We start from the raw sequence: 55,151 nt of genomic DNA, 5'->3' as shown, positions 1-55,151 counted from the left end.
CATGGCCGGCGATTCCGACGATGCGGATTTCGAGTTCGAGCAAGAGAGTACGCTCTCGTAGATGAATTCGGATACTGCGTTCGACGTCCACCCCCTCGACGGCGACGCACCGTCCTCGCGCGTCAGCGACGAGATTCACCGGATCCTTTCGCGTGCAACCGAAGTCGACGGTACTGCGCCGCTCTCGGAGCAGGCCGTCAAGGCCGTCGACGCGGGTGAGGGCGTCGTTCGATTCGTTGCCACCGACGGAGATCGCGTCGTCGGGTACGTCGGCGCCGCCGACGGTATGGCCGAGGCAGTGGTCGATCCGGAGTATCGCGGTCGCGGCATAGGTCGGCGATTGGTCAGCAGCGCACTCGATCTCGGCTCCGACACGCGGATCTGGGCGCACGGAAATCTGCCCGCAGCACAGTCGGTCGCGCGGGCGCTCGGGCTGACGGTGGCCCGGGAACTGCTGCAGATGCGACGGGCCGCGGCGGAGCCCGAACTGCCCGATGTGGTTGTACCACAAGGTATTTCGCTGCGAACCTATCGCGGGCACCAGGACGATGCCGAATTGTTGAGGGTGAACAACGCGGCGTTCTCCTGGCATCCCGAGCAGGGCGGCTGGACCGACCGCGACATCGCGTCGCGGCGAGACGAGCCGTGGTTCGATCCCGCGGGTCTTTTCCTGGCCTTCGAGGAAGGCAGCGACCACCTGCTCGGATTCCATTGGACGAAAGTTCACGCGGCCGAGGATCGGGTCGTTCCGCAGGCTCCACTCCCTGGGGGCAACGACCCGGCCATCGGTGAGGTGTACGTGGTCGGTATCGATCCGCAGTCGCAGGGTCGCGGTCTCGGACGGGTACTGACCTTGGCCGGGCTGCATTATCTGCGCGGTCGCGAACTGGACCAGATCATGCTGTACGTCGAGGCCGACAACACCGCGGCGGTGCACACGTACACCAAGCTCGGGTTCGCGAATTACCACGTCGACGCCGCGTACGCGCGGACCGCGTAATCGGACATTTCCAGCACGGTGTTCATCTTCCGTTCACCCACGCGGGGGTAAACGTCTACCACCTGCCTTTACCTTTCTCTCTGGGCGGCAACCTACGCTGCCTGGTGCGAGGGTTCTTCTGAGCCGGCACCTTCACAGTCGCAGCGCGAACCTCGAGTTCGCGCCGCGATCACGGCCCAAGATTCCTCGGAGGAAACAGGTGAACCTCAAGCGCAACGGTGCTCTCATGAGTGCAGTGGCAGTCAGTGCCATGTTGCTGGCCGCATGCGGTAGCGACGCGAACGTCGCCACCACGGACGGTGCATCGCAGTCCTCGGCTTCGTGCGAAGGCAAGTCCCCGTTGACCGGTGAAGGCTCGTCCGCACAGCAGAACGCCATGTCCAACTTCACCTCGATCTACTCCGGCGTCTGCGCAGGCAAGGCCGTCGAGTACACCACCAGTGGTTCGGGTAACGGCCGCACGCAGTTCGTCGCGGGCCTCGTCGACTTCGCCGGCTCCGACTCGTCCATCAAGGACGACCAGGCCGCACAGGCCGCCGTGCGCTGCGCCAACAACCCGGCGTGGAACCTGCCGTTGGTCTTCGGCCCGGTCGCAGTGGCCTACAACGTCGACGGTGTCGACAACCTGGTGCTGAACCCCGACGTCATCGCGCAGATCTTCACCGGCAAGATCACCACCTGGAACGACCCGGCCATCGCTGCACTCAACGAGGGCGCAACGCTCCCGTCGACCGCGATCACCCCGGTCTACCGCTCCGACTCGTCGGGCACCAGCGACAACTTCCAGCGCTTCCTCGCGGCATCCGCTCCCGAGGCATGGACGCTGAACCACAGCTCCGATTGGGCCGGCGGCGTCGGCGAAGGTGCCAACGGATCCTCGGGCGTCGCCCAGGCCGTCGCCGCCACCCCCGGTGCCATCACCTACGTCGAGAAGGGCTTCGCCGACCAGGAGTCGCTGGGCAAGGCCGCCGTCGACTTCGGTAACGGACCGGTCGAGCTGAGCAGCGAGACCGCAGGCAAGGCAATCGACGCCGCGAAGTTCAAGGGCGAGGGCAACGACCTCGTCATCGACATCGACGGCCTCTACGCCAGCGACGCAGCGGACACCTACCCGCTGGTCCTCGCGACCTACGAGATCGTCTGCTCGAAGGGCTACGACGCCGACACCACGGCAGCAGTCAAGTCCTTCCTGCTCAGTGCAGCCAACGAGGGCCAGCAGGGCCTCGAAGAGGCCGGTTACGTGCCGCTGCCCGACGCATTCAAGGAACGCCTGGTCACCGCCATCGAAGCGATCGCCTGATCCTCGATAAACCCGGTTTCGCCTTCGGCTCGCGGTGACGCGGGCCGAAGGCGGACCACCCTGCATCGACACGAGACAGTGAGCGGTATGAGCGACACCCACTCGATCACCGGCATCCCCTCAGCGGCTACCGTGCCTACCACAGGTGCCGCCCACGAACCGGAAGAACCACAATTGTCAGACTCGAAAACATCGGGGACGGTCACCCGTCCCGGTGACAGGATCTTCTCCGGCCTGGCCAAGGGCTCGGGCATCTTCATCATCGCCCTGATCGCTGCGGTCGGCATCTTCCTGCTCTGGCGAGCGATTCCCTCACTGTCCAACAACACGGTCAACTTCCTGACCTACAACGGCGCGTGGGACACCTCGAACACCTCGGCAATGGTGTTCGGTGTACTCGACCTGTTTCTGGTCACCGTCACCGTGTCGTTGTTCGCTCTGATCCTGGCGATGCCCGTCGCGCTCGGTATCGCGATCTACCTGACGAACTACGCACCCAAGCGTGTTGCCGGACCGCTCGGCTACGTCATCGACCTCCTCGCCGCCGTCCCGTCGATCGTCTTCGGCCTCTGGGGCCTGTACGTCCTGGCCCCGGCGATCAGCCCGTTCGCCGAATGGCTGAACTCGTCGCTGAGCTGGTTCCCGCTGTTCAGCACTGGCTCGGTATCGATCGCAGGCGGCGGCACCATCTTCACCGGCGGCATCGTGCTCGCCGTGATGATCCTGCCGATCATTGCCGCCGTGACCCGAGAGGTGTTCGTTCAGACGCCCAAGGGCCAGGTCGAGGCGGCCCTTGCGCTCGGAGCCACTCGCTGGGAAGTTGTTCGCACCACGGTCATTCCGTTCGGCAAGTCCGGCTTCGTCAGCGGTTCGATGCTCGGTCTCGGACGCGCACTCGGTGAGACCATCGCGCTCTACATCATCATTCGCAGCACCCAGGCGACCTTCGGCGGAACGTTGTTCGACGGCGGTTCCACATTCGCGACCAAGATCGCGCTGGCAGCAGGCGAGTTCAACAACCCGCTGCAGGCCGGTGCCTACATCGCCGCCGGTCTGGTGCTGTTCGTCCTGACCTTCGTCGTCAACGCCGGTGCCCGCGCCGCCATCGCCGGAAAGAAGGACTGACCCATGACCGCAACCATGGACAAGCCCGTCAAGGAGCCCACGTTCCAGGGCGTCAGCGCCCGGCGCAAGGCGTCGAACCTCGCGGCGACGATTCTCGTCAGCCTGTCGGTGCTCGTCGCCCTCGTACCACTGATCTGGGTGCTCTACACGGTGATCTCACGTGGACTGTCCGCTGTGGTCGCACCGGCCTGGTGGCAGAACTCGCAGGCCGGAATCACCCAGTTCATCGCCGGCGGTGGTGCGTACCACGCGATCGTGGGAACCCTCCTGCAAGGACTGTTCTGCGCCGTCATCTCCATCCCGATCGGCATCTTCGTCGCCATCTACCTCGTCGAGTACGGCGCAGGGACCAAACTGGCCAAGGTCACGACGTTCATGGTCGACATCCTCACCGGTGTTCCGTCGATCGTCGCGGCCCTGTTCATCTACGCGCTGTGGATCGCCACCTTCGGGTTCCAGCGCTCCGGTGTCGCCGTTGCCTTCGCCCTCGTGCTGCTGATGATTCCGGTCATCGTGCGGTCGGCCGAGGAGATGCTGCGCATCGTTCCGCAGGATCTGCGCGAGGCGTCCTACGCACTGGGCGTGCCGAAGTGGAAGACCATCGCCAAGATCGTCATCCCCACCGCGCTTTCCGGCATCGTCACCGGCATCATGCTGGCGCTGGCCCGAGTCATGGGTGAGACGGCTCCGGTGCTGATCCTGGTCGGCTCGGCCACCGCTATCAACTTCAATATTTTCGAGGGGCCGCAGACGTCACTGCCGCTCATGATGGTCGACCTGCAGAAAGCAGGAACCGGCGTGCTCACCGCGGAGCGCATGTGGGGAGCAGCCCTGACGCTGATCCTGATCGTCGCAATACTCAACATCGGCGCGAAGTTGGTCTCGAAGTTCTTCTCGCCCAAGAACTTCTGACCCACCCGACTCCAGAGAATCCTAAGGAATCAGAACATGGCAAAGCGTCTCGATCTCAAGGACGTCAACATCTACTACGGCAAGTTCCATGCCGTCTCCGACGTCACTCTGGCAGTCCCGCCGCGCAGCGTCACCGCGTTCATCGGACCGTCCGGCTGCGGTAAGTCGACCGTCCTGCGTTCGCTCAACCGTATGCACGAGGTCACGCCCGGCGCTCGCGTCGAAGGTTCGGTGCTGCTCGACGGCGAGGACATCTACGGCAGTGGCGTCGACCCCGTCGGTGTGCGACGCACCATCGGCATGGTCTTCCAGCGACCCAACCCGTTCCCGACCATGTCCATCAAGGACAACGTCGTCGCCGGGCTGAAGCTGCAGGGTGGCCGCGGCAAGAAGGAACTCGACGAGATCGCCGAGCGCTCGCTCAAGGGTGCCAACCTGTGGACCGAGGTCAAGGATCGCCTCGACAAGCCAGGCGGCGGACTCTCCGGTGGTCAGCAGCAGCGTCTGTGCATCGCCCGCGCCATCGCCGTCTCTCCCGACGTGTTGCTGATGGACGAGCCGTGCTCGGCCCTGGACCCCATCTCGACACTGGCGATCGAGGACCTGATTCAGGAACTCAAGCAGGACTTCACGATCGTCATCGTCACGCACAACATGCAGCAGGCCGCGCGCGTGAGCGATCAGACCGGCTTCTTCAACCTCGAGGCAACGGGCAAGCCCGGCAAGCTGATCGAGATCGACGACACCGAGAAGATCTTCTCCAATCCGACGCAGAAGGCCACCGAGGACTACATCTCCGGTCGCTTCGGATAACCGCACACCGCACAGAGAACCCCCGCCGAGCGAAAGCTCGACGGGGGTTCTTCTTTGTGCGCCTGCCCTGGGTTCGAGATCGAGTAGCGTTGTCGCGCAGCGCTACTCGACCTCGAGCGAAGTGGGTGCTACGAGCTGGGAATGTTCTGCTGGTGGAGGTCGGCGGGAAGCTGGCCGGTGACGAGGAAGATGACTCGGCGGCCGACCTCGACGGCGTGATCGGCGAAGCGTTCGTAGAAGCGGCCCAGCAGGGTCACGTCCACTGCGGCGGCGACGCCGTGGCTCCACTCACGGTCCATCAGCACCGTGAAGAGGTGACGGTGCAGGTCGTCCATCGCCTCGTCCTCTTCCTGCAGCTTCGCAGCACGCTCGGGATCGCGGGTCTCGAGCACCTCGCGGGCCGAGGCACCGATCTGCACGGCGAGGCGTCCCATCTCGGCGAAGTATCCGTTGACGACCTCGGGGAGGGCGTGGTTCGGGTGCCTGCGACGGGTGATCTTGGCGACGTGGAGTGCGAGTGCGCCCATCCGGTCGATATCGGCGACGATCTGGATGCCGGCCACCACCGAACGGAGATCGCCCGCGACCGGAGCCTGCAGCGCAAGAAGTGTGAATGCCTTCTCCTCGCAGATCGCGCTGAGCTCGGTGATCTTGTCGTGCTCGGAAATGACCTGCTCGGCGAGAACCAGGTCTGCTTGGAGGAGAGACTGCGTGGCCTTTTCCATGGCCGCACCAGCCAGGCTCGCCATTTCTCCGAGGAGATCGGCGAGCTCGTTCATCTGTTCGTTGTAGGCGACGCGCATGAGCGCAGTTTAGTAGGTCACACCGACCAGTTCTCTGTCCCGAGGGTTAACGGGGAATGAATGGAGTCAGGCGCACGTGTCGTCGGCCGCGTTGGTGAACGACAGATCCTCGGGCAACTGTGCACTTTCGGTCGTTCCCTCCACCTGGGTGGGGTCGATCTGCGCACCGACGTCGGCCGGGTACTGGGTGTAGCCCGGGTAGTTGGAACCGAGGACCACCTCCACGACGTTGTTCAGGCTCGGAGCCAGTTCGATCGCAGCGCCGGGTATCGCCGACGCCACCGTCGCCGCAGCGGCTTCCTGATCCTGGGAGTACCGAACGACGGTCTGAGCGGCGGAGCCGGAGAAGTTGCCGACCGTGAGGATCTGGAACCCGTACGTCGCCAGCTGATCGGATGCGGTCTGCGCCATTCCCGCGATGTCCGATGCGTTGGACACCTGTAGCGACACGGTGCCAGGATCGACGGCCAGCAGCGGGGCGTCGGGGGCGGCGGGCGGCGGGGTCGGCTCCGGTGTCACCGGTTCCGCCCGTTCTTCGCCGGGCAGGGGCAGGTCGTCGATGATCGCCTGGAAGATGGCACCGATCGCGTCCTCGTTGGGGATCTCGTTGCCGTAGTCGTTGGTTCCGGTGGTGGGAATGGTCAGGAAGGTGACCGCGCCGGCGTCGACGTTCTGCAACGAACGGCCGAGCGTCACCAGGTCCTGGGTCTTGACGTTCTCGACGAAGGTGTCGGAGGTGAACGCGTTGACGAATCCGTTCAGCTTGCCCGGGTCGAGAAGAACCTTGTTCGACAACGCCGATCGCAACAGTGACGACAGGAAGCGCTGCTGGCGCTTGATGCGGCCGTAGTCGCCGTTGCCCTCCGATTCGATGTTGCGTGCCCGGACGTAGTTCAGTGCGGTGCGGCCGTCGATGCGTTGGGTACCGGCGTTGGGGAGTACGTCTCCGAGTTCGTAGTCGACGAGAGGCTGCGCGGTACACACCTCGACACCGCCGACCTCGTCGACCATGGACTCGAACCCGGCGAAGTCCATGCCGACGAAGTGTCCGATCCGCAGTCCTGAGATCTTCTGAATGGTCTTGACCAGGCATTTCGGGCCGCCGAGGGCGTAGGTGGCGTTCAGCTTGTCGCCGTACGCCTCCGGAAACATTTCACCGGTGTAGGTATTGGTGACGTTGTCGAACTGCTCGCACTCGGGTCGGGTCACGTCCAGGTCGCGTGGGAACGACACGGCGACGACGCGGCTGCGGTCGGCCGGAATGTTGACCAGCATGACGGTGTCCGAGCGCGACCCCTCGGCATCGGCGACGGTTCCTGCGCCCACCTGCCCGCTGGCACCGGCGCGCGTATCGGTGCCGACGATCAGATAGGTCTCGTCTCCGTACTGGCCTGCGGCGTCGACGACGTCGGTCGAATCGGGGTCGAGCGCGGCGACTTGGAGGAATCCTTGATCGGTGTTGCGAAGGTAGCCCCACACCACTCCCGTGAGAGCCACGGCGAGGATCGCGACGATCGAGACCAGGCTTCGGCCGATGATGCGTATTCGTCGTCGTCGCCGTACCCGGCTCATCGCCAGACGCGTCAGCGCCGGCCGGTCGGTGGCGGGTGCTCCGACGGGTTCGGGTGCAGCGTGCGGTGGCGGGGTGGGCATCGGACGGTTCGCCCGAGCCGGCGGGGGAGTGGAGTCGGTGATCGGTGAGATGACCTCGGTGGGCTCTTCGACGTCCGGCCGTTCGGGGGGATCACGTCGGGTGGCTCCCGAACGAGACATCTTGTCGACCAGTTCGGCGACCGACACCGTGTCCGCGTTGCGGGGGGAGCGTTTACCGAGTCGGCCGCTGTCACCCGGCTTCGGTGGAGAATCGGAGTCTGTCGAGTCGGGTTCCGAACCAGCGGGGTCGGGTGTGGCGGGGTCGTCGGACCGAGGGGGACGTTGTCCGGAACGTCCGCCTGCGCCGGTTCGTCCGATTGAGGACAGCGGGCGCTCCCATGGGGCGCGACCCTCGGGCACAGACGGGCCCGACTCTCGATCGTCTCCCACGAATTCGAACCTGGCCTTCCATCACACGCATGTGCCGTCTACTCGGCAATCCAAGCCATAGTACTGACTCGAGCGGCGCGGTCCACTTCGTGCGAGACGGGCCCTGGTGAGGGGGTCGATCAGCCGCCGGAATGCATCAGATCTGCACCGGTGGGGACACACAGGTCCTCCGGATCGTCGAGCCATCCGTCGGGCAGCGACACTGCACCGGGCGAGCCCTGCCGGCCGCGGGGACCCTCGGCGTCCTTGGGAAACGGAACGGTCGGATCCAGTTGCGCCAGAAGGTCGTCCAGTTCGGCGAGGGTCGACACCAATGCCATCGACACCCGAAGATCCGAGCCGGCGGGAAAGCCGCGCAGGTACCAGGACACGTGCTTACGCAACTCTCGCAGGCCTTTGCCCTCACCGTGGTGCTGCGCGAGCAACTCGGCATGGCGCGCGATGATCGTGGCCACCTCACCCAGGGTCGGCGGCGTCGGCTCTGGCCGCCCGTTCAGGCGGGCACTGAGCTCGGCGAACAGCCACGGACGACCGAGGCAGCCACGTCCGACGACGACGCCGTCGCATCCGGTTTCCGCCATCATGCGGACGGCGTCGGACGCCGAGAAAATATCGCCGTTACCCAGGACGGGAATCCCGGTGACGTGCTCCTTGAGTCGAGCGATCTCGTTCCAGTCGGCGGTGCCGGAGTAACGCTGGGAGGCGGTGCGGGCGTGCAACGCCACGGCCGCTGCACCCTCGTCGGCGGCGATCCGGCCGGCATCGAGATGGGTGTGATGGTTTTCGTCGATTCCGACACGGAACTTGACCGTGACGGGGATGTCGGTGCCCTCGGTGGCCTTGACCGCCGCAGCGACGATGCGGCCGAACAGGTTTCGCTTGTACGGCAATGCGGCTCCGCCGCCCTTGCGGGTGACTTTCGGGACCGGGCAGCCGAAGTTCATGTCGATGTGATCGGCCAAATTGTCGTCGACGATCATTTTCGCCGCGGCGTACGTGGTGTCGGGATCGACCGTGTAGAGCTGCAAGGACCGGGGAGTTTCGGTGGGCCCGAACGTCGTCATGTGCATCGTGGCGGGTTGCCGTTCGACGAGAGCACGTGCGGTGACCATCTCGCAGACGTACAGACCGGACGTGCTGCCCGCGCGCTCGAGTTCCTGTTCGCGGCACAACGTGCGGAACGCCACATTGGTGACGCCTGCCATCGGTGCGAGGACGACGGGGCTGCGCAACTCCAGGGAGCCGATCTGCAATGTCATGGAAAACAAGCCTTTGGAACGAAGGGAGAACTTTCGGGAGAAAAGGCGGTGCCCGGCACCGAAGTCGGTACCGGGCACACCAGTCGATCGAAACTCAGGACGCGCGTGCTTCGGCCTTGGCGCGTTCGCGGGCCAGCGAGCGGTCTCGCATCTCCTCGAACTTGGTGGCCTGACGTTCGAGGTCTTCGAGGAACGCGGCGAGTTCCTCGCGCTTGTTCTCACCGCGGGCGGTGAAGTCGTTGCGCTCGAACACGCTCCACTTGCGCAGGACGGGCCAGACGACGTCTTCGAGGTGTTGGCGCAGGTCGTAGATGCCGTGCTTGGCCATCAACACACCGTTGCGGCGGAAGTTCGGCATGCCTGCACCGGGCATGACGAAGTTCGTCACGATGTCGGAGACCGCGTCGAGGGTCTGGTCGGGTGCGATGTCCATCGCTGCGCCGGTGATGTTGCGGTAGAAGATCATGTGCAGGTTCTCGTCGGCGGCGATGCGCTGGAGCATGCGGTCGGCGATCGGGTCGTCGCAGACCTTGCCGGTGTTGCGGTGCGAGACGCGGGTCGCGAGTTCCTGGAACGTCACGTACGCGACCGAGTGGAGCAATCCGGTCTGCGAACCTGCGGGCGAGGCGAAGCCGTTGGTCATGTGGATCATGCGGGCTTCTTCGAGGGCGACGGGATCGACGCCTCGGGTGACGACGAGGTAGTCGCGCATGACGATGCCGTGGCGGTTCTCTTCGGCGGTCCACCGGCCGACCCAGGTTCCCCAGGCACCGTCCTGGGAGAAGTTCTCGGCGATCTCACGGTGGTAGGACGGCAGGTTGTCTTCGGTGAGCAGGTTGGTGATCATCGCGGCCTGCGCGACGTCGGAGAGCTTGGACTGCTCCGGGTCGTAGTCCTTGCCGCCGAGCGCGGCGAAGTTGCGGCCTTCGTCCCACGGCACGTAGTCGTGGGGATGCCATTCGCGCGCCATCGAAATGTGACGGTTCACATTGTCCTCGGCAGTGGGCACCAGCTCTTGCAGAAGCTCGAGCTGTGTCAGATCCCTCGCCATTAGATCGCCTCCATAGATTGCGTACGACCGGTCCAGCTTACGGCACCGTAGGTTCGGTGTGAACCGTGTCGCGGCTGTTCACTTGCTGTTCGAGCAGTCGTGACGACCGACATCGGCCGATGTGGGGATCTTCGCGACTGCTGCAGTTCTCCCTGCACGTCGCTGCGGACGGGCCGATCGTTACCCCGAGTGTACGGACCGGGTGCCGCCGAATGCAGTTCGGCGGAAGGGTGTGTGGTGCCCCCAGTAGGACTCGAACCTACGACCTGCGGATTAAAAGTCCGTAGCTCTACCAACTGAGCTATAGGGGCGCGGATCGAAAGTGTAATGGGCAGTGCAGCCGTGTCGGTCATGCACCCCCGGCACCGCGTTTCGGGGGTCAGCGCCCGAAACTGCTGCAGCCTTGCGGCGCGGGGATACCGGCCAGGCGGTCGTCGATCCAGGAGTACGCACCGGGAATGCCACTGATCGCGACGACGAGGTGTTCACCGAAGTACTCCTCGAGGCGTACGTCGGCACCGTGTGCGCACCACTCGTCGTACAGCGTTTCCGCACCTTCCCGGGGAATCCAGAATTCCTGACGGCCCTGGTAGATCATCGTGGGCACGGTGGGGGCGAGATCACCGCCCATGCGGGTCGCGGCGATGATGCGTTCGGCGATCTCGGTCCGGTCGACGTTCGGCACGTCCGAGAGGGCCTGGGCCGGTATCGGTGCCACCAGTCCGCCGGGAGCGAGCAGTGTGATGCAGAGATCTTTGGCCACGGTCGCCAGACGCAGTCCGTTGGCGTTCATCAGGGAGAACATCTCGGGATACTCGCGGGCAACTCCGAGCGCTGCGGACAGGAACAGCGTCGACGCGACGTTGCCGTTCATCGACGTCAGCAGAATCCGGTAGTCGGTCGGTGGACCGCCGAAGGCCGCGCCCACCAGATTGACCTCCGGCGCGTACGACGGGGCGAGTTGAGCGGCCCATCCGGTGGCGATCGCCCCGCCCGAATAGCCTGTGACCGCAATCGGGGAGGACGCGGGCAACCCGAGTTCGGGGAGGCGCACCATCGCGCGCAACGCGTCGAGCACCGCATGGCCGGCCATGCGCCCGGCGGCGTACGCCTGCCGCGGACCCTCGTGATCGGTGACGACCACTGCATAGTTCTTGGCGAGGAACGCCTGCACCGCTGGAATCTCGCGGGCAATACCTCGGGGCAGGGTCCACGACGGTGCACAGGTGTTACCCAGTGAGTTGATGGCCATGTTGTACGCGACGACGGGACGCGTGCCGGGACCGGCCCAGGGCGCGTCGGGCACGATGACGGTCGTTGCCGCTGCGACGGGTCGGTCTTTGGAATCGCTTGTGCGGTAGAGGATCTGGGTCGATGTGACCGGGGTGAACAGCGGCCCCACGCTCACGCGTCGGGTGCCGAGAACCGATCCGGGCGGGAGCTCCTCGAATCCTGCCGGCGGGTCGAAGAACGGCTCGCCGAGTGGGGTCGGCAGGTAGAGGGCGGGATCGGCGACGGGATCGAGGAAGTTCGTCAGTGGGTCGGCGGCGACGGTGTGCGCCGTCGACAACGTCAAGGCCGACGACACGAGTAGTACTGTCATCGAACGACATACGCGGATCGATAGATTCATGGCGTGCACCCGTCCCCGATCGGCCGAAGCAACATGTGTGATGCGCATCACGCTATGCCCGAGGTGGTGTACGCCTTCGGCTATTCCGAGAATGTGTCGAAACCGTTACCGTTTCGCCGCTGATATCGATTATGAGACAGTGCTTTTGGTGACCTCACGGAGCGATTTGCCGTATTCGATTGATCAGCAACAGTTTTCATGCGCTAAGGAGCGGTGCAAACGAAGGTGCCTCGAGAGATGCTCGTGCAGAATGTAATTCGATATTCAACTGCTTTCCGGCTCTGGGAGACCGGCGGCCATTCGGCGGAGTTCGTACGCATGCTCGGTATCGGCGTTGTGGCTCGAACGGCGGTGCCGACCTGGCCCGAGCGGACGTACGTGAGCGGCTCGAGTGCGCACCCCCTGCAGCGCACTCGAGCCGGGTGAACAATACCATTCGGCTTGTTTCAGTTACCCAACCGAATTTTCTGTCGGCTGCACGCGTCGTAGCGGACCGCAGGTGAGTCGAGTCGCGTGTCGTTCGGGTGAAGTACTCTCTACTTGTACTACCTGTGGATATGCAGGGCGCTTGGGCTCGGAGGCACGGAGTAAATGGCACAACAGGAGCGCGCACGGCGGACCCGGGCGGCAATCGTCGAGGCAGCGGCGGCGGAATTCGCCAAGCGCGGATATGCGGCTGCGTCCGTCAACACCATCTTGGAAGGATCGAACGCCACCAAGGGGGCGATGTACTTCCATTTCCAGTCCAAGGAAGACCTGGCCCGAGCGGTGCTCGCGGCCGGACTCGACCGTTATGTCGCAATCTCCGAGAAATGGGCGGATTCGACCGCGCATCCCTTTTACGTCATCAAGGGAATCGTCGACGACATCGCGCAGAACTTTCAGAACGATGTGATCGTGCGTGCAGAATTCCGGCTGATCGTCGAGCCCGAGTTCTACGCGGAGGTGCACTCCGGTGGTGGCCGGGTGTGGGGCGCTCAGGGGTACGCGCAGGCCGAGAGAGCGCTGGCGATGGGAGACCTCAAGCCGCAGTTCGACGCGGCCAAGTTCGTGCGGGTACTCGCCGCGTCGATGGCGGGTCAGCGTTACATGTCGGATCTGGTGGCCGACAACGCAGATCTACGCGAGCGGTTCGAGGAGTCCGTCGAGATCGTGCTCCTTGCCATGGCGTCGGATAGTTGGTTGGCCGAGTTCGAACTCCACGGGTGGGAGCAGTTCGGCGAAAACGAGGCAAAAACTGCCTCTGACCTGCCGGTTTGAGATTTACAGCGAAAGTGTCCTAAGCTATCCCAGCTCCCAACGGAACGCCGTTGAGGGTAGCGTCGAAGCAATTCGGCGGGCCCCCTTCGTCTAGCGGCCTAGGACGCCGCCCTTTCAAGGCGGTAGCGCGGGTTCGAATCCCGTAGGGGGTACGCAGGAAAGCATCGGATTGACAATCCGATGTGCAGTACAGCATTCTTCATCTCGCTCCGGCGAGAAGCAGATTTGCAGTTCGGAGAGTTGGTGCGCTAGAAATAGCGCGGCAACAACAGCAAGGCCCTGTGGCGCAGTTGGTTAGCGCGCCGCCCTGTCACGGCGGAGGTCGCGGGTTCGAGTCCCGTCAGGGTCGCAGAATCGGTGTGAAAGCACCGGCATTGCGATGGCATTGTTTCACCGGTGCCGCCCGGCCAGGTAGCTCAGTTGGTACGAGCGTCCGCCTGAAAAGCGGAAGGTCGCCGGTTCGATCCCGGCCCTGGCCACCACGGTTGTGATCGACAAGCACTGACAAAGCCCCTCTCGACTTCGGTCGAGAGGGGCTTAGTCGTCTGCGGAGTATTCACTGTCCCGTGACGGCGCTCGATTGCAACGTTAGGCTCGACAGGTGGATGTGATCGCTCGCGCGCAAGCCGATCTCGCACGTGGAGACACCAACGCCGCACGAAACGGGCTCCTCGACGCCTTGCCGCGCAACCCGTCGTCGCCGGCGGTTCTGGAACTGCTCGCGTACACGTATCTCCTTCTCGGTGATCGTGCGGCGGCCGGTGCCGTGTGGTTTCTGACCGACAAGGCCGACGACGATCCGACGGCGTCCGCTGCGTTCGCGGCACTGCAGAAGCAGTACCGGTCGCCGCTGATGCTCGCCCGATCGCTCCCCATCCACGCGCCCTCGGATTGGTATCCGGTGCGGGCTCAGATGCGCCTGGAGCGACTGGGAGCCGCAATCGCAGCCAATGGGCAGAGCTGGATCCCACCGCGCGATGTCGTGTATTTCGACGAGGACGGAGTCGACTCCGACGACTTCTATGCCGCGCGTACCGCCGACGAGGACGATGCCGACGACGGGTTGGAGACGTCTGGTTACCGCACCGTGAGGCAACGTGCGATCGCAGCGACCATCGTCCTTGCCATCGTTGCCACCTCTGCGTCGGTGGTGTTGGCACTCGTCTTCGGGTGATGGCGATTCTCGGAGGGGCGGTTCTCGAACGGGTCGCTCGAATCCGAGCGTAGAGTTCGTCGGAGGATATCGAGGCCGACGACCGAGGGCGACTTCATTTCATGGGCACAGCGAACGGCGCACCGTCACCGCGCGACGACAATTACGACGTCAATCTTGCCCAGGCGAGAGTGTTCGCGCGAGGACTGGCCGAACACATTCGGACGTGTTCGGCGGCCATCGAAATTGCGCAATCCAAAGCATTTCGGGCTCGCGCCGACCGTGCCGAATCTCGCGCGAGGCAATTCGAGTCCGAGGCATCCACTCTCCGCACCGAGCTCTACGAGATGTATCGGCACATCGACGCGATGACGGCTCGATTCCCGGAACTGCGGACCGACCCGGCAGTCCGCGGATAGCGACCGCCCGAATCAGACTGCGGCGGAACCGGTGACCAAGCCGAACGTGGTCACGGCTCCACGCCGGCCCAGCGCCGAACCCCACATCGAGTACACCGCGTCCGTTGTCGTGGACTGCTCCACGTCGCGCCCCTCGGCGACAGTGATCAGCGTGCGGGAGAGCTCGAACAGACTTACCCGGTGATTCTTCGCCGTGGTGAACAACTCGTCGATGGCGTCGGCCACCGAGCCGCCGTGGATCCCGATGAGCACTCCGGTCGCGATGTCGACGTCGGTACGAGAGGCGGGTGAATCGGGCAGTCTGTCGGTCATCTTTTTCCTCGAGATGGTGTTGTCGGTGCGGATGACCGAGTGGATTCTGCGTCGAGCGGGCTTCACTGTCTCACACCGACATGACTTTTCATACAGTCGGTTTCGCGCGGACGTGCATGCGCTCGCCCTGAGGTCCGAACAGGCTCAGCAGCTCGACCGGTCGGTTACCGACAGCGCCGAACCAGTGCGGTACCCGGGTGTCGAATTCGGCGGCCTCACCGGCCTTCATCGTCAGATCGTGTTCGCCGAGAATAAGTCTCAGGGTGCCGTCGAGAACGTAGAACCACTCGTACCCCTCGTGCACCCGCGGGCGCGGCTCCTTGTCGTCGGGACGAACCACCAGCTTGTATGCCTGCAGACCACCCGGGCGGAGCGTCAGCGGAAGAATGGTCAGGTTCTCGCGCACGGTGGCTGTGGTGCGTACCCGGGGATCGGCGACGGGGGGAGCCGTCACCAGATCGTCGAGCGCCATCTGATGCGCGCGGGCGATCGGCCACAGCAGTTCGAGACTGGGTTTGCGGTCACCGGATTCGAGCCGTGAGAGCGTGCTGATCGAAATTCCGGTGGTGTCGGAGAGCGCGGCGAGGGTGGTGTTCTTCTCCATCCGGATGCGCTTGAGGCGGGGGCCGAGGCCGGCAATGAGCTCGTCGAGGGTGGTTTCTGCGTCCGTCATCGATCCATTGCAGTTTCGGCAAACGAATTTGTCAAGTCGTCCCCATGCGGCGCGCGGGAATGCAGAGGCGAAAACAGCCCGGAGGCGACGGCGGGAAGCTCATACTCGGTTCATGATCGCTCGTCCGGGGCACCCGCAACGTACCGGCGTGGTCCGCGATGCCTACGGCAGTTCCGCGTCCGAGGCCTTCATGGTGGTGGCCATTGCCACGATTCTGGTCACCAGGGCGTATTTGGAGCTCACTCATTACCCGCAGGTCGGTGGCAAGTCGCTGCACATCGCGCACGCCCTGTACGGCGGGGCGGCGATGATGCTGGCTCTGCTGATCGGGTGGATGTTCATCGGGTTCGGCGTTCGGGTCTTCACCGTGGTGCTCGGCGGAATCGGGTTCGGGTTGTTTCTCGACGAGGTCGGCAAGTTCGTCACCAAGGACAACGATTACTTCTACGGCCCGTCGTCGGAGATCATGTACGTCCTGGTGGTGCTGCTGTTGGTGTTCAGCAGGATCGTGCGGGAGTTCCGCAGGCCCTCGCGGGACGAGTCGCTGGCGAATGCGGCCGCGATCGCCGCCGATGGCGTCGCGCACGGTCTTCCCGAGCATCGGCGCGACTGGGCGCTGCGGATGGTTGCGCGAGCGGAGTCGGACGGAGCCGACCCGGACACCGTAGCCGGAATCAGATTGTTGCTCGGCACCTGCCGCCGGTCGACATCGCGTACCCACTCGATGCGCCAGTTCGTTCCACGGCTGATTCCCGCGTTCTTCACCAGTCCCCGTTGGGTTCCCGTCGTCGGCTGGGGACTGGTCCTGATCTCCGGGGCGGGAGTCGTGTTCGGGATCGTCGAGCTCGTCCTGGGTGACCTGCTCATCGATCGCCGAGACCTGACGATCGACGTCGACAGGATGGGCATCGCCAGCGGCATCCTGTTCGTCAGTGCCTGCATCACTTTCGCCACGGCGCTGCCGGCGATGCTGCGGTTGCGAACGGACGGTCCCGTGTGGCCGTTGCGCACTCTCCGCGTGTCCGCACTGGTGTTCACGTTGCTCAACGCGCTCGTGGATTTCGCCCAGGAGGGGTTCGCTGCGCTGGGAAATGTAGCGGTCGGTCTGTTCGCGCTCGCGGTCATCTCGCACCGCATCACCGTCCGAGCCGACGAAATAGCGGGTACTACGGAATCGGTTGCGCTGCAGGAGGATCGAGACTCCGATTGCTCTCGAACCGTCGAACCACGCCGCTGAGCGGATCGACGAACTCGATGGAGCGAGCCAGTAGGCGGAGCGGATCGGAGTAGTCGTCGTCGGCGACCTCGCGGAACGACGGATAGAAGTTGTCGCCCACGATCGGGATTCCCAACGAGCACAGATGAACCCGAAGTTGATGCGTCTTCCCGGTGCGCGGGTGCAGCCGATATCGACCGTACGACCCGAGAGTGTCGACCAGTTCGATGCGTGTCTCGGCATTGGGCTCGCCCGGTACCTCCCGTGCCTGAAGAACGCCGCGTTCCTTGACGATTCGACTGTGCACTGTCAGTGGGAAGTCGACATTCTGGGACAGTGGGGCAATTGCCTCGTACTGCTTGGTGACCGTGCGCTGAGCGAACATCTCCTGATACGGCCGGCGCGCCTGCCGCTGCACGGTGAACACCAGGACACCCGCGGTGAGTCGATCCAGTCGGTGAGCAGGGCTCAACTCGGGGAGATCGAATTGTCGTCGCAGCAGAACCAACGCCGAGCGTGCGATGTACGCGCCTCGCGGCGTCGTGGCGAGGAAGTGCGGCTTGTCCACCACGAGCAGGTTCTCGTCGCGGTGCAGCACATCGAGGGAGAACGGCACGGCCGATTCCACCGGTGGGTCACGGTAGAGGTAGATGTCCGCACGCGGGCCGGCGATCGTCGACGGGTCGATCGGTACGCCCGCTGTATCGACGACCTCCCCGCCGGACACCTTCTCGGTCAGCCTGGCCGCATCCTGCGGGAAGCGGGCACACAGATATTCGAGCACCGTTGCGCCGGTCGCGACGTCGGGCATCCGCACCCTGGTGGGGTCGAGGCCGTCGCGCAACGGAAGTGGGGCGGCAGGCATGCAACGACTGTAATCGGTGCACGCATGGAAACACCCCGGTCGGAATTCCCGACCGGGGTGTGGACTGCGGTGACGCGCCGTGCCGGCCCGACCTAGATGGTGACGACCATCTTGCCGGTGTTCTCGCCCTTCATCAGTCCGATGAAGGCGGCCGGGGCATTGTCGAGGCCTTCGACGATCGTTTCGTCGAATTCGATTGCGCCGCTGGCGAGCCAATCCGTCATCTTCGCGCGGAATTCCTCGGTGAGGTGCGCGTACGAGCCGACGATGAATCCCTTCAACGTCAGCTCCTTGCCGATGGCGAGGGCGAGGTTGCGCGGGGCCGGGGTCGGTTCGGTCGAGTTGTACTGAGCGATGGCTCCGCACATGGCAATTCGGCCGTGCTTGTTCATCGACCCGATAGCAGCTTCGAGATGGTCACCGCCGACGTTGTCGAAGTACACGTCGATGCCGTCGGGAGCTGCCTGTCGGAGCTGTTCGGCGACAGGGCCGTCGTGGTAGTCGAATGCCGCGTCGAACCCGAGCTCGAGCAAGCGAGCAACCTTGGCGGGGGATCCGGCGCTACCGATGACGCGAGATGCGCCGAGCGCCTTGGCGATCTGTCCGACGAGCGAGCCGACGGCTCCGGCGGCGCCGGAGACGAACACGACGTCGCCCTTCTGGAACGACGCCACGGCCGTCAGGCCCGCATACGCTGTGGTGCCGGTCATTCCGAGTGCGCTCAGGTATGCCGATGCCTTGGCTGCGCCGAGGTCGACCTTGCTGGCTCCCTGTGCCGGGACGATGGCGAGATCGCGCCATCCCTTGCCGTGCACAACAGCGTCGCCGACTGCGAAACCGTCGGCCTTGGATTCGACGACCTCGCCGACGGCACCGCCGTCGAGCGGCGCATCGAGCTGGAACGGCGGGACGTACGACTTCACGTCGTTCATCCGACCACGCATGTACGGATCGACCGACATCACGATGTTGCGAACGAGGATCTGCCCGTCCTGCAGTTCGGGGAGGTCGATGACCTCCGCGCGAAAGTTGTCTTCGGTCGGCCAGCCTTCTGGGCGGGACGCGAGGTGAATTTCGTGTGCCTTCATGGTGTTTCCTCTTACTCGTCTTCGGTGACGGTGACGGTGACGTCGATGTTGCCGCGGGTGGCGTTGGAGTACGGGCAGACCTGATGGGCCTTGTCGGCCAGGGCCTGGGCGTTCTCGCGGCTCAGGTTCGGCAGAGTCACCTCGAGGGTGACTGCGAGCTGGAAGCCGCCTGCGTCGTTGGGGCCGATGTCGACACGAGCGCCGACAGCCGAGTCGGTGACGTCGGCCGTGTCCTGACGCGCCACCATCTGCAGTGCGGAGTGGAAGCACGCGGCGTAGCCGGCTGCGAACAGCTGCTCGGGGTTGGTGCCGTTTCCGCTGCCGCCCATGGCCTCCGGGATGGCGAGATCGAGGTCGAGACGTCCGTCGGAGGTGCGGGCGTGGCCGTTACGGCCTTCGCCGGTGGCGAGTGCCTCTGCGGTGTAGATGGTCTTCATGATTCTCCTTCTGTCGTGCGCGAATCGGTGTGATGGAGAGCGCTCGTCAATGCGTCGAGCGATTCCTTGAGCCTGACGAGATCGTCGACTCCCATGCCGGTCTTCTCGGCCAGCTTGCGGGGGAGGTCGAGTGCCTTCGCGCGCATGGCGCCACCGGTCTCGGTGAGGTGGATCTCGACGCGGCGTTCGTCGGTGCTCAGTCGTCGACGCTCGATGAAACCGAGACCTTCGAGTCGCTTGAGCATCGGCGAGAGCGTGCCGGTGTCGAGGTCGAGTTCGGCACAGATGTCCTTGACGCCGCGCCCGTCCTTCTCCCACAGCACCAGCAGAACCAGGTACTGCGGGTACGTGACGCCCAACTTGTCGAGCATCGGGCGATACACCGCGGTGGTAGCCCGCGAAGCGGAGTACAGCGCGAAGCACACCTGACGATCGAGTGCGAGTTCGTTGGTCACGAGAAGAACGGTAGCGCACGGTTAAGTTGTGCGCAACCTATCCGCCCGATGTGAGTGGAACTTCGTAGCCTGCTACGAAGTGTCACTCACATGGGGATCAGCTCTGCAGAGCGTTTTTCAGGCCGTCGAGCACGATGGTCGCCGCCGTGGGGCCGGCGTTGAGGTACCACGGGTCGTCGTCGACGCGCACGATGTGGTTCTGCGTTGCCGCGCTCATCCCGGTCCACAGTGGATTGGTGGTGTACGACGCAGCGCTCGAATCGGCTTCCGCGTCCTGGCTGGAGACGAATACCCAGTCGGCGTTCGCCAACTGGATCTCTTCCTCGCTGAAGTCCTGCGAGGTCTTGTCGAATTGCTGGCTGGGCGGACGCGCCAGACCGGCGTCCGAGGCGATGAATCCCGCGAACGACGCGACGCCGAACACGCGTGCCCGGTCTGCGGTGAAGCGGACGAACGACACCGTCGGAGCGCCCCCGGATCCGCCGCCGTTGGAGACCGAATCACCCAGTGCGCGAGCGTCGGACGCGAATGTGTCCAGGAACCCCTGCGCCTGCTCGGTGCGTCCCAGCGCATCCGCGAGAAGAAGGAAATCCTGCTTCCAGTTCACGCCGGTGCCCTCGGTCAATACGGTCGGCGCGATGGCCGACAGGGTCGGATAGATGTCTTCCGAGCCGGTCTTGTTGGCCAGGATGAGGTCGGGTTCGGCGGCGGCGACGGCCTCGATGTCGACGCTCTGGCGGTTGCCCAGATCTGCCATCTGCGTCAGTTGGTCCGCGTACTGGGGGAACGAGAAGCTGATGTAGTCGGGCACCAGATCGGCACCGTCGCCGTAGGCCGCACCGGTGGGGATCACGCCCAGGGTCAATGCGGCGTCGAGCTGGCCGGTGGCGATCACCACGATCTTCTTCGGCTCGGCGGGGATGTCGGTGGATCCGCCGAAATGCCCGACGGTGCGCGGGAACTCGCCGTCGGCGGCACCCGAACCCATCCCGTCGGGAATGCCGGTGGGGCCCGGAGCGTCCGATGCGGCGTCGGTGCTGGAGGTGGGAGGGGTGGCGGTGCTCGGTGTCTGCCCGCCGCTGTCGCCGCACGCGACGGTGGTCAGAGCTGCGACTGCGACGAGGGCAGTGACGACGAGCAGACGTTTCACTTCGATCTCTTTCACCGAGCGGGCATGGATAGGTAACCCTAGCCTGGCGACCACGTGAGCGGAACTTCGTAGCAGGGGTCGAAGTTCCGCTCACATGGGGTCAGCGCAGCGCTGCCGCGGCCAGGACCATGTTTCTCAACGACTGCTCGACCTCGGCCGGGCCTCGTGTCTTCAGTCCGCAGTCCGGATTGACCCAGAGCCGTTCGAGGGGAACTGCCTCGGCCGCCGCGCGGAGCGACTCGGTGATCTCGGCAACCGTCGGAACTCGCGGCGAATGGATGTCGTAGACACCGGGTCCCACGTCGAGTGCGAAGCCGACCGCAGTGAGGTCGTCGAGCACCTCCATGCGCGAGCGTGCGGCCTCGATGGACGTCACGTCGGCGTCCAGGGCGACGATGGCGTCGATGACCTCACCGAACTCGGAGTAGCACAGGTGCGTGTGGGTCTGTGTCGCGTCGTCGACGCCGGACGTCGCGATCCGGAACGAGCGGACGGCCCAATCCAGATACGCTGCAGTGTCTTTCGAGCGCAGCGGTAGCAGTTCGCGGAGCGCGGGCTCGTCCACCTGGACGATGCGGATCCCCGCCGACTCCAGGTCGATCGTCTCGTCTCGAATCGCCGAGGCGATCTGAGCTGCCGACTCGGCCGCCGGGATGTCGTCTCGGACGAACGACCACGCGAGAATGGTCACCGGACCGGTCAGCATGCCCTTGACCGGTTTGTCGGTCAGTGACTGCGCGTACGTCGCCCATTCCACCGTCATCGGTGCCGGGCGGGAGACGTCGCCGTACAGGATCGGTGGTCGCACGCACCGTGACCCGTACGACTGCACCCAGCCGTTGGCGGTCACGACGAAACCGTCGAGTTGCTCGGCGAAGTACTGCACCATGTCGTTTCGTTCGGGCTCGCCGTGGACGAGCACGTCCAACCCCAGACGCTCCTGCAGTGCAACGACATCGGCGATCTCCGCGCGCATCTGCCGCACGTACTCCGGCTCGTCGACGGTGCCGCTGCGCAGCGCCGCCCGCGCGCGGCGGATCGTGCTCGTCTGTGGGAAGGAGCCGATGGTCGTCGTCGGCAGAACAGGGAGCGAGAGATGCTCGGCCTGCACGACGCGGCGGACGTCTCCTGGGCTGCGGTCACGGCCGGCAGCGCTGTTCACACGCGCACGGATTGTCGGATCGTGCAGTCGTGCATCGTGTCTCCGCGAATCCAGAGCCGCGCGGGCCGACTCGAATCGGTCCGACACGAATCGATCGGTTTCCCCGGCTGTTCCGCCCTGGAGTGCGCGCGCGAGCACCGAGACCTCGGTGATCTTCTCGTTCCCGAACGCCAGCCACGACCGCAGTGTCGGTTCGAGCTGAGGTTCGGCGTCCAACGAATAGGGAACGTGGAGCAGCGAGCACGACGACGACACCGCCACTGCGCGCGCATGTCTGCCGACCTCGTACAGTGTCTCGAGCGCGGCGTCGAGATCGGTGCGCCAGACATTGCGTCCGTCGACGACGCCGGCCACGACGAGCATCGTCGAGGTAGCGCGAGTAGCTGCAAGTTGCTCGGCCACACCAGGAACGGTCAGATCGACGGCCAGGCCCTCGATCCCGGTGGACGCCACTGCGGGCAGCGCGTCGCCCAGGTCGCCGAAGTAGGACGCCAGCAGAATGGCCGGGCGGGTCTGCGAGGCTGCGAGTTGCTCGAAGCATCGGGTCGCCGCTGCGACGGTCTCGTCGTCGAGATCGCGCACCAGCGCCGGTTCGTCGATCTGGACCCACTCGGCTCCGGCTGCGGCGAGGAGTTCGAGCAGACGGTCGTAAAGCGGTATCAGTTCGTCCACCCGTCCCAGCAGCGAATCGGAGGAGCCGACGGACTTGGACAGCAACAGGAAGGTGACCGGTCCGATGATCACCGGACGTGCCGGGATCCCGAGTGCACGAGCCTCGTTCACCTCGCCGAGCACCTTGTCCGGGTGCAGGGAGAACGTGGTCTCCGGCGAGATCTCGGGCACGAGGTAGTGGTAATTGGTGTCGAACCATTTGGTCATTTCGAGCGGGACGATGGTCTCGGTGCCGCGGGCGGCGGCGAAGTACCGATCGAGTTCACCTTCGACCGCCTCGACTCGCGGTGGCAACGCTCCGAGGAGGGCCGCAGTGTCGAGCATCTGGTCGTAGTACGAAAAGGTGTTCACGGGAACGGAATCGAGCCCGGCTGCGAGTGTGCGCCAGTCGTTCTCGCGAAGATTCTTCGCGACCGATTCGAGGGTCTCGGCGTCGAGCTTTCCGGCCCAATAGGATTCGACGGCTTTCTTCAGTTCTCGGTTGGGTCCGATGCGAGCCGAACCGAGCACGGTGGCAGTGAAATCGTTGTTCACAGTTGATCTCCAGGGTGACTACACGTGGGTGGTGCACCGTCTTCACGGGCGCGCAGATCCCGGTGAGCCCTGACCACAGCCGTACCAGGCTTACGCGCCCATTCCACGAGGCGGTGAACCGCTGCACACGGCGTGCACAGCACAGAGGGCAGGTATTCGGACTTGCAGGCGCGCGGACGAAGAGCCCACTCCTACTGGCCGTCGCTTCCCGAAGAGGCTTCTTCAGTGCGTGATGACGGCGGTCGTTCCTGCATACCGCTGCGGGACAGTCCCGGATTCTCACCGGGTTCCCTCTCGCGATGCGCCGTGACTGCACGCACCGCTCGACGCCGAGGTGAACTTCGGGGCTCCTCATGACCACCTGGCGAACCGACTGCAGGGACGAGCATAGATGCATCGCGGGAGAGTCTGTTACGGTGCTCTTCATGCAGCGCACGTATTTCTGGTTTAGCAGGCCGGCCCCGGGTGGGTCAGCCAGCGACGCCATGCGCTGACCCTCCACCCCACGAGCCGGATACAGACCGGCTCGAAGTGCGCGTGGAGCATGCGGAGCCGGCCTGGGAACAGGAAACCCTCTCATGACGCTCTCCCTCGACACCCCGTCACTCGACGATCAGCGCACGATCAGCATCAGTCCGCTGGTCGCTCCGTCGGTCGTACGCCGCGAGCACGCGGTGGACGACGCGATCTCGGCGAGTGTTCGTACCGGACGCTCCGGTGTCGTCGACATTCTCGACGGCCGTGACGACCGACTGATCGTCGTGGTCGGCCCGTGTTCGGTGCACGACACCGACGCTGCCCTCGATTACGCCCGACGCCTCGCCGCCACGGCAGCCGAGCTGGGCGATCGACTGCACATCGTCATGCGGGTCTACTTCGAGAAGCCGCGGACGACGCTCGGCTGGAAGGGTCTGATCAACGATCCGCACCTCGACGGCAGCTTCGATATCAACGAAGGTCTTCGAGTGGGACGCCAGCTGCTGCTGGACATCTCGGCGCTCGGCCTGCCCGTCGGCTGCGAATTCCTCGACCCGATCACCCCGCAGTACATTGCGGACCTGGTCAGCTACGGTGCCATCGGAGCACGGACCGCAGCCAGCCAGGTGCACCGGCAGCTGTGCAGCGCCTTGTCGATGCCGGTCGGCATCAAGAACTCGACCGAAGGTGACATTCAGGTCGCCGTGGACGGAACCCGCGCCGCCGCGGCGAGCCACGTCTTCCCCGGAACCGATCTCGACGGCAAGGCGGCTTTGATCAGGACCGTCGGAAACCCCGATTGCCATGTCATCCTGCGCGGCGGCGTCGACGGACCGAACTACGACGCCGAGTCCGTGGCCGATACCGTTGCTCGCCTGCGTAAGTCGGGTCTGCCGGAGCGAGTCGTCATCGATGCCAGCCACGGCAACAGCCGCAAGGATCACAACAAGCAGGTGGACGTCGTCACCGACGTGGCCGCCAGGGTCGCGGCCGGCGAGCACGGAACTGTCGGGCTGATGCTCGAGAGCTTCCTCGTCGCGGGGCGTCAGGACCTCGAACTCGGCCACCGCGACGAGCTCGTGTACGGCCAGTCCATCACCGATGCATGCCTCGACTGGGACACGACGGCAACGCAATTGGCCACTCTCGCGGCGGCCGTCGAGACGCGGCGGGCCGCGAACGCCGCGCGCTGACGCGACGTACGCTAGCGAACCCCGCGCGGTCGAAATTGCACGCTGATGCGTGGGCCGACCGCGCGGGTCGATTTGGGAATTGCATGCTCCCAGGTCCGTTGACAGGACCCGCCCATCACCACCAGGTCGCCGTGACCGAGGCTGAATTTCAGAGAGGTCCCGCCGCCGCGGGGACGGAGCATGAGTTGTCTTGTCGCACCAAGGGATACGATCGCCACCATCGTGTCCTCGGTGGCGCTGCGGCCGATGTTGTCGCCGTGCCAGGCGACGCTGTCGGACCCGTCGCGGTAGTAACACAGTCCCGCGGTGGCGAACGACTCCCCGAGCTCGCTTCGGTAGTGGTCGTCCAGTGCATCGCGGGCCTCGTACAGTGCCGCATGCGGCCAGTGCTCCCGCTCGGCGTAGTACCGAACCAGGCGCGGCACATCGACCACGCGGTCGTACATCTGCCTACGTTCGGCGCGCCAGTCGACGTCGGTGACCAGCGAATCGAAGAGATCGCTGTCGGACAACCAGCCCGGCCGCACATCGACCCAGGCACCGAGCGTCAGCTCGCGGCGGGTGACGGACTGCAGCGACCCGACGCCGCCGTCGTCGTCACCGAACAGCGAACCTTGCATCGCGAGCGACATGACTCGACTGTATCGAACAGGTGTTCCCATTACCAGCTCCCGGCGGTATCGTTCTCGCATGGGTTACCGATTTCAGGTCGTCGTGGACAGTGTCGACCCGCATGCGCTCGCGGCATGGTGGGCACAGACTCTCGGCTGGCAGGTCGAACCCAGCAACGAGGAGTTCATTCGCGAGATGGTTGCGGCTGGCCACGCCCGAGAGGAGGACACAACCGTGTTCGACGGCGTTCTGGTGTGGCGAGCAGGCCAGGGCATCACCGATCCGGAATCTCCTGGCACCCCGCGGGTGCTGTTTCAGGCGGTACCCGAATCGAAGTCCGTGAAGAACCGATTCCATCTCGACGTTCGCGTCGGTGACGGACGCGAGGCGGTGGTGACCGAACTCGAAGGTCGAGGCGCGTCGGTACTGCATCGCGGGCAGCAAGGGCCCAGCACCTGGATCACCATGACCGATCCCGAGGGCAACGAGTTCTGCGTCAGCTGATCGCGCCGAGCTCTATCGATACGCGCCGGGAGTTTGCCCGGTCCAGCGCTTGAAGGCTCGGCGGAATGCGCTCGGTTCGGAGAAGCCCAGGCGGGCCGAGATGTCGTCCACGCTGTCGCCCCGGCTCAACCCCGAGATGGCAGCGTCGCGCAGAACCTCCTCGCGGAGCTGATTGATGGAAGTGCCTTCCTGGCGAAGGACGCGGCGCAGATGCGGCGGGCTGATGTTGAGCATGGCCGCAATCTCTTCGGTAGCCGGCGTACCGCCTCTGAATCCGGTCTCCAGGGCCCTTCGGACCTGACTCGACGCAGTGCTGTCGTAGTCCCTCGACGAGAACAGCAGGTTGGGTGACTCCGCGAGGTACTCGGCCAGTGTCGCCTCGGTCTGCACTATCGGGGCGCGCATGAGCGCGGTGTCGAATTCCAGTGCGGCGCGGTCGGATCCGAACTGCACATGAGTTCCGAATATGGTGTCGTACATCTTCCCGGCCTCGGGCCCGGGCAGTGCATAGGGCAACTGAACCGACAGGAGTTTGACCCGGTTACCGATCAGCCACGCCGCGAACCGATGCAGCAGAATCAACAGGAAGTCGGTCAGCAATCGCTCGGCGAGCTCGTTCGCTTCGGGGCTGAGATCGGTCGTGGCTTCGACGTGCACCGTCAGGACCGTCGACTGCTCGGTTCGATCCAGCGTCATCGGTTTCACCGGAATGAGCACGCGCATGGTCTCGGACATTCGAATCAGCGCTGCCCACAGATTTTCCGTGTGTATCAACGTCTGACATACCACCCGAAAACTGCCGCGCCGCACGGGAACTGCGGCGAGTCCGAAGAGTTCGTCGCCGGTCATTGCCCAGACGGCCTGGGTGAACGCGGTGACCTGTCGGGTGGTGAGCCGCTCCGCCGGGTCGTCGAGAATGGTGGTTCCGATCCCGGCCATCGACAACGGGTACGTCAGGTCCACTCCGCCGTTGGCCGCGAGGTCGACGGCTTGCCTGACGAAGTACGCCGGAATCGTCGGTTGCGCAGTCACAATCGCCGTAACCTCTCGGCGGCATCGGCGAGCACGTGGTCCTGCTTGCAGAAAGCGAAGCGCACCAACGAATTCCACGGCGCAGGCTCGTCGACGAAGGCAGTCACCGGTACCGCGGCGACGCCCACGAGATCGGGCAGGGTGCGACAGAACTCGTACGCATCACCGCGGCCGATCGGTGCGATATCGGCGCACACGAAATACGTTCCGGCACTGTGCTTGACGTCCGCACCCGCCTCGGTCAATGCCGCGGACAGCGTGTCTCGCTTGCGCTGCAGACCGTCGCGCATGGCGGCGATCCACGCCTGCTCGTGACCGAGTGCGTACGCGACGGCGGGCTGGAACGGGGTACCGCCGACGAAGCTCATGAACTGCTTGGCGGCGCGCACCGCATCGATCAGCTCTTTCGGTCCGAGCGCCCACCCGGTTTTCCAGCCGGTGGCGTTGAACGTCTTCGCGGCACTGGACACGGTGACGGTTCGCTCGAACATGCCCGGCAGCGTCGCGATCGGGGTGTGCACACCGTCGTCGAAGATCAGATGCTCGTACACCTCGTCGGTGAGCACGAGCAGGTCGTGGGCGATCGCGATCTCGGAGATACGGATCACCGTCTCGCGATCGAACACGGTGCCGGTGGGATTGTGCGGCGAGTTGACGATCAGCATGCGCGTTCGTGGGCTCACGGCCCGTTCGAGGGCGTCGGTGTCGACGGTCCATCCGTTGCCGTCGGTGACCAGGGGAACGGCCGTGCGAGTGGCTCCGGCCAACGCCACAGCGGCCGCATAGGAGTCGTAGAACGGCTCGATCAACAGCACGTCGTCGCCCGGCTCGATCAAGCCGAGCAGCGTCGCCGAGATGGCCTCGGTGGCACCCACGGTCACGAGAACCTGCGAATCGGGGTCGTACCGAAGTCCGAACCGGGCGTGCCGGTCGTCGGAGATGGCTGCGCGCAGGACCGGCATTCCCGGGCCGGGGGAGTACTGGTTGAGGCCGTTCGCGATGGCGTCCCGCGCGGCCTCGAGCATGGCCGACGGTCCGTCCGTGTCCGGGAATCCCTGCCCCAGATTGACGGCGTTCTTCGCCACCGCGAGTGCGGTCATCTCGGCGAAAATGGTCGATGCGAACGGGCGCAACCGGGTCACTGTGCGCGACGGCAACATCTCGGACATTCCTGCAGCGTAGTTCACACAGTCGGCGCGAGCGTCGGGCCTGCGTCTGTACTGTGCCTGTCATGCGATTCGGAATGTTCGTGCCTCAGGGTTGGCGGCTGGATCTGGTCGGGATCGATCCGGCCCAGCAGTGGAGTGTGCTGCGCGAGCATGCCGTTGCCGCCGAAGCCGGACCGTGGGAATCACTGTGGGTCTACGACCACTTCCACACCGTTCCCGTCGCGACGGACGAGGCGACGCACGAGGCCTGGTCGCTGATGTCCGCACTCGCCGCGTCCACCTCGCGTATCCGACTGGGTCAGATGTGCACGGCGATGTCCTATCGCAACCCCGCCTATATGGCGAAAGTTGCTGCGACAGTGGACATCATCTCCGGCGGTCGGGTCGAGATGGGTATCGGCGGCGGTTGGCACGAGCACGAGTTCCGCGCCTACGGCTACGGATTTCCCTCTGCCGGTGAACGATTGGGCCGCCTCGACGAGGGCGTGCAGATCTTCAAACAAGCGTGGACCACCGGCGAGGTGTATCTCGACGGCAAGCACTACGAGATCGACGGTGCCGTGGTGCGCCCACTGCCCCTGCAGGAGGGCGGCATCCCACTGTGGATCGCCGGTGGCGGCGAAAGAGTGACACTGAAGATCGCAGCGAAATACGCGAACTACACCAACTTCGATGGAACCCCTACCGGATTCGCCGCCAAATCGGCTCTGCTGCGCGATCATTGCGCAACCGTCGGCACGGACTTCGACGCCATCGTCCGCTCGGCCAACTACAACGTGGCCATCGGCTCCACGGAGGCCGAGGTGCAGGAGCGGCTACGCGCTCTCGAGGCTCGACTGACCGAACACGTCGGAGCCGAGAAGGCACACGAGGCATTGGGCGCATACCGCGGAATGCCCGCCGTCGGAACACCCGAGCAGATCGTCGAGAACCTCACCGAACTGCAGCAGCAGGGCATGACGTACGGAATCTTCTACTTCCCCGAAGCTGCCTACGACCGCTCCGGCATCGAACTCTTCGAGCGCGAGGTCATCCCGGCTCTTCTGTAGGCCGCGTCAGGTCCTCGGGCAGATCGGCGGGGTCCACGAGCAGCTGCTGGTTCTTGGCCTTGCGTACCTTCTCCGACAGGCCGATGTTGGCGTGCAGCAGTGCCCATTCGCCCTCGGTGATCTCGGCGGCGGCGCGCGCCAGGACGTCCGCGTCGGTGGTGCCCCAGGCGATCGGCATCGCCGACACCAGCTGCCAGGTGCGTCCACCGGTGTTACGGCCGCGATCGGCGAGCACCGACACCGCAGGCACCTCGGCACCGCGTTCGACGGCGTGGCCGGGCAGCGCACGGACGACGCGCGTGATCAGGACGTAGTGCGGCTCGTCGACTCCTGGTTTCGCGACATCGACCAGCGACAGCAACGTCGCGCCGCTCGGCATCGTCTCGGCCACCACCGCCGGAACCAGATCGCCCCGGGTGTAGAGCGATTCGATGGACCCCATCTTCTTCGGTGCCCACACCATGACCCACAGGGACGTCGCCGCCCCGATGCAGAACACGCCGCCGAGGATGTACGACCACGGCGTCGCGATCCAGAAGAACCAGATCCCCAGTGCCAGCAGGACCGCTGCCGTGAGCGCCGCGGACATCCGCAGCCGGCGAAGTTCGGTGAACGTCTCGTTGACCGACTTCGCGTGGGCTACGTCTACGGGGAACTCGAATCGGCGCACACTGCTATTCCTAGCATGCCGCCGATCCCGACACGAAGCGTCAGATTGCCGGGCCGAGCAGGTCGTCGGCGTCGGTGATGCGGTACGCGTAGCCCTGTTCGGCAAGGAACCGCTGCCGGTGCGCGGCGTATTCGGCGTCCAGGGTGTCGCGCGAGACCACCGAGTAGAAGTGCGCCTGACCACCGTCGTGTTTCGGCCGAAGCAATCGGCCCAGTCGCTGGGCTTCTTCCTGCCGGGAGCCGAACGTTCCCGAAACCTGGACTGCCACCGACGCTTCGGGAAGGTCGATCGAGAAGTTCGCCACCTTGCTCACCACCAGAGTCTGGATCTCACCCTTGCGGAAGGCGTCGAACAGCACCTCTCGTTCCTTGTTCTTGGTCGAGCCCTGGATCACCGGCGCGTTCAGGGCTTCACCGAGTTCGTTCAGCTGATCGAGGTACGCGCCGATCACCAACGTCGGAGCGTCTTGGTGTTTCGCCAGAATGGACTTCACGACGGCGATCTTGGTGTGCGCCGTCGAGCAGAGCTTGTAGCGCTCCTCGGGTTCGGCGACCGCGTACGACATGCGTTCGGCGTCGGTGAGAGTGACGCGCACCTCGATGCACTCGGCCGGTGCGATCCACCCCTGCGCCTCGATGTCCTTCCAGGGCGCGTCGTAGCGCTTCGGGCCGATCAGCGAGAAGACGTCGCCCTCGCGTCCGTCCTCGCGGACGAGCGTGGCCGTCAAGCCGAGTCGACGCCGTGACTGCAGGTCGGCTGTCATGCGGAACACCGGTGCGGGAAGCAGGTGTACCTCGTCGTAGATCACCAATCCCCAGTCGCGGGAATCGAACAGCTCCAGGTGCTTGTACTCACCCTTGGTTCGACGGGTGATGACCTGGTACGTGGCGATTGTCACAGGGCGGATCTCTTTGCGCTCGCCCGAATACTCGCCGATTTCCTCCTCGGTGAGCGACGTGCGAGCGATGAGCTCGCGCTTCCACTGCCTGCCGGCGACGGTGTTGGTGACCAGGATCAGCGTGGTGGCCTTGGCTCTGGCCATCGCCGCCGCACCGACCATGGTCTTACCCGCACCACACGGCAGCACGACGACGCCGGAGCCGCCGGCCCAGAACGAATCCGCGGCCATCTCCTGGTAGTCGCGCAGCGTCCACTTGCCACCCTCGGTATCGAGCTCGATCGGGTGCGCTTCGCCGTCGACGTAGCCGGCGAGGTCCTCGGCGGGCCAGCCGATCTTGAGCAACATCTGCTTGACGTGGCCGCGTTCGCTCGGATGCACGATGACCGTGTCCTCGTCCACCATCGCGCCGAGCATGGGCGCAATCTTCTTGTGCCGCATCACTTCGGTGAGCACGGCGCGGTCCAGGCTGATCAGCACCAGACCGTGGACCGGGCTCTTGACCAACTGCAACCGGCCGTATCGGGCCATCGTGTCGACGATGTCGACCAGCAACGGCTGGGGTACCGCGTAGCGCGAGAAGTTGACCAGTGCGTCGACCACCTGCTCGGCATCGTGTCCGGCAGCGCGCGCGTTCCACAGCGCCAGCGGGGTGATGCGGTAGGTGTGCACGTGCTCGGGCGCACGTTCGAGCTCGGCGAACGGTGCGATCGCCGCCCGCGCTGCGCCCGCGAGTTCGTGATCGACCTCGAGCAACAGCGTTTTGTCGGACTGGACGATCAGCGGGCCGTCGGTCACGGTTCCTCCTAGAGACTTCTGCTGCGCCCGAAAGAGCGCAACTTCTCCATTGTCCACAGGTAGGGGCCCGCGTGCACGTGAGCAGTGACTCAGTCCACCAAGGCGACGGAGGTGATGCGGTGCAGAGTGAACCGCCGCACGCCCCCGGTGGCGGGGTCGAATGCGTCGAGTTGACCGCCGCCGATGCTGATCGGATCGACGATGCGGTGGGTCGCGACGCCCTGCGCGTCGACGTACCCGATGCTGACGCTGCGCTTGACCTTCGCTGCTGTCTGCAGCAGCGTCATCGTCGCGGTGCTGCTCGCGCGAGATCCGTCGGCGCGCACCACCGCACCGCCGTTGCCCGCAGCGCGGTCGGCGGCTCGCATGCCACGTACCAACGACCCGAGCTGCTCGTCGGTGGGAACGGCCGGGGTACGGAAGGTCTGGCGCGGCCGCCGCGCCGATACCCGGGAGCCGCGGGCTCGAAGATCGACGATGGTGCCGGACGAGTCTTCACCCGCGGGCGCGAATCCGGCTCCGGCGAGTACCGACAGCACCTCGGCCAGCGGTGCCTGGGAGATGGCGACGGTCGGGGCGAGGGCGCGCAGGGCGAGCGACTCGGCGGCCGGAGAGGCCATCACCTCGGCGAGCAACGCCGGATCCTCGCACCGGACGAACGACGCGGCCACACCGGCGCGTAGTCGGCCGTGACGCCTGGCCACGTCGTCGATCAGATACGTCAGGGCCTGCGGAACCGGAGTGCGGGAATGGGTCGCGAACAACGAATGCAACTCCGAGGCCGTCAGGCCCACGTCGAGGGCCCGGCGCAGGCTCGTGTCGCTGATGCGATACATCGTCGCGGCACCTGCCGACTCCACGTCGGCGACGAGCGCGATCCGATCCTGCAGATCCGGTTCGAGCGGTCCCGGTGCCACCAGCGTCAGGTCGGCCTGCACCAACACGTAGTCGATCGGCTCGGGGAGTGCCGCGCGCATGTCGGCCTCGGCATTACCGTCGTGCAGCAGCGAGCGTCCCGGCGTCGACATCGCGCCGCGCGCGACCACTCCCAACGCGGTCGCCTCGGCGATCACGTGCCCGACGGGTGTCACGCCGAACCGTCCGGACCACCGGGGTCGACGCCACGTCAGTGTGCGGGTGAGGTCGGTGGGCGTCGCGGCGTGTCCACTGCCGAGCTCGGCCAGCAGCTCCAGGATCATGCGACGGTCGCGGGGCGCGGCAGGCGAGCGGACTTCGTCCGACAACGCGGCGATGGGCTTGTCGTTGGGGTCACGCATGCCGATCACCCACGGGGCTCGCGGCGTCTCGAGCCAGGCGGAGGCGAGGGTGTGCCACCGGGCGGCCGGGGCCGCGGCGAGCCACGCGTCGACGGCGGGCGTCGGTGCCCAGTAGTCGTCGCCGGTGTCGGCGGAGGGGACGGGGTCCGGGGTTCCGCTGGAGATCAGATGGGCGGCGGCGAGCAGTTCGACGAGGATGCTCACGCGGTCGTCGTCGAGTCCGGTGGCCTTGGTGATCTTGCGCAGCTCGCGCACTCCGAGCCCGCCGGCCTTGAGGGCGGGAGCCGGTGACGCGGACAGCGCCTCGATGATGGCCACACAGTGCCGCCCGAGCTCGAGTGCCTCGCCCGCCGCGGCAGCGTCGACGTCGGCGAGCGCATGGGCAGTGGTCGTCAGCTTCGGTTCGGCGAGTGAGCGGGGATCGGTCATGGGCTCGCCGCGCAATATCTGACCGACCTGGACGGGGAGTTCGACGGTTTGCTCGTCCAACCAGATCAGCAGGCCTGCGGCGAGCAGTTTCTGCACGGGCCGATCGGGTGGGGTGCCCGGTGCGGCGTCTCGGGTACGGCCGGTGGGCGAAGACCTGGCCAGGGTGTCGAGAAGATTGCGTTCGCCGTCTTCGAGTGCGGCCAGCGCTGTGGTGATGTGGGTTTCGGTGAGGGTGTCCACAGGGTCGAGTGCGCGGCCGATGCGCCACGGCACGGCGTCCGCAGCGGTTGCGCTGATCCGGAACCCGGCGGCGTCGCCCCAGACGAGAAAGCGTTCGCGCAGTTGGGACAGCGCTTTGTCCACGGCTTTGGCCGGGGCGCGCTTGGCGATGACGGACAGCAGCGTGGCCCTGGTGACCGGACGCTCGTAGGCCTCCTCGATGGCCAGGATCTCGAGCACGGTCAGGGCCAGGGTGTCGAGGGTGTCCGCAGTGTGCAGGATCGACCGGCGTTGCTCGGCCCGGCCGGCCAGCACTGCCAGCGAGGCGGGCGGCGGCGCAGTCAGATCCGGACGCAACGACATGGCCTTGATCAGCTCCGCGTCGGTGCGAGCTGCGATCCACTGAGGCAGATCGGGAGGCATGTCGGTGTGTCGGGGCGCAGTCGTGTCGGTCATCGTCTATCAGATTAGAGACCTGGGCTGGTGCTCGCCGCAGGGCAGGTGTCAAAATGGGCCCATGGTGAACAAGTCGAAGAAGCCCTATGTCGATCCAGGCTGGCCGGAAACCGCTCGCGGTGACCACGCGGTGACCGAACTCTCGTCCGCTCGATCGGGTGGCTTGTCGCCCTTCGGTGAGGACACCGAGTTCCCGCTGCCCGTCGAAGACCTGCCCTACGCCCATCCGGTGACCGTCGTCAATCGCTGACAACGGCGCCCGAACACGAGAAAGCCCCCGACATCTTCGCGATGTCGGGGGCTTTTCTCGTATAGCGGCGGTTCTTGCTACTGGGGCAGGAACGCCTTGTTCGCCTGGTAGAAGCTGACGACCTGCGGATCGAGCTGGATGCCCTGAGCGGCGTTCTGGACGAACGACGCGATCTGGGGATCGTTGGTGATGTTCTGGACGGCGGTGACGATGCCGTTGACGACCTCGGCCGACGCATCGATCGACGGGATCGACGTCAGGTCGGGGAGGGCGGGAACTTCCGGTGCCTTGGGGGTGGCCGGAACGCTGCGCTCGGTGGGTGCGCTGCTCAGGCCGAGGCTCGAGGAGCAGGAGGGCCATGCGCCCCAGCCCTGCGAGTCGAGGACCTTCTCGGCGACTGCGATCTGCTCTTCACGGCTGGCCTGGTTGGCCGTTGCCGCGTACTGCTGTCCACCGTGTGCGTTCCAGGTGCTGGGGGAGAACTGCAATCCGCCCTGGAAGCCGTTGCCGGTGTTGATGCCCCAGTTGCCGCCTGCTTCACACTGTGCAAGGCGATCCCAGTCGGAATCCGGTGCCGCGTTGGCGGTACCGGTGAAGGCGATGCCTGCGGTGCCCATGATGGCACCGGTGACGGCGACCTTTGCGACGGTCTTGCCAGTGGTGCTCGGCTTGCGATGACGTCCGCTCATACGAGTTGAAATCCTCTCCACACGCGCCTGCGAGGTCAGCTGTCGGGTTCGGGCTGAGAGGTAGCCCGGCCTTCTTGCTCTTCCATATCGGATGAGCAATTGGGCTTCACCCCAAGGGAACTGGTGCGGCTTCGTGAGTCGCTACAAGTTCCCGGTTGTCCGTGGAGGACGTGGGTCCCCCGTCCTCGTCCCCTGGGTGATCGTCGAGGGTTGTTCCGGTTCCCGCGGGACGAGGTTTGGCGCTGCGGGCCGGAATTCGGCCGAACTTTCCGGCCGCTGCTGACCGTACTGAAATTCCCGGGTTACGTCACTATTTGGTAACTGTCGATTTTTTCGTGTGTCCGCGACCGTCCCGACGGTCTGATTCCGGTCGCTCGAATAGGCCCAGCTAGTGGCTGTTCTCGGTGATCGACCCCGTGCTGTTGCCGGTCTGTTACCGAAGCGTGATGTGACGGAAGTCACATCACGCGAGGGGCCTCGAAAGGTCACCGAACCGCAACGATGTCTTTTCCCAGCGGCATCAGCGAGACCGGAATCAACTTGAGGTTCGCGATCGCGAGCGGAATACCGATGATCGTGATGGCCATCGCGATCGCCGTGACGACGTGTGTCAGCGCCAGCCACCACCCGGCGAGGACGAGCCACAGCACGTTGCCCACGAGGGCACCCGAACCCGCGCCGGGCTTGTCGACGATCGTCGACCCGAACGGCCACAGGGCGTAGACGCCGATGCGGAACGACGCGATCCCGAACGGAATGGTCACGATCAGGATGCACAGCAGGAGTCCAGCGAAGAAGTAGCCGAGTGCGAGCCACAGTCCACCGAACACGAGCCAGATAACGTTCAGGAGCAGTCGCATGATCTATCGCGCCCGTCGGCCGGAGAGCAGCGCGTACACCAGAGCGAGCACGAATCCGGCGGGTGCCGAGAACATCGCCGTCAGGTACAGGCCCAGTGGCGGCTTGGCGTCGGAGAAGACCGGGAAGAACAGGATCGCGACGATGGCAACGAGGCCGATCACGAACAGCACCAGCGCGATGCGCAGCAGTGCAGTACTTCGCTTGCGAGTAGATGAGTCCACACCACCACGGTAGTGCGCGGCGTTGCGTCGTGCGAAAAACCGGAATGCCCTATTCGGGGCCTGCGCGCTAGACTGGCGTATTCGCGTCCTGCGTTTTCGTGGGGCGCGAAACTTGTGCACACCGCAGGGTCCCGACATCGGGCGTGCGGATACGAAACCAGCGACAGCAACAGATGAACGGGTGAGCTCAGTGCCGACCGGCAAGGTGAAGTGGTACGACGTCGACAAGGGATTCGGATTCCTCTCGCAGGAGGAAGGCGAGGACGTGTATGTGCGTTCGTCAGCGCTGCCCGAAGGCGTCGACGGCCTCAAAGCCGGCCAGCGCGTCGAATTCGGCATGGCCGCGGGCCGTCGTGGCCCGCAGGCACTGAGCCTGAAGGTTCTCGAGCCTGCCCCGTCGATTCGCCAGAACAGCGGCAGCACCCGCCGCGAGCCCGTCGAGCGCAAGCACACACCCGACGAACTGCACGGCATGGTCGAAGACATGATCACGCTGCTCGAAGCGACGGTGCAGCCGGAACTCCGCAAGGGCAAGTACCCGGACCGCAAGATCGCTCAGCGCATCTCCGAGGTGGTCCGCGCCGTCGCTCGCGAGCTCGACAGCTGATCGTTACGGACGCGTGCCGATGGACCAGATCGCGTGGCTGACGAAGCTCTCGGTATTGGTGTCGGTGTCGATGATTCCCGTGGGTAGCCGAACCTCGATGCCGAGCAACGTTCGGCCGCCGTCGTCCGTCGTCGGGACGGTGACGCTCAGCCGGGTTCCCGGCTGGTTGAACTGGCTGCTCTCGACGACCGCCCCGGTGTCGTCGCCGTAGACCAATGCCAGTTCCCACGGCGCGGAGTAGACGGCCTCGGGCATCGACAACTGCACCGTCGGGGCAGATCCCACCTGTATCTCGGCGGTCTCGCCGACGTTGGTGCACAGCGGGTCGCTCACGGCGCAGTACAGGTACGGCTCGACTTGTACGGCTCGGCCGTTGGAGTACGCCGTGACGACCGGTTCCTTGTCGGGAGCATTGCCGATCAGGACGGCGAGTACACCGACGAACGCGACGGCGACGACGAACAGGCCGGCGGCGATCAGCGACGCGATCTTCTTGGTGCGGGGAGCCAGGTTCACTTGGTCACGTTTTCGCCGTAGGAGCTGTCGGATACTTCTTGTTCGACATGGTCGGGCCGGTTGCCACCGAACCCGGGTAGCAATGATCGACCGCGGTACGTCAGGAAGGTCTGCACCAGGCCGATCGTAAGCAACACCGACACGACCGTGAAACCGAGCCAGTACTCGGTGGGAAGCAACACCCCGAGCGTTCCGCCGAGAACCCAGCACAGCTGCATGACGGTTTCCGAGCGGCCGAATCCGGATGCAATGGACTCCGGAGGCAGGTCGGACTGCAGAGATGCGTCGAGCGAGACCTTGGCCAGTGCGCTCGCGCTCGACGCGACCAGGGCGGCCACGGCGGCGGTGAGCAAACTGTCCGTGACGGCTGCGACGACGGCGACTACCGTCACCGCGACCGTGCACCGCAGGACGACCACCGATGGTCGGCCGAGCTTGATCCTGGCACCGAGTGCGTTGCCGGCGAAGTTGCCGAGACCGGCGGCGGCTCCGACCAGTCCGAGCATCGCGGCCTGCTGCAGCGGCTCGTGTTCGGTGCGGGATTTTGCGACGAACGCGATGTACAGCGTGAGGAAGCCGGTGAGAATTCTGATCGTGCCGTTGCCCCAGAGTCCGACGATCACCGCACGGCCCAGTGGCTGCCTGCGGTTCTTGGCGGCGGTGGCAGGCGGCGGAGTGCGCCTCAGCTTCTCGGTCGGGGCACCGCTGCCGGGGTAATCGCTGCCGTGATGCTGGTCGGCGTGATAGCCGAGGGTGGCCGGAACCTCGCCCTCGGTCACTTCCACCCAGGACGGGATGCGCATGCTCAGGTATGCGCCGAGCACGGTGATCGCGGCGACGAACCACAGTGCGCCGGGCGAATCGGCGACGAAGGCGATACCGCCGGCGACAGCCCCTGCGGCGATGGTTCCCCCGAGCAGTCCGAAGACGGTGAGCCTCGAGTTGACGCGGACGAGGTCGATCTCCGGTGGCAGTACCCGCGGCGTCACCGCACTCTTGAGTACCGCAAACGATTTGCTCAGGACGAGCATGCCCAGCGCCGCTGGATAGAGCACCCAACTGTCGAAGTTGAACACCAACACCACCGCCAGCACGGTACGCAGGCCGAACGAGGTGGCCAGCGCGATGCGTCGGCCGTGCTGCAACCGATCGAGCAACGGGCCGATCAGCGGCGCGATCAGCGCGAACGGGGCGATGGTGATGACCAGGTACAGCGCAACCTTTGTCTTGTCCTCACCGGTCGCCGCGGAGAAGAACAGCGTGTTGGCCAGTGCAATCGCCAGGGCAGCGTCCGATGCGAAGTTCGCCATCGTCGCGTAGGTCAGCGCGGTCAGCCCGGACTTGTCCGCCCCATCGGCTTTCGCAGCCCGCTGGAACGACGCGATTCCTTTGCCGGTCAGCTCGCGCCCACGCATCGCCGCGACACGGGTGACGGTGAGCTTCTTGGGCATCGGTGGTGGCTTACGCCCGCCGGTTCGGCCGCGCGCCGCAGTGATCTGCTGCGTGCGCGCCGGGTGCAGCGGCGGCAACGGTTGGCGGCGGCTCGGAACGTGGCCGCCGGCGCTGGATTGGACAGCACGGGGGTCGGCCGGTGGATAGTTGACGAAACCGGGATGCTCCGAGCTCTGTTCGTCAGCAGTGGAGTGACCGGTTTCGTTGCCAGCGCCCGAGTTTTCCGCACCTGGCGTGGGGTGGGGGAGTCGCGGATCGGTCACGTGATCAATTCTGTCCTACGGCCGCGGGATCGGTGAATCGCACCTCGAAGATCTTGGGCCAGAATTTGCCGGTCACGAGGAATCTGTCGGTCCCGGGGATCTGGGCGATGCCGTTGAAGACGTCGGCTCCGTTTCGCTCGGTGGCCGACATCGAATCCCACATCGGCTTGCCGTCGACGACGGCGGTGACGCGGCCGGTGGTGGGGTCGATGCGCATGATGTCGAAGGTCTGCCAGACGTTGGCGTAGATCGAGCCGTCCTCGGCACATTCGAGTTCGTTGAGCCGTTCCACCGGATTGCCGTCGAGTGTGACGTCGACGGTGTTCACGGCGTCGAAGGATGTGGGGTCACGGAAGGTCAGGGTGGACGTGCCGTCGCTCATGACCAGTCGGTCGTCCGGGGTTCCTTCACCCTGCGTGCACAGCCCCCATCCTTCGCCGTCGTAGTCCACTCGGCGCTGTTCGGCCAGGGTGTCTCGGTCGCGGGCAATGGCGACTCCGTCTTGCCAGGTGATCTGCCACAGGGTGTCGCCGTCGACGGTGATGCCCTCGCCGAACAGGTCGGACGGCAGATCGACCCGCTCCAGCTCGGTCATGTTCTCGAGCGACGTGCGGCGGACGAAGGAGGAGCCCTCCAGCCCGGTGCCCTCGTAGAGCACATCACCGTCGATCTCGAACCCCTGAGTGAAGGCGTCGTCGGCGCGATCGTAGAAACGCAGAACCTCGGCACCCAGCGTGGGTACCGAGTCCGACGTGATGGGGGCCGAGTCGCCTGGACCCGACGTCGACGAGCAGGCGGTGACGGTCAACAGGGACGTCACGAGTGCAGCGAAGGTGCGAGCGCGGACGGTCATTGCATCCATGATGGCAGCCCGAACTGGGCGTCACCGAGTTGATGCGGCAAACTGAATGTGTGAGTGTCGTATCTTCTCCAGAGCTCGGATCCATCCGCCCCGTCTTGGCCGATGCCGTGGACCTCGCGCGGCAGGCTCTGCTCGAGCTGGGAGAGGGCGGTGTCGGCGAGTACCTCGGCGTGACCGTGGAGGACGACAGTGCTGCCACCCACCGCTTCGCCAGCGATCTGGACGGCTATCGCGGATGGCAGTGGGCCGTTGTCGTCGCTGCTCCCGACGACGCCGATCACGCCACCGTCAGCGAACTCGTACTGCTACCCGGTCCCGATGCTCTCGTGGCACCGTCCTGGGTGCCCTGGGACGAGCGCATTCGACCCGGTGATCTCGGGCCGGGCGATCTGCTCTCTCCACGTCGAGACGACCCGCGGCTGGTGCCGGGATACGTCGCGTCCGGTGACCCCGCCATCGACGAGGTGGCCGGCGAGATCGGGCTCGGCCGCACTCAGGTCACCAGCCTCGAGGGACGGCTCGATGCCGCCGAACGATGGCACGACGGCGACTTCGGCCCGGACAGCGAGATGGCCAAGGCCGCGCCGTCCACGTGCGGACTCTGCGGTTTCTACCTACCCCTCGCGGGATCGCTCTCCGCAGCGTTCGGAGTGTGCGGCAACGAGTTCGCCGCCGACGGTCATGTGGTGCACGTCGAATACGGTTGCGGCGCGCACTCCGATACCGAGCTGCCCACCGGAGCGGGCTCGCCGCAGTTCGAGCCGTACGACGACGCAGCACTCGACGTCACCCCGTCGCCGACCGGTGCCGCACAGGCGAACGAGCCTACCGCGAACGACGCTGTTGCAGAAGATGATTCGGAAGCAACCGTCTCGTCGGCCGAGACGGTAGCGGTGGCGGAGTCCGAGGCACCCCAGCCCAACGCGGCAGCACCGGAATCGGCAGCACCCGAGTCGGCAGACTCCGCACCGGCAGAGCCAGAGGTGGTCGAGACCGGACACGATGCAGCTGATGCAGCGCCTTCCATTCATGCAGCCCCTTCCACTGGCGACGCCTCGTCGACTGATGACGCGTCTCCCGCAGTCGATGCCGAGACGCCCCATGTCGGTTCCGATGTCGAGCTCGTCGCCGATTCCAGTGTCGACGATGGTGTGCAGCACGAGGATTCGGCATCGCCGAGCTGATCGATCCTTTCGGTACCGGGTCGCTTCGCGAGTCGATTCTCGCGTCCTGGGGTTCCTCGCCCACGCGGCTGCGGGAAGATTCGGCATCCGAGGCAGATCTGGTGCGCGGGGGATACCGCGATCGTTTGTCGACCGAGTTGGCGCAGAACGCGGCTGATGCTGCGCAGCGAGCCGGCGTCCCGGGTCGGCTCTCGGTGTGGACCGACGAGGCGGGTGCGCTGCATGTCGCCAACACCGGTGCCGCGCTGGAGGTGTCGGGTGTGCATGCTCTCACCGCGCTGCGGGCGTCGGCGAAGGCTGCGGCCGATCCGGGTGTCGGGCAGTTCGGGGTCGGGTTCACCGCAGTGCGATCGGTGTCCGACGAGATCGAGGTCCGCTCGCACGGTGGCGGGGTGACGTTCAGCGCCGAGCGCACTCTGAGCGCGTTGCGCGAGCGGGACATGACTGTGCCGGAGTCGGGTGTGCCGGTGCTCCGGTTGGTGTGGCCTACTTCCACGCCGCCCGCTGCCGGGTTCGATACCGAGATCGTGTTGACGCCGCGACCCGATGTGAAGTCGGAATCCTTTGCCGGGGGGTTCCTCGACGAGGCCGTCGACTTGTTGCTCGAGCTCCAAGCGTTGGATTCCATCGAGATCGACGGTGTCGTCGTCGACTGTGTGAGAACGGAACTCGACGATGCACGCGTCGAGATCGCCATCGGTTCGCGAACGTGGCTGCAGTACACCACCTCGGCTGCGCGGTGGATCGTTCCGATGGTCGACGGTCTACCCGTTCCCGCAGCGCCGGATGTGTTGCGGGCCCCGACGCGGTCGGACGAGCTGTTGTCGTTGCCCGCGTTGGTCGTTGCCGATGTACCCATGCAGCCGGATCGTCGACGGGTGTTGCCCGGCGTCTCTGTCGCCGAGGTGGCCCACGGTTATCCCGATTTCGTGGCGTCGTTGCCTGCGTCCGCGCGAGTGTCGTTCGTACCCGAGGTCGGGTTCGCGCGCAGTGCGATCGACGGTGAGCTACGTGAGCTGATCTTTCGCCGATTGTCCACCGCACCATGGCTTCCCGCTGCCGACGGACCCGATCTCGTACCAGAACGTGCGCATGTTCTTGCCGATGCCACCGAGGAACTCGCCGCGGTGTTGCTCGATGTGGTCCCGAATCTGGTGGACGCCGCCCTGTCGGGCGCGCGGCACGCGTCGGCGTTGTCGGCGGTGGGAGTGCACCGCATCGGGTTGGCGCGGTTGGCCGAGATGCTCGGCGGGCAGGCCCGTGAGCCGGCCTGGTGGCGGCGACTGTACGACGCGTTGACTCCGCTCGTCGTCGACGGGTTGGCAGCGGAAGAACTTGCTGCGCTGCCGGTTCCGCTTGCGGACGGTCGTACGGTCACCGGTCCACGGACTACCGTCGTCGGGTCGGACGCGTCGGCCGAGGTCACGTGGGTACGCCTGGTGCATCCGGATGCGGTGAGTCCGTTGTTGATTCGGCTGGGTGCGCGGGAGGCCACTGCGGCCGAGCTGTTGTCGGATCCCGCCCTCGAAGCGGCCCTCGACGATCTCGATTGGGACGGCGACGAGGTGGATGGCCTGGTGTCGGCAGTGCTGGCGCTGGCGGGGGAGGCGGGAGAGCTTCCGGGGTGGCTCGGGAGTCTGCCACTCGAAGACGACGAGGGCGAATTGCGCAGTGCGGACGAACTGTTGCTGCCCGGTGCACCGTTGGCGAGGCTGTTGGTTCGGGATTCGCCGTTCGGTGTTCTGTCGGCGGCCTCGGTGGCCAGGTTCGGTGAGCGGGCCCTGCGCGCGGTGGGCGTCGGCTGGGGGTTCTCGGTGGTGCGCGACGAGTGTCCGACGGGGCCGGATCACGACCTGGACGACGAGCCCGCCTGGTGGTCGAGTCTGGCCACGGAGCCGGAAACCCTTGTTGCGGTTCGTGATCTCGACCTGGTCCGGTCGGATGCCTGGGCCGAAGCTCTGACGATTCTGCTCGACGAACCGAGTACCCGTGCAGCCATGACCGACCGGGACGGCTACACGGCATGGTGGCTGCGACGTCATGCGCTGATCGACAACCGCTCGCCGACCACGTTCCGGGCGCCGTCGGACGAGACGTTCGCCGGTCTGCTCGATCCGTTGGATCATCCGCGCGCCGACGAACTGCACGCGGTGCTCGCCGCGTCGACGTGTGAGGGCGTCGAGAGCGCGCGGGTGTTGTTGCGTGCACTCGAGGACCCGCAGCGACATCCGACGGCGGCGGTGATCGCGCGCACGCACACGCTGATCGCCAGTGCCGTCCTGGATCGACGCATCGACGTGGCGGATCTCGATCCACCGGATCGCGTGCGCACTCTCGGCGGCACCGTGGCCGATGCGTCGGACGGGTTGGTCGTCGATGCGCCGTGGCTGGCACCGGTCGTGCCACCGGAGGTGGCGGTGCTCTCGGACATGACCACGGCAGCCGCGCTGGCCGACGTCCTCGACATCAGGCGGGCGTCGGAGGCCATCACCGGCGAGGTTCGCGGAGTCGGACGCGTCAGTTCGTGGGATCGAGAGCCCGGGGCCGTGCTGGCCTGTGCGGTGCTCGGGCTACCGCTGCCGACAGGTTCGGTGGTGGTGCACCGCGAACTGGTGGTGCGGTTGTCGGGAGCTGTCAGCGGTGACCGCGCTGTGCCGTGGTGGGTGACACCGGACGGAACAGTGCATTGTGTGGAAAGTTGGGAGCGACCTCGTGGGGCCTGACCATGCCGTGTTGGAGTGGATGGTCGAGCATCGAGTCGGCTGGGTCACGACGATGTTCTGGATCATCACCACGGTGGGGAACACCTTTATGATGTTCGTGTTGTCCGCGGGGGCGTGGGGCGCGTTGCTGACGTCCAAGAGGACTGTCGACGCGTGGATGGTCGCGGGTTCGATGCTCACCGGGTGGGGGCTGATGAATGCGCTGAAGTTCGCGTTCGCGCGGGAGCGTCCACCGATTCCTGAACGCCTGGTGGAGATTTCGAGCCATTCGTTTCCGTCCGGCCACGCGACGATGTCGATGTTGCTTGCCACGGTGGCGATCGCGGTGATGCTGCGATCGTCCACTCCGTGGCTGCATCGGCCGGTGCTACTGGCGTTGCCTGTGGTCGCGGCCCTGCTGATCGGATTCTCTCGGATCTATCTGGGTGCGCACTGGACGACGGACGTGCTGGCCGGCTGGGTGTTCGGTGCCCTGTGGGGGCTGGGTTGGATCTACGCCGAAAAAGCGATCAGCGCGAGAAATCCGAGCGCTGCGCGATGACGAGGAGCTCGTCACGCATGGCCGGGCTGGAGACAGCGTTGGCGCGTGCGTAAAGGGCGCGGAGCGAGCGGACGTGGTTGCGGCGGTTGCGGTACTGAGCGACGAACTTCATGGCCTGTGCTTTCGTGGATCAAAGGTTATCGAAACTGACATAACCTATGCTCCACGTTAACTCTGTGTTACTCAACCGGCTGAGGGGTTAGTTTGCCCACGTCAGAAGGGTTTTCGTGATCGGGCTAACGTGATCCTGATCTCAATCGAGGCCGCGTTGGGCGGTTCTGCTGCCGCGTCGTGACGCGGCCCTCTGCGCCAGGAACAGAGCGAACCCGACAGCGCCGACCGCGATGCCGGACCAACACGTCGCCACCGCGTCGTCGCTGCGGTCGCCGGTGGCGGTGAACACGACCAGCGCAACGATCCAACCGAGGATGCCGATCGTCAACACCGGCACCGGATCGGTGAGGCGGGGCGGGATCTGCGGGACGTCGGCCACGAATTCACGCTACGCCACCATATTTCGCCAACCCTCGCGGTGTGCTTTATCTTTCACTCATGCCTATGTCGTCGCGATTACTCGACAACTACTTCAAGATCACCGAGCGCGGCTCGACTGTGGGTTCCGAGGTTCGCGGCGGTGTCGTCACTTTCGTGGCGATGGCCTACATCGTCGTGCTCAACCCGCTGATCCTCGGTAGCTTCTCCGCCGACGACGCAGCTGCCAAGACCGACGTGCTCGGCAACATCCTGCCCGTCGCCCAGGTTGCCGCCGTGACGGCACTGGTCGCCGGGTTCATGAGCATCGCGTTCGGCATCATCGCGAACTACCCCTTCGGTATCGCGGCCGGCCTCGGCATCAACACTCTCCTGGCCGTCACCATCGCTCCTCAGGTCAGTTGGCCCGAGGCCATGGGCCTGGTCGTCATCGACGGCATCATCATCGTTCTGTTGGCCGTCACCGGCTTCCGGACGGCGGTGTTCAACGCGATTCCGCCCGAACTGAAGGCCGCGATCGCCGCAGGCATCGGTGCCTTCATCGCGTTCATCGGCCTGGTCGATTCCGGCTTCGTACGCCGCATCCCCGACGCCGCAGGCACGACGGTTCCCGTCGGCCTCGGCATCGACGGGTCCATCGCGTCGTGGCCGACGGTGATCTTCGTGTTCGGGTTGTTGCTGATGGGTGTGCTCGTGGTGCGCAAGGTCCGCGGCGGTCTGCTGATCGGCATCGTGGTCACGACGGTGTTGGCGGCCATCATCGAGGCGGTCACCGACGTGGGGCCGTCGAACGGCGTCGACCCCAAGGGCTGGAACCTGTCCGTGCCGCAGCTGCCCAGCGTTCTCGTACAGTCGCCGGACCTGTCGCTGGTGGGCAACGTCGACCTGTTCGGTGCGTTCACCCGCATCGGTGTGCTGGCCGCGAGTCTGTTGGTGTTCACGCTCGTCCTCGCGAACTTCTTCGACGCGATGGGAACGATGACGGGTCTGGGTAAAGAAGCGAATCTCGACAAGGACGGCACGCTGCCCAACATCGGCAAGGCGTTGGTCGTCGAAGGTGCCGGAGCCATTGCGGGCGGCGGCGCGTCCGCATCGTCGAACACGGTGTTCGTCGAGTCGGCCTCGGGAATCGCGGAAGGCGCACGCACCGGACTGGCCAACGTCGTCACCGGCCTGCTGTTCCTGCTGGCAATGTTCTTCACCCCGCTCACGGCGGTCGTCCCCATCGAGGCGGCTGCTCCAGCGCTGGTGGTGGTGGGTGCACTGATGATCGGTCAGGTGCTCCACATCGACTTCAAGCGCTTCGATTACGCGCTGCCGGCCTTCCTCACCATCCTGGTGATGCCGTTCACGTACTCCATCGCGAACGGTATAGGCGTCGGTTTCATCACTTGGGTCGTGCTCGCCGTCGGTTCGGGCCGAGCGAAGACGGTACATCCCCTGTTATGGGTCGTCGCGTTGCTGTTCGTAGCGTTTTTCGCAGTCGGTCCCATCACGGATGCGGTTACCTGATGCTGGGTCGGTACCAGGGCGTATTCTCTGCGCTGTGACGTCGGGAAACAGTGTGAAAGACAATCGGGAATTGGCAAGCGACCTGTCGCTTGCGGTGGTGAGGTTGACTCGCCACCTTCGAGGTAGGCGAGTGGACTCGCAAGTGTCGCTCACTCAGCTGTCGGCTCTGGCCACGCTGAGTAGGGAGGGCGACATGACGCCTGGCGCGTTGGCGGCTCGGGAGCGGGTTCAACCCCCGTCGATGACGCGGGTGATCGCGTCGTTGGCCGAGCTGGGTCTGGTGGAGCGCACGCCGCATCCCACCGATGGCCGTCAGGTGATCGTGTCGTTGTCGGCGGCCGGCAAGGAACTGATCGCGGACGAGGCGAGTGCTCGCGAGGCGTGGATGACCGCACAGCTGGCAGGCCTCGGACCCGAGCAGCTCGCGACGCTGCGAGATGCAGTGAGCATCATCAGCGCATTGGTCAGCGACTCCGAGTAGTTACCTAGGTTTATTATTTGACCTGTGGCTCCAGTTTCACGTACGTCCGGCGCGACGATGTTCGCTGCTCTGAAGACTCGCAACTACCGATTGTGGGCGTCGGGGCAGATCGTCTCGCTGGTCGGAACGTGGATGCAGCGGGTGGCCCAGGACTGGCTCGTGCTGACGCTCTCCGGCGGCAACGGCTTTGCCGTCGGCATCGTCATGGCCCTGCAATTCGGGCCGACGCTGTTTCTGTCGGTGTGGGGCGGAGTACTCGCAGACCGGTACGACAAGCGCAAACTCCTCATGATCACCCAGGTGTTCGCCGCAGTCTGCGGTCTGGTGCTGGGTGTGCTCGATGTCGGCAACATGGTCGAGCTCTGGCACGTCTATGTCATCGCCTTCATCCTCGGCTGCTCGTCTGCCATCGACGCGCCGGTGCGGCAATCGTTCACCATCGAGATGGTGGGCAAGGAAACTCTGTCCAACGCGATCGCGTTGAACTCGATGACGTTCAACATGGCGCGGATCGTCGGGCCTGCGGTGTCGGGAGTGCTCATCACCCTCGTCGGTACCGGCTGGGTGTTCCTGATCAACGCGGTGTCGTTCGCCGCGGTGTTCGGTGCCCTCTTGGCGATGAACGTCGGTCAACTCTTCCGTGTCGAACCGGCACCGCGCGCCAAAGGGCAGGTACGGGAGGGCTTTCGCTACGTCTGGGGGCGGGGAGACCTACGAGTGTTGCTGGCGACGGTGTTCATGGTCTCGACGTTCGGTCTCAATTTTCCGCTGAGTCTGTCGGTGCTGGCGCGCAACACGTTCGGCAGCGGAGCCGACGCATACGGGTTGCTGTCGACCACCCTCGCGGTCGGCACGCTCGCGGGAGCGACCCTGGCGGCCCGGCGCGCCACCGCCCCTCGATTGCGGCTCTTCATCGGTGCGGTCATCGCGTTCGGTCTGTTCGAGCTACTCGTGGGATTGATGCCCAATTACGTTCTCGTGGCAGTGCTGTTGGTGCCCACCGGCGCATTGACGCTGACGTTCACGACGTCGGCGATGAACATTCTGCAAATGTCGGTGCCGTCCGACATGCGCGGCCGCGTGATGGGCATCTACATGCTGTGCTTCCTGGGCGGAACTCCGCTGGGCAGCCCGGTGCTCGGCTGGCTCGCCGACGCCCTCGACCCACGCGCACCGCTCCTGTTCGGCGGTGTCATCTCATTGGCGACGGGACTCTTCGCTGCCGTGTATCTGCTGCGGCACAACAACTTGCGGATCACCGTGGTGCCGCCCGCCGACGGTCATCGGCTGCCCACACTCGATACCGTAGCCGCGACCGCCAAGGTGTGAGGCGTTCAGATCCAGCCGTGGCGTCGGGCCAGTGCGCAGGCCTCGTGCCGGTTCGCCGCTCCGAGTTTCGCCGCTGCCGCAGACAGATAGTTGCGGGTGGTCCCAGGCGACAGATGCGCACGCTGTGCGATCTCCGCTATCGATGCGCCGTCGGCGGCGAACTCGAGCACATCGGCTTCCCGCGGTGTGAGCGGTGAGTCCCCGGCCCCGATGGCTTCCGCGGCGAGCGTCGGGTCGACGTAGCGCCCGCCGCCGTGCACGGTGCGCACCACCTCGGCCAGGGTGGCGGCGGAGGTGGTCTTGGGGAGGAACCCGCGCACGCCGGCTTCGAGCGCCTTCTTCAGGTAGCCCGGCCGACCGTGGCTGGTGACGATGATCGACGCGCAGGTGGGCAGTGTCTCGGCAATTTTCTGCGCCGTCTCGATGCCGTCGATCCCGCCCATCTGCAGGTCCAGCACTGCCACGTCGGGTGCGAGGGCCGCGGCAACCGTCAGGGCCTTCTCGCCCGAATCGGCCTGTCCGACGATCTCGATGTCGTCCTCCAGATCCAGCATTGTCGCCAGCGCCGATCGAATCAGGTTCTCGTCGTCGGCCAGTAGAACTCGAATCATGGTGTGGTCCTCGGGTTCTGGGGCGATGTGGGCAACACTGCGATGAGGGTGAATTTCTCGGTTGTCTGTTCCGTGCGCAGTTCCCCTCCGACCGCGACCAAGCGTTCCCGCAGGCCGCTCAGACCCGTGCCGTCGTTGCGGCCGTTCGGCGCACCGGGGTGGTCGTTGGTCAGTCGAATACTGCTGTCGGTCAGTTCGATTCGGCAATAGGTGGCCGCGGAGTGACGCAGTATGTTCGTCACGCCTTCACGAACCACCCAGGCGGCCGCCTCGGCCGCGCGCTCGGACAGTGCCGAGGTCTCGCCGGTGAGCTCGGTGGATATCCCGGCCGCCGACAGGAGCGAGCGGGCACCGTCGAGTTCGCCTGCGACATCCACCGATCGATAGCCGCGCACCAGCTTTCGGGCGTCGGTCATCGATTCCTGCGCCAACGCGCGCACCTCGTCCATCTGCGTCGCGGCGCGGTCGTCACCCCGACGGGCCAGCGTTGCGGCAAGTTCGCTCTTGACCGCGATGGCCGAGAGCGCGCGTCCGACGACGTCGTGCAGATCGCGCGAGAACCTCAGGCGCTCCTCGGCGACGGAGAGAGCTGCGGCTGCGTCGCGGGTGGCGTCGAGTTCGGTCACGATGCGCAGCAGCCACGCCGACAGTTGCACGGTGAAGGCCATGAAAGCGATGAAGACGCCGAGTATTACCGTTTCCAGCGCCGGGGTTCCCACGGCCGCGGCAATCGCGGCGGCGGCCACGGCTGCCGCGAGAGACCAGCGCAATCGAATCAGGGTCGCGACCGCGGTGGTGACGAGTACCGCGGCCCAGAGTGCATTGCTCGTCGTCCCTCCGGCAACCAGCACCACAGCGGCGACGGCCGTGATCGCCAACGGGATTCGAGGGTTGGCCGTCGACTCGCCGCCGAGTGCCGGGGTGCGCTGAACGACCACGAAAGCGGCGGCGGCACACACCGCTGCCGCCACCGTCGATCGATAGTCGTCGTACTGAAGCGTCGTCAGCATCGCGCCGACGGCGACACCGACGGTGATCAGCAGGAACGATTGGCGGGTGTAGACGCGTACCTTCTCCACTGCACTGCTGTCGTTCCAGCCGTGCAGTGGATTGAGGTACTCGTACAGCTTCATGATCTCCAGCCTTGCAGACGGGCGACGACAGTGCGATCAGGACCGCGGTTCCCAGCGGAAGTGGGTGCGGGCGATCAGCAGGCTGCCGAGAATCCAGGCCAGCATCACCGCCGCCGGCATGGCGGCCTCGCCGAAGGTGGCGGCGAACCCGACCGACGCGTCGCCGGGGGTGGTGGTACCGAACCAGCCCAGATTCAACAGGTCCGACACCGCGGCCATGGGAGTCAGCTCGACGACTCGGCTCAGTGAATCCGGGAGAACGTCGCGCAGCATGGCCGAGCCGGCCATGGCGATCAGAATGACCGGCAGGCTGGTGATCTGCGCTGCTTCCGCATTACGGGTGAAGGCAGACGTGATCAACGCCAGTGCGGCGAACAGTGCCGCGCCGCCGAGGAGGGCAACAGCGACGAGCAGGACGTTGGTGGGAATGGGCCCACCGAAGGCCAGCACTACAGCTCCGACGATCAAGCCCAGTACGACGGTGAGGACGAACGAGGGGACCGCCGGCCCCAGCAGAATCTGAATGTCCGAGCTTTCGCCGGTGCGAAGTCGCTTGAGTACCAACTCGTCTCGACGTGTGGCGTAGATCGAGAGCATGTTGTAGTAGACCATGAACACCAGCAGGAACAGCGCGAAGAACTCGAGTGCCGCTCCCACGCCCACGTCGGTCAATCCGTCGTCGCCCCGACTGCTGATGATCAGCATGACCACCGGTAGCACGAGAGGTATGACGGTCGCGTTGAACAGTAGTACTCGGTTGCGTCCGAGCAGTGTGAATTCTGCTCGCGACAGGGCGGTCATCGTGCTCATGCGCTCATCACCTCGGTCTTGTCGGTAGCTGGGTCGTTCACGTCGGAGTTGTCGAATTCGTCTGCGATAGAGAGGAACACGGTTTCGAGCGATGCCGCGCGGGCGTCCAGTCCGTGCAGGGTCACCCCGTTGTTCCGAGCCCACAGCAGCAGATCGGTCAACGTCTCCTGAACCGAGGACGTCTGGATCGAGACCGTCTCTCCCGAGACGTCCATGGATGTGCCCGGCAGCGGCGGCAGTGCCGTTCCGGGGGCCTTCAGTTCGATCTTCGCAGGATGGTCGGCGACCACCTCGTCCACGGTGCCACTGCGAACGACTCTGCCGCGGTGCATGATCGCGAGTCGATCGCACAGCGATTCGGCCTCGTCGAGGTAGTGCGTCGTCAACATGATCGTGACGCCGGAGTTCTTCAGTTCCTGGATCAACCGCCATGTGTTGCGGCGACTTTCGGGGTCGAGACCGGTGGTCGGCTCGTCCAGGAACAAGATGCGTGGACGGCTGATGATCGCGCATGCCAGGTCCAGCCTGCGCTGCTCGCCGCCGGACAGGAATTTGACCCGCGTATCGGCACGGTCGGCCAGGTCCACGCGACCGAGCACCTCCGCCACCGGCAGCGGATGGCTGCAGGTGCCGGCCCACATCCGAAGACTCTCGGCGGTGGTCAGATCCTGAGGCAGTCCGCCCTTCTGCAGCATGATTCCCAGAGCAGGCCGGACCTTGCGGCGATCGGCCACCGGATCCATTCCCATGATCCGCACCGTGCCCTTGCTGGGTCGCGAAAGGCCCTGAATCACTTCGAGAGTGGATGTCTTGCCCGCACCGTTGGTGCCCAGTAGGCCGAACAGCTCACCCTCCGCGACATGGAGATCGAGAGCCTGGACGGCCTCGTAGGCGTTCTTGCCCGATCCGTACCGGCGCGTCATCCCGTCGACGTCGATGATGGTCATGATTGCGTCCCCCAGTGGCGCAGTCCGATGACGAACCGGACACCCATGAAGGCCACGATGACGCCCAGTGCGACGAACGCCGGAACGGACGGCCCCACAATCGCGAACAACACGGCGATGATCGCGATGCTGATGACGATGACGACGATCTCACGCGCCATCGTCGGAGCAGGCCCGAGCTCCATCAGATCGGTGAACAGATTTCCTTCGTCTGGTTGCTTCATGACTACGATCCTGCTGCGCGTCGAGCCCCGAAAACAGTGCAGCGCATCATGACCTGAGGTGACAGCGTCACGGTCCAGCCATGACAAACGTCATGCGCGCGTGTCTCCACCCGATCTCCACCCGTGGGTCGATGTGCCCCCACCGCGATCTTCGTAGCGTTGCTGCCATGAACATTGCAACGATTGCTCTCGTAGTCCTTCTGGTCGGATACCTGCTGGTGCGGCGCATGACCGGCCAGCTCATGGAAGCTCGGCGCATGCTGGTGCTTCCGGCGATCCTCGCCGTCGCCGGACTGGCGTCACTGAATTCGACGGCGCTCTCGGCCACGGCGATCGGGTTCTTGCTCCTCGGCTGTGTCGTCGGAGCCGTGTTCGGGGTGGTCCGCGGCTACACCGTCCGGATCGCCGAGCGGGACGGAGCGGCATGGATGCGTTACTCGTTGGCGTCGGTCGGCCTGTGGGTGGCCGCGATCGCGGTGCGCCTCCTCCTCGTGCCGGTGGAGAATGTCGTGGATCCGGCAGCAGCGTCGGTCGCCGGGCAGGCCACCATGTTGGCCGTGGGGGTCGGATTCCTCGCCGAGTCGGTCGTGGTGCTCTACCGAGCCATGCATTCCGAGGCCACCATCGTGTGGCGAGCCGACAAGTCCGGCAACCACACGTTGTCGCCTACGCTGGCCGACATGCACAGTCGGGTTCGCGAAGGACGGGCGAAGATTCGGTGACGTCGGCACCCACGCCGGACGTACGGTTACCCGCACTCGACAGCTTCCGGCTGTCGAGTCGGCCGTATGTCACGGCCGTCGTCGTCGTGGCGGCGTTCGCGACGTCGGATCTGCACGATCCGCTCGTGCTCACGCTGCTCGTCGTCAACAGTCTCGTACTGGCGGCCTCGACGGTGTCGCGACGGTCGACCGGTCTCCGGCTCTCGCTCGCCGGGGCCGGCATCGCACTGGTCGCCTCCGCCGCGATTCTTCCTCTGGGCGGAACCGGGGTCGCAGCAGCGTTTCCGTTCCTGTTCGCCGGACATGCCGGGTGGCGGTTCAAGCCGTCGATTGCGTTTCCGTATGCGGTGTCGCTCAGCGTGGCGTGCGCGTGCGCGCTGTGGATCGCCGATCACCACGGTGTCGACGGGTGGCCATGGGCCGCCGGTCTTTTCGCCGGGTGGCCGGTACTGATCGGGTATTCACGACGCAGTCGTCTGGACGCACTGCGCAATGCCCGGCGCGCCACCGACGCCGAATTGCGCGAGCATGCCCTGGCCGAGCGGGCCCGTATCGCACGCGACATCCACGACGTTCTCGCGCATTCGCTGTCCGGGGTCAACATGCAGCTCGAAGTCGCCGACGCGTTGCTCGACGCCGGTCGCGCCGACGAGGCCAGAGCCGCGGTGGGCAAGGCACAGAGCCTGGTTCGCGAGGGCCTCACCGAAACCCGCAGGGCCGTGCAGACTTTGCGTCAGGACGTGCTGCCCCTGGTGCCGACGATGGCCGCTTTGGTGGACGCGGACGGGAACTTCCGGGTCGAGGGCGAGGCTGTCGATCTCGATACGCCGCAGTCGCAGTTCCTTGTTCGGTGCGCGCAGGAGGCGCTGACCAATGCCCGTACTCATGCTCCCGGAGCGGCAGTCGACGTAGTGCTTCGCTTCGCGGCAGAACAGGTGGAGCTCTCCGTGACCAACGGCCCGGCTCCGTCGCCGCCGAAACCGGTCGACAGTACCGGAATGGGTTTGGTCGGCATGCGCGAGCGCGCCGCACTGGTCGGCGGGTCGATCGCGGCGGGTCCGGACGGGCGGGGTTGGACGGTCCGTGCCACAGTTGCTGTGCCGCAACCACACTGAAGACAACACGAAGGTGAGGTTATGAGCATTCGGATAGTGATCGCCGACGATCAGGCGTCGGTGCGCGAGGCGCTGGCGACGATGCTCGATCTGATCGACGACATCACCGTCGTGTCGACCTCGACGGACGGCGATGGCGCGGTCGCCGCAGTGCAGGCCGCGATGAGTACCGAATGCCTCGATGTCGTGCTGATGGACCTGCGGATGCCGGGCACCGACGGGATAGAGGCGACCCGAATACTGAAGGGGCTCTTCCCCGATCTACCCGTGGTGGTGTTGACGACCTTCTCCGACGAACGCTCGATACTCGATGCACTCGGTGCGGGCGCACGCGGATATCTCACCAAGGACGCCGGAAGGGTCGAGATAGCGGCGGCATTGCGGGCGGCGGCAGCCGGGCAGTCCGTACTGAATCCGGAGGTACAGGCGCGGCTGCTCGGAGCCGTCGAGCACTCCCGTCCGCCCGAAATTCCGGCTGGTCTGACTCCGCGTGAGGTCGAGGTCCTACGCGCGATCGCGGCCGGTCTGTCGAACCGCGAGATCGCTCAGCAGATGTTCGTCAGCGAGGCGACAGTCAAGACACACATCAACCATCTGTTCGCCAAAGCCCGACTGCGAGATCGAGCGCAGGCCGTGCACTTCGCCTTCACGCACGGGCTGGCAGGGTAGTCGCTCAGAAACCCCAACCCATGACGGCGGGACGCGCTGTTCCGAACGTCAGGTCGAGTGCGTGCAGTGATTCTTCGTTGCGGGCGGTGAGGCGGTTTGCTGCGGCGAACAATCGGGCTCGGTGGGTACCGAAGTAGATGCTGGCGAGCACGTCGATGTCGAGTTCGATGTCCGGCTCGGATTCCACCCGCGTGCAGGTGGCTCTGCCGTCCGTGACGGTCAGCGAATAGGTACCGCCTGCGTCGAGGAAGGGATCCCGGACGGCGATGATCAGTGATGTGTCGAGGGCATAGGTGCGCGCCTCGAGGGCAGCCTCGACATGCATAATCCGGGCCCACAGAGCGTCGTGGTGAGCGGTGACCTTCGGCAGCCGGTTGTTGGTCAGCAGGAACGGCAGTGCCTCGTCGCGTGCCTGCCGTACCTCGATGGTGTCGACCAGGTCCACGCCGACGAGGATCTGCCACAGCGCGGCGTAGGCATCGTCGGTCACCGCGATGAATTCCTCCACCACGACCCGGCTCGGGTTGCGTCCGCGTCGGTAGGCGACGTATCCGTCGGGATGTACGACGAAGAACAGTGCGGTCAGTCCGCCGCGTCGGTTCTCGCGATCGGCGAAGAAGCGCTCCCAGCGGATCGGCGGCTTGGGCTGCGCGCCTGCGGTCTGCTGCTGCCACCGGTGGTAGATGTCCGGAAGCAGTTCGGTGGCCTCGGCCGATTCGATCAGCCGCACACCCGTCGCCGGGGGAGCGTCCTTGCGGAACTGCGCGAACCGACGGTCGATCGAGACGCTGATCTCCTCGGTCACCGGCCCATACCCGA

57 protein-coding genes, 4 tRNA genes and 2 riboswitches (2 of these 63 cut by a window edge) are annotated in these 55,151 nt (G+C 65.4%); of the genes, 27 read left to right on the top strand and 34 right to left on the bottom strand.

Annotated elements, in window-relative coordinates; all coding sequences use genetic code 11:
• From J2X62_RS03720 to pstB, 6 genes are all read left to right on the top strand, one after another.
• Positions 1 to 61, top strand: the 3' portion of a protein-coding gene (locus J2X62_RS03720; RefSeq protein ID WP_027495866.1) for a response regulator transcription factor. The gene continues 698 nt to the left of window position 1, outside the view; the window shows 61 of its 759 coding nt (coding positions 699-759); the start codon falls outside the window, past its left edge; its stop codon occupies positions 59 to 61.
• The gene (gene mshD, locus J2X62_RS03715) at positions 62 to 1,000 is read left to right on the top strand and encodes a mycothiol synthase (RefSeq protein ID WP_201009819.1); all 939 of its coding nucleotides are present in this window, start codon (positions 62 to 64) and stop codon (positions 998 to 1,000) included.
• 199 nt (positions 1,001 to 1,199) lie between these two features.
• The gene (gene pstS / locus J2X62_RS03710) at positions 1,200 to 2,300 is read left to right on the top strand and encodes a phosphate ABC transporter substrate-binding protein PstS (protein WP_032367500.1); all 1,101 of its coding nucleotides are present in this window, start codon (positions 1,200 to 1,202) and stop codon (positions 2,298 to 2,300) included.
• A gap of 87 nt (positions 2,301 to 2,387) precedes the next feature.
• Positions 2,388 to 3,425 (top strand): phosphate ABC transporter permease subunit PstC, encoded by a 1,038-nt coding sequence (gene pstC / locus J2X62_RS03705; RefSeq protein ID WP_027495869.1) that lies wholly within the window; start codon positions 2,388 to 2,390, stop codon positions 3,423 to 3,425.
• Between the two features lie 3 nt (positions 3,426 to 3,428).
• A complete protein-coding gene (pstA, locus tag J2X62_RS03700; RefSeq protein WP_027495870.1) occupies positions 3,429 to 4,337 on the top strand; it encodes a phosphate ABC transporter permease PstA in 909 nt (302 codons plus the stop codon).
• Positions 4,338 to 4,373: 36 nt separating this feature from the next.
• Positions 4,374 to 5,150 carry a phosphate ABC transporter ATP-binding protein PstB gene (gene pstB, locus J2X62_RS03695; RefSeq protein WP_027495871.1) on the top strand — a complete coding sequence of 259 codons (777 nt, stop codon included), beginning with the start codon at positions 4,374 to 4,376 and terminating at the stop codon, positions 5,148 to 5,150.
• 128 nt (positions 5,151 to 5,278) lie between these two features.
• Here the strand turns inward: pstB and phoU are convergent, their stop codons facing one another.
• The 6 genes from phoU to J2X62_RS03665 form a co-directional block, all read right to left on the bottom strand.
• Positions 5,279 to 5,953 carry a phosphate signaling complex protein PhoU gene (phoU, locus tag J2X62_RS03690; protein ID WP_027495872.1) on the bottom strand — a complete coding sequence of 225 codons (675 nt, stop codon included), beginning with the start codon at positions 5,951 to 5,953 and terminating at the stop codon, positions 5,279 to 5,281.
• Positions 5,954 to 6,019: 66 nt separating this feature from the next.
• The gene (locus J2X62_RS03685) at positions 6,020 to 7,996 is read right to left on the bottom strand and encodes an LCP family protein (RefSeq protein WP_032367502.1); all 1,977 of its coding nucleotides are present in this window, start codon (positions 7,994 to 7,996) and stop codon (positions 6,020 to 6,022) included.
• A gap of 119 nt (positions 7,997 to 8,115) precedes the next feature.
• Entirely contained in the window at positions 8,116 to 9,255 is a 1,140-nt protein-coding gene (dusB, locus tag J2X62_RS03680; protein ID WP_032367515.1) for a tRNA dihydrouridine synthase DusB, read from the bottom strand.
• A 94-nt stretch (positions 9,256 to 9,349) separates the two neighbouring features.
• The gene (locus J2X62_RS03675) at positions 9,350 to 10,306 is read right to left on the bottom strand and encodes an acyl-ACP desaturase (protein WP_032381649.1); all 957 of its coding nucleotides are present in this window, start codon (positions 10,304 to 10,306) and stop codon (positions 9,350 to 9,352) included.
• Positions 10,307 to 10,541: 235 nt separating this feature from the next.
• Positions 10,542 to 10,617, bottom strand: a tRNA-Lys gene (locus J2X62_RS03670).
• Positions 10,618 to 10,685: 68 nt separating this feature from the next.
• The gene (locus tag J2X62_RS03665) at positions 10,686 to 11,909 is read right to left on the bottom strand and encodes a lipase family protein (protein ID WP_235580001.1); all 1,224 of its coding nucleotides are present in this window, start codon (positions 11,907 to 11,909) and stop codon (positions 10,686 to 10,688) included.
• Positions 11,910 to 12,530: 621 nt separating this feature from the next.
• Here J2X62_RS03665 and J2X62_RS03660 point away from each other — a divergent pair.
• From J2X62_RS03660 to J2X62_RS03635, 6 genes are all read left to right on the top strand, one after another.
• Positions 12,531 to 13,199 carry a TetR/AcrR family transcriptional regulator gene (locus J2X62_RS03660; protein WP_027495877.1) on the top strand — a complete coding sequence of 223 codons (669 nt, stop codon included), beginning with the start codon at positions 12,531 to 12,533 and terminating at the stop codon, positions 13,197 to 13,199.
• 79 nt (positions 13,200 to 13,278) lie between these two features.
• Positions 13,279 to 13,351: transfer RNA gene (locus J2X62_RS03655), tRNA-Glu, on the top strand.
• A 123-nt stretch (positions 13,352 to 13,474) separates the two neighbouring features.
• Positions 13,475 to 13,548 (top strand) — tRNA-Asp (locus J2X62_RS03650).
• Positions 13,549 to 13,604: 56 nt separating this feature from the next.
• A tRNA-Phe gene (locus J2X62_RS03645) sits at positions 13,605 to 13,681 on the top strand.
• Positions 13,682 to 13,800: 119 nt separating this feature from the next.
• Positions 13,801 to 14,373, top strand: coding sequence for a DUF6584 family protein (locus J2X62_RS03640; protein WP_032365866.1), 573 nt, complete (start codon positions 13,801 to 13,803; stop codon positions 14,371 to 14,373).
• Positions 14,374 to 14,474: 101 nt separating this feature from the next.
• The gene (locus J2X62_RS03635) at positions 14,475 to 14,771 is read left to right on the top strand and encodes a hypothetical protein (protein ID WP_032365867.1); all 297 of its coding nucleotides are present in this window, start codon (positions 14,475 to 14,477) and stop codon (positions 14,769 to 14,771) included.
• Between the two features lie 12 nt (positions 14,772 to 14,783).
• Here the strand turns inward: J2X62_RS03635 and J2X62_RS03630 are convergent, their stop codons facing one another.
• Together J2X62_RS03630 and J2X62_RS03625 are read right to left on the bottom strand one after the other, a co-directional pair.
• On the bottom strand, positions 14,784 to 15,083 hold the full coding sequence (locus J2X62_RS03630) for an ANTAR domain-containing protein (RefSeq protein ID WP_143536230.1): 300 nt from the start codon (positions 15,081 to 15,083) through the stop codon (positions 14,784 to 14,786).
• Positions 15,084 to 15,171: 88 nt separating this feature from the next.
• Positions 15,172 to 15,756 carry a helix-turn-helix domain-containing protein gene (locus J2X62_RS03625; protein ID WP_032373745.1) on the bottom strand — a complete coding sequence of 195 codons (585 nt, stop codon included), beginning with the start codon at positions 15,754 to 15,756 and terminating at the stop codon, positions 15,172 to 15,174.
• 112 nt (positions 15,757 to 15,868) lie between these two features.
• Here J2X62_RS03625 and J2X62_RS03620 point away from each other — a divergent pair, with 112 nt between their 5' ends.
• Positions 15,869 to 16,993, top strand: a complete 1,125-nt coding sequence (locus J2X62_RS03620; RefSeq protein WP_230593516.1) for a hypothetical protein — start codon at positions 15,869 to 15,871, stop codon at positions 16,991 to 16,993.
• Here J2X62_RS03620 and J2X62_RS03615 read toward each other — a convergent pair.
• The 6 genes from J2X62_RS03615 to metE form a co-directional block, all read right to left on the bottom strand.
• Positions 16,923 to 17,837: a pseudouridine synthase gene (locus J2X62_RS03615; protein WP_310177612.1), complete on the bottom strand. Its 915-nt coding sequence runs from the start codon at positions 17,835 to 17,837 to the stop codon at positions 16,923 to 16,925. The genes J2X62_RS03620 and J2X62_RS03615 overlap by 71 nt on opposite strands.
• Positions 17,838 to 17,929: 92 nt before the next feature.
• Complete coding sequence (locus J2X62_RS03610) at positions 17,930 to 18,925, bottom strand: NADP-dependent oxidoreductase (protein WP_027495881.1); 996 nt, start codon at positions 18,923 to 18,925, stop codon at positions 17,930 to 17,932.
• An 11-nt stretch (positions 18,926 to 18,936) separates the two neighbouring features.
• Positions 18,937 to 19,362, bottom strand: a complete 426-nt coding sequence (locus J2X62_RS03605) for an organic hydroperoxide resistance protein (protein WP_222057291.1) — start codon at positions 19,360 to 19,362, stop codon at positions 18,937 to 18,939.
• Complete coding sequence (locus J2X62_RS03600; RefSeq protein ID WP_032388874.1) at positions 19,359 to 19,817, bottom strand: MarR family winged helix-turn-helix transcriptional regulator; 459 nt, start codon at positions 19,815 to 19,817, stop codon at positions 19,359 to 19,361. The genes J2X62_RS03605 and J2X62_RS03600 overlap by 4 nt, the downstream gene beginning before the upstream one ends.
• A 97-nt stretch (positions 19,818 to 19,914) precedes the next feature.
• Positions 19,915 to 20,967 carry an iron-siderophore ABC transporter substrate-binding protein gene (locus J2X62_RS03595; protein WP_222057292.1) on the bottom strand — a complete coding sequence of 351 codons (1,053 nt, stop codon included), beginning with the start codon at positions 20,965 to 20,967 and terminating at the stop codon, positions 19,915 to 19,917.
• Between the two features lie 100 nt (positions 20,968 to 21,067).
• Entirely contained in the window at positions 21,068 to 23,335 is a 2,268-nt protein-coding gene (gene metE / locus J2X62_RS03590) for a 5-methyltetrahydropteroyltriglutamate--homocysteine S-methyltransferase (protein WP_310177605.1), read from the bottom strand.
• A gap of 129 nt (positions 23,336 to 23,464) precedes the next feature.
• A riboswitch (cobalamin riboswitch) is annotated at positions 23,465 to 23,674 on the bottom strand.
• Positions 23,675 to 23,913: 239 nt separating this feature from the next.
• Between metE and J2X62_RS03585 the strand changes: the two genes are divergently transcribed.
• On the top strand, positions 23,914 to 25,005 hold the full coding sequence (locus J2X62_RS03585; protein WP_204846616.1) for a 3-deoxy-7-phosphoheptulonate synthase: 1,092 nt from the start codon (positions 23,914 to 23,916) through the stop codon (positions 25,003 to 25,005).
• A gap of 11 nt (positions 25,006 to 25,016) precedes the next feature.
• On the opposite strand, the gene J2X62_RS03580 is transcribed toward J2X62_RS03585, so the two are convergent.
• Complete coding sequence (locus J2X62_RS03580) at positions 25,017 to 25,637, bottom strand: alpha-ketoglutarate-dependent dioxygenase AlkB (RefSeq protein WP_032388870.1); 621 nt, start codon at positions 25,635 to 25,637, stop codon at positions 25,017 to 25,019.
• A 58-nt stretch (positions 25,638 to 25,695) separates the two neighbouring features.
• Between J2X62_RS03580 and J2X62_RS03575 the strand changes: the two genes are divergently transcribed.
• Positions 25,696 to 26,121 (top strand): VOC family protein, encoded by a 426-nt coding sequence (locus tag J2X62_RS03575; protein WP_310177600.1) that lies wholly within the window; start codon positions 25,696 to 25,698, stop codon positions 26,119 to 26,121.
• 12 nt (positions 26,122 to 26,133) lie between these two features.
• Here the strand turns inward: J2X62_RS03575 and J2X62_RS03570 are convergent, their stop codons facing one another.
• Together J2X62_RS03570 and J2X62_RS03565 are read right to left on the bottom strand one after the other, a co-directional pair.
• The gene (locus J2X62_RS03570; protein ID WP_027495889.1) at positions 26,134 to 27,153 is read right to left on the bottom strand and encodes an AraC family transcriptional regulator; all 1,020 of its coding nucleotides are present in this window, start codon (positions 27,151 to 27,153) and stop codon (positions 26,134 to 26,136) included.
• Positions 27,150 to 28,322, bottom strand: coding sequence for a pyridoxal phosphate-dependent aminotransferase (locus tag J2X62_RS03565; RefSeq protein ID WP_310177596.1), 1,173 nt, complete (start codon positions 28,320 to 28,322; stop codon positions 27,150 to 27,152). The genes J2X62_RS03570 and J2X62_RS03565 overlap by 4 nt, the downstream gene beginning before the upstream one ends.
• A gap of 62 nt (positions 28,323 to 28,384) precedes the next feature.
• Between J2X62_RS03565 and J2X62_RS03560 the strand changes: the two genes are divergently transcribed.
• A complete protein-coding gene (locus tag J2X62_RS03560) occupies positions 28,385 to 29,371 on the top strand; it encodes an LLM class F420-dependent oxidoreductase (protein WP_310177594.1) in 987 nt (328 codons plus the stop codon).
• On the opposite strand, the gene J2X62_RS03555 is transcribed toward J2X62_RS03560, so the two are convergent.
• The 3 genes from J2X62_RS03555 to J2X62_RS03545 form a co-directional block, all read right to left on the bottom strand.
• Positions 29,352 to 30,041, bottom strand: coding sequence for a DUF3239 domain-containing protein (locus J2X62_RS03555; RefSeq protein WP_310177592.1), 690 nt, complete (start codon positions 30,039 to 30,041; stop codon positions 29,352 to 29,354). The genes J2X62_RS03560 and J2X62_RS03555 overlap by 20 nt on opposite strands.
• A gap of 40 nt (positions 30,042 to 30,081) precedes the next feature.
• Positions 30,082 to 31,737, bottom strand: coding sequence for a DNA repair helicase XPB (locus J2X62_RS03550; RefSeq protein ID WP_027495892.1), 1,656 nt, complete (start codon positions 31,735 to 31,737; stop codon positions 30,082 to 30,084).
• 89 nt (positions 31,738 to 31,826) lie between these two features.
• A complete protein-coding gene (locus J2X62_RS03545) occupies positions 31,827 to 34,118 on the bottom strand; it encodes a helicase-associated domain-containing protein (protein WP_032365879.1) in 2,292 nt (763 codons plus the stop codon).
• 61 nt (positions 34,119 to 34,179) lie between these two features.
• Between J2X62_RS03545 and J2X62_RS03540 the strand changes: the two genes are divergently transcribed.
• Positions 34,180 to 34,368: a hypothetical protein gene (locus J2X62_RS03540; RefSeq protein ID WP_008719333.1), complete on the top strand. Its 189-nt coding sequence runs from the start codon at positions 34,180 to 34,182 to the stop codon at positions 34,366 to 34,368.
• Between the two features lie 77 nt (positions 34,369 to 34,445).
• Here J2X62_RS03540 and J2X62_RS03535 read toward each other — a convergent pair whose 3' ends face one another.
• From J2X62_RS03535 to J2X62_RS03525, 3 genes are all read right to left on the bottom strand, one after another.
• Positions 34,446 to 35,057: a transglycosylase family protein gene (locus J2X62_RS03535; protein ID WP_027495894.1), complete on the bottom strand. Its 612-nt coding sequence runs from the start codon at positions 35,055 to 35,057 to the stop codon at positions 34,446 to 34,448.
• An 8-nt stretch (positions 35,058 to 35,065) separates the two neighbouring features.
• Positions 35,066 to 35,273, bottom strand: a riboswitch (cyclic di-AMP (ydaO/yuaA leader).
• Positions 35,274 to 35,542: 269 nt separating this feature from the next.
• The gene (locus tag J2X62_RS03530) at positions 35,543 to 35,917 is read right to left on the bottom strand and encodes a YccF domain-containing protein (RefSeq protein ID WP_027495895.1); all 375 of its coding nucleotides are present in this window, start codon (positions 35,915 to 35,917) and stop codon (positions 35,543 to 35,545) included.
• 3 nt (positions 35,918 to 35,920) lie between these two features.
• Complete coding sequence (locus J2X62_RS03525) at positions 35,921 to 36,139, bottom strand: hypothetical protein (protein ID WP_310177578.1); 219 nt, start codon at positions 36,137 to 36,139, stop codon at positions 35,921 to 35,923.
• Between the two features lie 190 nt (positions 36,140 to 36,329).
• Here J2X62_RS03525 and J2X62_RS03520 point away from each other — a divergent pair, with 190 nt between their 5' ends.
• A complete protein-coding gene (locus J2X62_RS03520) occupies positions 36,330 to 36,746 on the top strand; it encodes a cold-shock protein (RefSeq protein ID WP_167327283.1) in 417 nt (138 codons plus the stop codon).
• A gap of 3 nt (positions 36,747 to 36,749) precedes the next feature.
• Here J2X62_RS03520 and J2X62_RS03515 read toward each other — a convergent pair whose 3' ends face one another.
• From J2X62_RS03515 to J2X62_RS03505, 3 genes are read right to left on the bottom strand one after another with little or no spacing between them, the layout of a single operon-like run.
• A complete protein-coding gene (locus J2X62_RS03515; protein ID WP_204846614.1) occupies positions 36,750 to 37,262 on the bottom strand; it encodes a DUF2771 family protein in 513 nt (170 codons plus the stop codon).
• Positions 37,259 to 38,977, bottom strand: coding sequence for an MFS transporter (locus tag J2X62_RS03510; RefSeq protein WP_179284673.1), 1,719 nt, complete (start codon positions 38,975 to 38,977; stop codon positions 37,259 to 37,261). Before J2X62_RS03510 ends, J2X62_RS03515 begins: the two co-directional genes overlap by 4 nt.
• 4 nt (positions 38,978 to 38,981) lie before the next feature.
• Positions 38,982 to 39,830: a glutaminyl-peptide cyclotransferase gene (locus J2X62_RS03505; protein ID WP_371831960.1), complete on the bottom strand. Its 849-nt coding sequence runs from the start codon at positions 39,828 to 39,830 to the stop codon at positions 38,982 to 38,984.
• Between the two features lie 41 nt (positions 39,831 to 39,871).
• Between J2X62_RS03505 and J2X62_RS03500 the strand changes: the two genes are divergently transcribed.
• From J2X62_RS03500 to J2X62_RS03490, 3 genes are read left to right on the top strand one after another with little or no spacing between them, the layout of a single operon-like run.
• A complete protein-coding gene (locus J2X62_RS03500; RefSeq protein WP_204846612.1) occupies positions 39,872 to 41,023 on the top strand; it encodes a DUF3027 domain-containing protein in 1,152 nt (383 codons plus the stop codon).
• On the top strand, positions 41,020 to 43,746 hold the full coding sequence (locus J2X62_RS03495) for a sacsin N-terminal ATP-binding-like domain-containing protein (protein WP_222073567.1): 2,727 nt from the start codon (positions 41,020 to 41,022) through the stop codon (positions 43,744 to 43,746). Before J2X62_RS03500 ends, J2X62_RS03495 begins: the two co-directional genes overlap by 4 nt.
• Positions 43,736 to 44,287 carry a phosphatase PAP2 family protein gene (locus J2X62_RS03490; protein WP_228139154.1) on the top strand — a complete coding sequence of 184 codons (552 nt, stop codon included), beginning with the start codon at positions 43,736 to 43,738 and terminating at the stop codon, positions 44,285 to 44,287. The genes J2X62_RS03495 and J2X62_RS03490 overlap by 11 nt, the downstream gene beginning before the upstream one ends.
• On the opposite strand, the gene J2X62_RS03485 is transcribed toward J2X62_RS03490, so the two are convergent.
• Together J2X62_RS03485 and J2X62_RS03480 are read right to left on the bottom strand one after the other, a co-directional pair.
• Positions 44,256 to 44,399 carry a hypothetical protein gene (locus tag J2X62_RS03485; RefSeq protein WP_167327272.1) on the bottom strand — a complete coding sequence of 48 codons (144 nt, stop codon included), beginning with the start codon at positions 44,397 to 44,399 and terminating at the stop codon, positions 44,256 to 44,258. The genes J2X62_RS03490 and J2X62_RS03485 overlap by 32 nt on opposite strands.
• Before the next feature lie 141 nt (positions 44,400 to 44,540).
• Entirely contained in the window at positions 44,541 to 44,780 is a 240-nt protein-coding gene (locus tag J2X62_RS03480; protein WP_027495903.1) for a DUF2530 domain-containing protein, read from the bottom strand.
• Positions 44,781 to 44,839: 59 nt separating this feature from the next.
• Here J2X62_RS03480 and J2X62_RS03475 point away from each other — a divergent pair, with 59 nt between their 5' ends.
• From J2X62_RS03475 to J2X62_RS03465, 3 genes are read left to right on the top strand one after another with little or no spacing between them, the layout of a single operon-like run.
• Positions 44,840 to 46,291, top strand: coding sequence for an NCS2 family permease (locus tag J2X62_RS03475; protein WP_027495904.1), 1,452 nt, complete (start codon positions 44,840 to 44,842; stop codon positions 46,289 to 46,291).
• 52 nt (positions 46,292 to 46,343) lie between these two features.
• Positions 46,344 to 46,772: a MarR family winged helix-turn-helix transcriptional regulator gene (locus J2X62_RS03470; protein ID WP_027495905.1), complete on the top strand. Its 429-nt coding sequence runs from the start codon at positions 46,344 to 46,346 to the stop codon at positions 46,770 to 46,772.
• A gap of 57 nt (positions 46,773 to 46,829) precedes the next feature.
• Positions 46,830 to 48,101, top strand: a complete 1,272-nt coding sequence (locus tag J2X62_RS03465) for an MFS transporter (RefSeq protein ID WP_037219106.1) — start codon at positions 46,830 to 46,832, stop codon at positions 48,099 to 48,101.
• Between the two features lie 5 nt (positions 48,102 to 48,106).
• Here the strand turns inward: J2X62_RS03465 and J2X62_RS03460 are convergent, their stop codons facing one another.
• Genes J2X62_RS03460 through J2X62_RS03440 form a run of 5 tightly spaced genes read right to left on the bottom strand, consistent with a single transcriptional unit; the run spans position 48,107 to position 51,826 of the window.
• Complete coding sequence (locus tag J2X62_RS03460) at positions 48,107 to 48,712, bottom strand: response regulator transcription factor (protein ID WP_027495906.1); 606 nt, start codon at positions 48,710 to 48,712, stop codon at positions 48,107 to 48,109.
• On the bottom strand, positions 48,709 to 49,845 hold the full coding sequence (locus J2X62_RS03455) for a sensor histidine kinase (RefSeq protein ID WP_027495907.1): 1,137 nt from the start codon (positions 49,843 to 49,845) through the stop codon (positions 48,709 to 48,711). Before J2X62_RS03455 ends, J2X62_RS03460 begins: the two co-directional genes overlap by 4 nt.
• Positions 49,846 to 49,881: 36 nt before the next feature.
• Complete coding sequence (locus J2X62_RS03450; protein WP_032399891.1) at positions 49,882 to 50,655, bottom strand: ABC transporter permease; 774 nt, start codon at positions 50,653 to 50,655, stop codon at positions 49,882 to 49,884.
• Positions 50,652 to 51,602, bottom strand: a complete 951-nt coding sequence (locus J2X62_RS03445; RefSeq protein ID WP_094694803.1) for an ABC transporter ATP-binding protein — start codon at positions 51,600 to 51,602, stop codon at positions 50,652 to 50,654. Before J2X62_RS03445 ends, J2X62_RS03450 begins: the two co-directional genes overlap by 4 nt.
• Positions 51,599 to 51,826 (bottom strand): hypothetical protein, encoded by a 228-nt coding sequence (locus J2X62_RS03440; RefSeq protein ID WP_027495910.1) that lies wholly within the window; start codon positions 51,824 to 51,826, stop codon positions 51,599 to 51,601. The genes J2X62_RS03445 and J2X62_RS03440 overlap by 4 nt, the downstream gene beginning before the upstream one ends.
• A gap of 167 nt (positions 51,827 to 51,993) precedes the next feature.
• On the opposite strand from J2X62_RS03440, the gene J2X62_RS03435 reads away from it, so the two are divergent.
• From J2X62_RS03435 to J2X62_RS03425, 3 genes are read left to right on the top strand one after another with little or no spacing between them, the layout of a single operon-like run.
• Entirely contained in the window at positions 51,994 to 52,548 is a 555-nt protein-coding gene (locus tag J2X62_RS03435) for a CcdC protein domain-containing protein (RefSeq protein ID WP_027495911.1), read from the top strand.
• Positions 52,545 to 53,663: a histidine kinase gene (locus J2X62_RS03430; protein WP_310177546.1), complete on the top strand. Its 1,119-nt coding sequence runs from the start codon at positions 52,545 to 52,547 to the stop codon at positions 53,661 to 53,663. Before J2X62_RS03435 ends, J2X62_RS03430 begins: the two co-directional genes overlap by 4 nt.
• A gap of 21 nt (positions 53,664 to 53,684) precedes the next feature.
• Complete coding sequence (locus J2X62_RS03425) at positions 53,685 to 54,332, top strand: response regulator transcription factor (RefSeq protein WP_310177543.1); 648 nt, start codon at positions 53,685 to 53,687, stop codon at positions 54,330 to 54,332.
• Positions 54,333 to 54,336: 4 nt separating this feature from the next.
• On the opposite strand, the gene J2X62_RS03420 is transcribed toward J2X62_RS03425, so the two are convergent.
• Positions 54,337 to 55,151 carry the 3' portion of a GNAT family N-acetyltransferase gene (locus J2X62_RS03420; RefSeq protein ID WP_032365886.1) on the bottom strand. It continues 385 nt past the right edge of the window, so 815 of the gene's 1,200 nt are visible here — the last part of the coding sequence; its start codon lies off the right edge, out of view; its stop codon occupies positions 54,337 to 54,339.

The sequence above is a fragment of the Rhodococcus sp. 3258 genome, assembly GCF_031456475.1.
Taxonomy (GTDB): domain Bacteria; phylum Actinomycetota; class Actinomycetes; order Mycobacteriales; family Mycobacteriaceae; genus Rhodococcoides; species Rhodococcoides fascians.
Note: the sequence above shows the minus strand (reverse complement) of the source record. Positions and strands in the feature narration are given on the sequence as shown.

What these genes read in the sequence shown, in the direction of transcription:
- pstA (WP_027495870.1), top strand. Translation starts at nt 3,429, where the DNA reads ATGACCGCAACCATGGACAAGCCCGTCAAGGAGCCCACGTTCCAGGGC.
- J2X62_RS03565 (WP_310177596.1), bottom strand. Translation starts at nt 28,322, where the DNA reads ATGTCCGAGATGTTGCCGTCGCGCACAGTGACCCGGTTGCGCCCGTTC.
- pstC (WP_027495869.1), top strand. Translation starts at nt 2,388, where the DNA reads ATGAGCGACACCCACTCGATCACCGGCATCCCCTCAGCGGCTACCGTG.
- J2X62_RS03665 (WP_235580001.1), bottom strand. Translation starts at nt 11,909, where the DNA reads ATGACAGTACTACTCGTGTCGTCGGCCTTGACGTTGTCGACGGCGCAC.
- J2X62_RS03605 (WP_222057291.1), bottom strand. Translation starts at nt 19,362, where the DNA reads ATGAAGACCATCTACACCGCAGAGGCACTCGCCACCGGCGAAGGCCGT.
- J2X62_RS03540 (WP_008719333.1), top strand. Translation starts at nt 34,180, where the DNA reads ATGGTGAACAAGTCGAAGAAGCCCTATGTCGATCCAGGCTGGCCGGAA.
- J2X62_RS03530 (WP_027495895.1), bottom strand. Translation starts at nt 35,917, where the DNA reads ATGCGACTGCTCCTGAACGTTATCTGGCTCGTGTTCGGTGGACTGTGG.
- J2X62_RS03585 (WP_204846616.1), top strand. Translation starts at nt 23,914, where the DNA reads ATGACGCTCTCCCTCGACACCCCGTCACTCGACGATCAGCGCACGATC.
- J2X62_RS03675 (WP_032381649.1), bottom strand. Translation starts at nt 10,306, where the DNA reads ATGGCGAGGGATCTGACACAGCTCGAGCTTCTGCAAGAGCTGGTGCCC.
- mshD (WP_201009819.1), top strand. Translation starts at nt 62, where the DNA reads ATGAATTCGGATACTGCGTTCGACGTCCACCCCCTCGACGGCGACGCA.
- J2X62_RS03625 (WP_032373745.1), bottom strand. Translation starts at nt 15,756, where the DNA reads ATGACGGACGCAGAAACCACCCTCGACGAGCTCATTGCCGGCCTCGGC.
- pstB (WP_027495871.1), top strand. Translation starts at nt 4,374, where the DNA reads ATGGCAAAGCGTCTCGATCTCAAGGACGTCAACATCTACTACGGCAAG.
- J2X62_RS03500 (WP_204846612.1), top strand. Translation starts at nt 39,872, where the DNA reads ATGCGGCAAACTGAATGTGTGAGTGTCGTATCTTCTCCAGAGCTCGGA.
- J2X62_RS03505 (WP_371831960.1), bottom strand. Translation starts at nt 39,830, where the DNA reads ATGACCGTCCGCGCTCGCACCTTCGCTGCACTCGTGACGTCCCTGTTG.
- J2X62_RS03660 (WP_027495877.1), top strand. Translation starts at nt 12,531, where the DNA reads ATGGCACAACAGGAGCGCGCACGGCGGACCCGGGCGGCAATCGTCGAG.
- J2X62_RS03610 (WP_027495881.1), bottom strand. Translation starts at nt 18,925, where the DNA reads ATGAAGGCACACGAAATTCACCTCGCGTCCCGCCCAGAAGGCTGGCCG.
- J2X62_RS03620 (WP_230593516.1), top strand. Translation starts at nt 15,869, where the DNA reads ATGATCGCTCGTCCGGGGCACCCGCAACGTACCGGCGTGGTCCGCGAT.
- J2X62_RS03545 (WP_032365879.1), bottom strand. Translation starts at nt 34,118, where the DNA reads ATGACCGACACGACTGCGCCCCGACACACCGACATGCCTCCCGATCTG.
- J2X62_RS03485 (WP_167327272.1), bottom strand. Translation starts at nt 44,399, where the DNA reads ATGAAGTTCGTCGCTCAGTACCGCAACCGCCGCAACCACGTCCGCTCG.
- J2X62_RS03560 (WP_310177594.1), top strand. Translation starts at nt 28,385, where the DNA reads ATGCGATTCGGAATGTTCGTGCCTCAGGGTTGGCGGCTGGATCTGGTC.
- J2X62_RS03445 (WP_094694803.1), bottom strand. Translation starts at nt 51,602, where the DNA reads ATGACCATCATCGACGTCGACGGGATGACGCGCCGGTACGGATCGGGC.
- J2X62_RS03635 (WP_032365867.1), top strand. Translation starts at nt 14,475, where the DNA reads ATGGGCACAGCGAACGGCGCACCGTCACCGCGCGACGACAATTACGAC.
- J2X62_RS03535 (WP_027495894.1), bottom strand. Translation starts at nt 35,057, where the DNA reads ATGAGCGGACGTCATCGCAAGCCGAGCACCACTGGCAAGACCGTCGCA.
- J2X62_RS03465 (WP_037219106.1), top strand. Translation starts at nt 46,830, where the DNA reads ATGTTCGCTGCTCTGAAGACTCGCAACTACCGATTGTGGGCGTCGGGG.
- dusB (WP_032367515.1), bottom strand. Translation starts at nt 9,255, where the DNA reads ATGACATTGCAGATCGGCTCCCTGGAGTTGCGCAGCCCCGTCGTCCTC.
- J2X62_RS03460 (WP_027495906.1), bottom strand. Translation starts at nt 48,712, where the DNA reads ATGATTCGAGTTCTACTGGCCGACGACGAGAACCTGATTCGATCGGCG.
- J2X62_RS03455 (WP_027495907.1), bottom strand. Translation starts at nt 49,845, where the DNA reads ATGAAGCTGTACGAGTACCTCAATCCACTGCACGGCTGGAACGACAGC.
- phoU (WP_027495872.1), bottom strand. Translation starts at nt 5,953, where the DNA reads ATGCGCGTCGCCTACAACGAACAGATGAACGAGCTCGCCGATCTCCTC.
- J2X62_RS03450 (WP_032399891.1), bottom strand. Translation starts at nt 50,655, where the DNA reads ATGAGCACGATGACCGCCCTGTCGCGAGCAGAATTCACACTGCTCGGA.
- J2X62_RS03630 (WP_143536230.1), bottom strand. Translation starts at nt 15,083, where the DNA reads ATGACCGACAGACTGCCCGATTCACCCGCCTCTCGTACCGACGTCGAC.
- J2X62_RS03575 (WP_310177600.1), top strand. Translation starts at nt 25,696, where the DNA reads ATGGGTTACCGATTTCAGGTCGTCGTGGACAGTGTCGACCCGCATGCG.
- J2X62_RS03425 (WP_310177543.1), top strand. Translation starts at nt 53,685, where the DNA reads ATGAGCATTCGGATAGTGATCGCCGACGATCAGGCGTCGGTGCGCGAG.
- J2X62_RS03580 (WP_032388870.1), bottom strand. Translation starts at nt 25,637, where the DNA reads ATGTCGCTCGCGATGCAAGGTTCGCTGTTCGGTGACGACGACGGCGGC.
- J2X62_RS03475 (WP_027495904.1), top strand. Translation starts at nt 44,840, where the DNA reads ATGCCTATGTCGTCGCGATTACTCGACAACTACTTCAAGATCACCGAG.
- J2X62_RS03615 (WP_310177612.1), bottom strand. Translation starts at nt 17,837, where the DNA reads ATGCCTGCCGCCCCACTTCCGTTGCGCGACGGCCTCGACCCCACCAGG.
- J2X62_RS03440 (WP_027495910.1), bottom strand. Translation starts at nt 51,826, where the DNA reads ATGAAGCAACCAGACGAAGGAAATCTGTTCACCGATCTGATGGAGCTC.
- J2X62_RS03435 (WP_027495911.1), top strand. Translation starts at nt 51,994, where the DNA reads ATGAACATTGCAACGATTGCTCTCGTAGTCCTTCTGGTCGGATACCTG.